General features: G+C 70.8%; 47 protein-coding genes and 1 pseudogene (2 of these 48 only partly in view). 16 read left to right on the forward strand and 32 right to left on the reverse strand.

The window, feature by feature from the left end:
• Positions 1–540 carry the 3' portion of a PaaX family transcriptional regulator C-terminal domain-containing protein gene (locus tag ABZT02_RS05070; protein ID WP_356014304.1) on the forward strand. 273 nt of this gene lie to the left of the window's left edge, so 540 of the gene's 813 nt are visible here — the last part of the coding sequence; its start codon lies off the left edge, out of view; the stop codon is at positions 538–540.
• A 30-nt stretch (positions 541–570) separates the two neighbouring features.
• On the opposite strand, the gene ABZT02_RS05075 is transcribed toward ABZT02_RS05070, so the two are convergent.
• Positions 571–2895 (reverse strand): bifunctional salicylyl-CoA 5-hydroxylase/oxidoreductase, encoded by a 2325-nt coding sequence (locus ABZT02_RS05075; RefSeq protein WP_356014307.1) that lies wholly within the window; start codon positions 2893–2895, stop codon positions 571–573.
• Entirely contained in the window at positions 2892–3719 is an 828-nt protein-coding gene (locus tag ABZT02_RS05080; RefSeq protein ID WP_356014309.1) for an enoyl-CoA hydratase family protein, read from the reverse strand. The genes ABZT02_RS05075 and ABZT02_RS05080 overlap by 4 nt, the downstream gene beginning before the upstream one ends.
• Positions 3720–4026: 307 nt before the next feature.
• Here ABZT02_RS05080 and ABZT02_RS05085 point away from each other — a divergent pair, with 307 nt between their 5' ends.
• Positions 4027–4479, forward strand: a complete 453-nt coding sequence (locus tag ABZT02_RS05085) for an ATP-binding protein (protein ID WP_356014310.1) — start codon at positions 4027–4029, stop codon at positions 4477–4479.
• A gap of 3 nt (positions 4480–4482) precedes the next feature.
• Here ABZT02_RS05085 and argF read toward each other — a convergent pair whose 3' ends face one another.
• Positions 4483–5490 carry an ornithine carbamoyltransferase gene (argF, locus tag ABZT02_RS05090; RefSeq protein ID WP_356014311.1) on the reverse strand — a complete coding sequence of 336 codons (1008 nt, stop codon included), beginning with the start codon at positions 5488–5490 and terminating at the stop codon, positions 4483–4485.
• Between the two features lie 59 nt (positions 5491–5549).
• Entirely contained in the window at positions 5550–6773 is a 1224-nt protein-coding gene (locus ABZT02_RS05095; protein WP_356014314.1) for an arginine deiminase, read from the reverse strand.
• A 122-nt stretch (positions 6774–6895) separates the two neighbouring features.
• Between ABZT02_RS05095 and ABZT02_RS05100 the strand changes: the two genes are divergently transcribed.
• A complete protein-coding gene (locus ABZT02_RS05100) occupies positions 6896–7900 on the forward strand; it encodes an SPFH domain-containing protein (RefSeq protein ID WP_356014316.1) in 1005 nt (334 codons plus the stop codon).
• A complete protein-coding gene (locus tag ABZT02_RS05105; protein WP_356014318.1) occupies positions 7897–8787 on the forward strand; it encodes a hypothetical protein in 891 nt (296 codons plus the stop codon). Before ABZT02_RS05100 ends, ABZT02_RS05105 begins: the two co-directional genes overlap by 4 nt.
• 40 nt (positions 8788–8827) lie before the next feature.
• On the opposite strand, the gene ABZT02_RS05110 is transcribed toward ABZT02_RS05105, so the two are convergent.
• From ABZT02_RS05110 to ABZT02_RS05120, 3 genes are all read right to left on the reverse strand, one after another.
• Positions 8828–11371, reverse strand: coding sequence for a polynucleotide kinase-phosphatase (locus ABZT02_RS05110; protein WP_356014320.1), 2544 nt, complete (start codon positions 11369–11371; stop codon positions 8828–8830).
• Positions 11368–12831, reverse strand: coding sequence for a 3' terminal RNA ribose 2'-O-methyltransferase Hen1 (locus ABZT02_RS05115; protein ID WP_356014322.1), 1464 nt, complete (start codon positions 12829–12831; stop codon positions 11368–11370). Before ABZT02_RS05115 ends, ABZT02_RS05110 begins: the two co-directional genes overlap by 4 nt.
• A 153-nt stretch (positions 12832–12984) precedes the next feature.
• Entirely contained in the window at positions 12985–13908 is a 924-nt protein-coding gene (locus tag ABZT02_RS05120) for an LLM class F420-dependent oxidoreductase (RefSeq protein ID WP_356014325.1), read from the reverse strand.
• A gap of 227 nt (positions 13909–14135) precedes the next feature.
• On the opposite strand from ABZT02_RS05120, the gene ABZT02_RS05125 reads away from it, so the two are divergent.
• Positions 14136–14372: a hypothetical protein gene (locus ABZT02_RS05125; RefSeq protein ID WP_356014326.1), complete on the forward strand. Its 237-nt coding sequence runs from the start codon at positions 14136–14138 to the stop codon at positions 14370–14372.
• 89 nt (positions 14373–14461) lie between these two features.
• Here the strand turns inward: ABZT02_RS05125 and ABZT02_RS05130 are convergent, their stop codons facing one another.
• From ABZT02_RS05130 to ABZT02_RS05145, 4 genes are all read right to left on the reverse strand, one after another.
• Positions 14462–14926, reverse strand: a complete 465-nt coding sequence (locus tag ABZT02_RS05130; protein WP_356014328.1) for a DUF6099 family protein — start codon at positions 14924–14926, stop codon at positions 14462–14464.
• Between the two features lie 155 nt (positions 14927–15081).
• A complete protein-coding gene (locus tag ABZT02_RS05135) occupies positions 15082–15408 on the reverse strand; it encodes a nucleotide pyrophosphohydrolase (protein WP_356014330.1) in 327 nt (108 codons plus the stop codon).
• Positions 15405–16625: an ATP-binding protein gene (locus tag ABZT02_RS05140; protein ID WP_356014333.1), complete on the reverse strand. Its 1221-nt coding sequence runs from the start codon at positions 16623–16625 to the stop codon at positions 15405–15407. The genes ABZT02_RS05135 and ABZT02_RS05140 overlap by 4 nt, the downstream gene beginning before the upstream one ends.
• 57 nt (positions 16626–16682) lie before the next feature.
• Positions 16683–17072: a cell division protein SepF gene (locus ABZT02_RS05145; protein WP_356014335.1), complete on the reverse strand. Its 390-nt coding sequence runs from the start codon at positions 17070–17072 to the stop codon at positions 16683–16685.
• Positions 17073–17329: 257 nt separating this feature from the next.
• Here ABZT02_RS05145 and ABZT02_RS05150 point away from each other — a divergent pair, with 257 nt between their 5' ends.
• Entirely contained in the window at positions 17330–19000 is a 1671-nt protein-coding gene (locus tag ABZT02_RS05150) for a hypothetical protein (RefSeq protein WP_356014337.1), read from the forward strand.
• Here ABZT02_RS05150 and ABZT02_RS05155 read toward each other — a convergent pair.
• The gene (locus tag ABZT02_RS05155; protein WP_356014340.1) at positions 18981–19496 is read right to left on the reverse strand and encodes a YceI family protein; all 516 of its coding nucleotides are present in this window, start codon (positions 19494–19496) and stop codon (positions 18981–18983) included. The genes ABZT02_RS05150 and ABZT02_RS05155 overlap by 20 nt on opposite strands.
• Before the next feature lie 83 nt (positions 19497–19579).
• Here ABZT02_RS05155 and ABZT02_RS05160 point away from each other — a divergent pair, with 83 nt between their 5' ends.
• Positions 19580–20059 (forward strand): MarR family winged helix-turn-helix transcriptional regulator, encoded by a 480-nt coding sequence (locus ABZT02_RS05160; RefSeq protein ID WP_356014342.1) that lies wholly within the window; start codon positions 19580–19582, stop codon positions 20057–20059.
• A gap of 59 nt (positions 20060–20118) precedes the next feature.
• Positions 20119–23238: an FAD-binding and (Fe-S)-binding domain-containing protein gene (locus ABZT02_RS05165; RefSeq protein ID WP_356014344.1), complete on the forward strand. Its 3120-nt coding sequence runs from the start codon at positions 20119–20121 to the stop codon at positions 23236–23238.
• Positions 23239–23305: 67 nt separating this feature from the next.
• Here the strand turns inward: ABZT02_RS05165 and ABZT02_RS05170 are convergent, their stop codons facing one another.
• The 5 genes from ABZT02_RS05170 to ABZT02_RS05190 all read right to left on the reverse strand — a co-directional run bounded on the left by ABZT02_RS05170 (position 23306) and on the right by ABZT02_RS05190 (position 30340).
• Positions 23306–23908 (reverse strand): sigma-70 family RNA polymerase sigma factor, encoded by a 603-nt coding sequence (locus ABZT02_RS05170; protein WP_356014346.1) that lies wholly within the window; start codon positions 23906–23908, stop codon positions 23306–23308.
• Between the two features lie 175 nt (positions 23909–24083).
• Positions 24084–24725 (reverse strand): hypothetical protein, encoded by a 642-nt coding sequence (locus ABZT02_RS05175; RefSeq protein WP_356014348.1) that lies wholly within the window; start codon positions 24723–24725, stop codon positions 24084–24086.
• Positions 24726–24791: 66 nt separating this feature from the next.
• A complete protein-coding gene (locus ABZT02_RS05180; RefSeq protein ID WP_356014350.1) occupies positions 24792–25493 on the reverse strand; it encodes a YcnI family protein in 702 nt (233 codons plus the stop codon).
• A 41-nt stretch (positions 25494–25534) separates the two neighbouring features.
• A complete protein-coding gene (locus ABZT02_RS05185) occupies positions 25535–26110 on the reverse strand; it encodes a hypothetical protein (RefSeq protein ID WP_356014351.1) in 576 nt (191 codons plus the stop codon).
• 48 nt (positions 26111–26158) lie between these two features.
• Positions 26159–30340 (reverse strand): molybdopterin-dependent oxidoreductase, encoded by a 4182-nt coding sequence (locus tag ABZT02_RS05190; RefSeq protein WP_356014353.1) that lies wholly within the window; start codon positions 30338–30340, stop codon positions 26159–26161.
• A gap of 225 nt (positions 30341–30565) precedes the next feature.
• Between ABZT02_RS05190 and ABZT02_RS05195 the strand changes: the two genes are divergently transcribed.
• Positions 30566–31012: a Fur family transcriptional regulator gene (locus tag ABZT02_RS05195; RefSeq protein ID WP_356014356.1), complete on the forward strand. Its 447-nt coding sequence runs from the start codon at positions 30566–30568 to the stop codon at positions 31010–31012.
• A 24-nt stretch (positions 31013–31036) separates the two neighbouring features.
• Entirely contained in the window at positions 31037–33253 is a 2217-nt protein-coding gene (gene katG, locus ABZT02_RS05200; protein WP_356014357.1) for a catalase/peroxidase HPI, read from the forward strand.
• A gap of 52 nt (positions 33254–33305) precedes the next feature.
• On the opposite strand, the gene ABZT02_RS05205 is transcribed toward katG, so the two are convergent.
• The gene (locus ABZT02_RS05205; protein WP_356014358.1) at positions 33306–34481 is read right to left on the reverse strand and encodes a pyridoxal phosphate-dependent aminotransferase; all 1176 of its coding nucleotides are present in this window, start codon (positions 34479–34481) and stop codon (positions 33306–33308) included.
• Positions 34482–34676: 195 nt separating this feature from the next.
• Between ABZT02_RS05205 and ABZT02_RS05210 the strand changes: the two genes are divergently transcribed.
• Both ABZT02_RS05210 and ABZT02_RS05215 read left to right on the forward strand, forming a co-directional pair.
• On the forward strand, positions 34677–35885 hold the full coding sequence (locus ABZT02_RS05210; protein WP_356014360.1) for a phospholipase D-like domain-containing protein: 1209 nt from the start codon (positions 34677–34679) through the stop codon (positions 35883–35885).
• Positions 35886–35963: 78 nt separating this feature from the next.
• Positions 35964–36824, forward strand: a complete 861-nt coding sequence (locus ABZT02_RS05215; protein ID WP_356014362.1) for a YihY/virulence factor BrkB family protein — start codon at positions 35964–35966, stop codon at positions 36822–36824.
• 27 nt (positions 36825–36851) lie between these two features.
• On the opposite strand, the pseudogene ABZT02_RS05220 reads toward ABZT02_RS05215, so the two are convergent.
• The 6 genes and pseudogenes from ABZT02_RS05220 to ABZT02_RS05245 all read right to left on the reverse strand — a co-directional run.
• A pseudogene (locus tag ABZT02_RS05220) lies at positions 36852–37197 on the reverse strand (sigma factor-like helix-turn-helix DNA-binding protein); the annotation flags it as partial.
• Positions 37198–37326: 129 nt separating this feature from the next.
• Positions 37327–39090: a thiamine pyrophosphate-dependent enzyme gene (locus ABZT02_RS05225; RefSeq protein ID WP_356014363.1), complete on the reverse strand. Its 1764-nt coding sequence runs from the start codon at positions 39088–39090 to the stop codon at positions 37327–37329.
• Between the two features lie 36 nt (positions 39091–39126).
• Positions 39127–40710: an FMN-binding glutamate synthase family protein gene (locus ABZT02_RS05230; protein WP_356014365.1), complete on the reverse strand. Its 1584-nt coding sequence runs from the start codon at positions 40708–40710 to the stop codon at positions 39127–39129.
• A gap of 482 nt (positions 40711–41192) precedes the next feature.
• Positions 41193–41780: a TetR/AcrR family transcriptional regulator gene (locus ABZT02_RS05235; protein ID WP_356014602.1), complete on the reverse strand. Its 588-nt coding sequence runs from the start codon at positions 41778–41780 to the stop codon at positions 41193–41195.
• A gap of 156 nt (positions 41781–41936) precedes the next feature.
• On the reverse strand, positions 41937–43328 hold the full coding sequence (locus tag ABZT02_RS05240) for an amidase (RefSeq protein ID WP_356014367.1): 1392 nt from the start codon (positions 43326–43328) through the stop codon (positions 41937–41939).
• Positions 43315–43521 carry a hypothetical protein gene (locus ABZT02_RS05245; RefSeq protein WP_356014369.1) on the reverse strand — a complete coding sequence of 69 codons (207 nt, stop codon included), beginning with the start codon at positions 43519–43521 and terminating at the stop codon, positions 43315–43317. Before ABZT02_RS05245 ends, ABZT02_RS05240 begins: the two co-directional genes overlap by 14 nt.
• Before the next feature lie 148 nt (positions 43522–43669).
• Here ABZT02_RS05245 and ABZT02_RS05250 point away from each other — a divergent pair, with 148 nt between their 5' ends.
• Both ABZT02_RS05250 and ABZT02_RS05255 read left to right on the forward strand, forming a co-directional pair.
• Complete coding sequence (locus ABZT02_RS05250) at positions 43670–44989, forward strand: MFS transporter (RefSeq protein ID WP_356014371.1); 1320 nt, start codon at positions 43670–43672, stop codon at positions 44987–44989.
• 18 nt (positions 44990–45007) lie between these two features.
• Complete coding sequence (locus ABZT02_RS05255; RefSeq protein WP_356014373.1) at positions 45008–45943, forward strand: MBL fold metallo-hydrolase; 936 nt, start codon at positions 45008–45010, stop codon at positions 45941–45943.
• Between the two features lie 483 nt (positions 45944–46426).
• Here the strand turns inward: ABZT02_RS05255 and ABZT02_RS05260 are convergent, their stop codons facing one another.
• The gene (locus ABZT02_RS05260; protein ID WP_356014375.1) at positions 46427–47755 is read right to left on the reverse strand and encodes a class I SAM-dependent RNA methyltransferase; all 1329 of its coding nucleotides are present in this window, start codon (positions 47753–47755) and stop codon (positions 46427–46429) included.
• Between the two features lie 69 nt (positions 47756–47824).
• Positions 47825–49870 (reverse strand): APC family permease, encoded by a 2046-nt coding sequence (locus ABZT02_RS05265; RefSeq protein ID WP_356014376.1) that lies wholly within the window; start codon positions 49868–49870, stop codon positions 47825–47827.
• Positions 49871–50253: 383 nt separating this feature from the next.
• Between ABZT02_RS05265 and ABZT02_RS05270 the strand changes: the two genes are divergently transcribed.
• Together ABZT02_RS05270 and ABZT02_RS05275 are read left to right on the forward strand one after the other, a co-directional pair.
• Positions 50254–50925 carry a TrkA family potassium uptake protein gene (locus tag ABZT02_RS05270; protein ID WP_007385233.1) on the forward strand — a complete coding sequence of 224 codons (672 nt, stop codon included), beginning with the start codon at positions 50254–50256 and terminating at the stop codon, positions 50923–50925.
• Positions 50925–51599 carry a TrkA family potassium uptake protein gene (locus tag ABZT02_RS05275; RefSeq protein ID WP_037901645.1) on the forward strand — a complete coding sequence of 225 codons (675 nt, stop codon included), beginning with the start codon at positions 50925–50927 and terminating at the stop codon, positions 51597–51599. The genes ABZT02_RS05270 and ABZT02_RS05275 overlap by 1 nt, the downstream gene beginning before the upstream one ends.
• A 61-nt stretch (positions 51600–51660) precedes the next feature.
• On the opposite strand, the gene ABZT02_RS05280 is transcribed toward ABZT02_RS05275, so the two are convergent.
• The 6 genes from ABZT02_RS05280 to ABZT02_RS05305 form a co-directional block, all read right to left on the reverse strand.
• Positions 51661–52425 (reverse strand): DUF3159 domain-containing protein, encoded by a 765-nt coding sequence (locus ABZT02_RS05280; RefSeq protein WP_356014377.1) that lies wholly within the window; start codon positions 52423–52425, stop codon positions 51661–51663.
• A gap of 3 nt (positions 52426–52428) precedes the next feature.
• Positions 52429–52827 (reverse strand): OB-fold nucleic acid binding domain-containing protein, encoded by a 399-nt coding sequence (locus ABZT02_RS05285; RefSeq protein WP_356014379.1) that lies wholly within the window; start codon positions 52825–52827, stop codon positions 52429–52431.
• Positions 52828–52873: 46 nt separating this feature from the next.
• Entirely contained in the window at positions 52874–53557 is a 684-nt protein-coding gene (locus ABZT02_RS05290; RefSeq protein ID WP_356014382.1) for a response regulator, read from the reverse strand.
• Complete coding sequence (locus ABZT02_RS05295; RefSeq protein WP_356014384.1) at positions 53554–56109, reverse strand: sensor histidine kinase KdpD; 2556 nt, start codon at positions 56107–56109, stop codon at positions 53554–53556. The genes ABZT02_RS05290 and ABZT02_RS05295 overlap by 4 nt, the downstream gene beginning before the upstream one ends.
• A gap of 344 nt (positions 56110–56453) precedes the next feature.
• Positions 56454–57146, reverse strand: a complete 693-nt coding sequence (locus ABZT02_RS05300; RefSeq protein WP_356014385.1) for an ABC transporter ATP-binding protein — start codon at positions 57144–57146, stop codon at positions 56454–56456.
• An 86-nt stretch (positions 57147–57232) separates the two neighbouring features.
• A protein-coding gene (locus tag ABZT02_RS05305) for an alginate lyase family protein (RefSeq protein WP_356014386.1) crosses the window boundary here: on the reverse strand, positions 57233–57671 show its 3' portion. It continues 728 nt past the right edge of the window; only the last 439 of its 1167 coding nucleotides appear in the window; its start codon lies beyond the right edge, outside the window; the stop codon is at positions 57233–57235.

Genomic DNA, 57671 nt, shown 5'->3' on the forward strand with positions numbered 1-57671 from the left:
GCGGTGACTCCGCCCGAGGACGAGGGCTGGGTGCTCGCCGTGTTCTCGGTACCCGAGTCGGAGCGGCAGAAGCGGCACGTGCTGCGCTCACGACTGGCCGGACTCGGCTTCGGCACCGCGGCCCCCGGGGTGTGGATCGCCCCCGCGCGGCTGTACGAGGAGGCCCGGCACACCCTCCAGCGGCTGCGGCTCGACCCGTACGTGGACTTCTTCCGCGGCGAGCATCTCGGTTTCGCGGCGACCGTGGAGGCGGTGGCCCGCTGGTGGGACCTGGCCGCGATCGCCAAGGAGCACGAGGCGTTCCTCGACCGCCACGCGCGCGTGCTGCGCGACTGGGAGGACCGGTCCGACACCCCGCCCGCGGAGGCCTACCGGGACTACCTCCTCGCCCTCGACTCCTGGCGCCATCTCCCCTACGCGGACCCCGGCCTGCCCGCCCCGCTGCTTCCAAAGGACTGGCCGGGCGAGCGGGCGGCGGCGGTGTTCCGAGGCCTGCACGAGCGGCTGCGGGACGCGGGGGCGGCGTTCGCGGGCCTGTGATGCCGGCCCCCCGGAGCTTCGTCCGGACCCTCAAGTCCCCAGCGTGAGACGGGGCTTGGGAGCGTCCGTGCGTCCGGTCTGCGGTCGGCGGCTGCCCGCGCGGTACGGGTCAGGCCAGACGACGCCGGGACCGTCGTACCCCTGCTCGGCGGCCGCGTGCAGGGTCCAGTGCGGGTCGTAGAGATGCGGTCGGGCCAGCGCGCACAGATCCGTACGCCCGGCCAGGATCAGGGAGTTGACGTCGTCCCAGGAGGAGATGGCACCGACGGCGATCACCGGGACGCCGGTCTCGTGGCGGATCCGGTCGGCGTAGGGCGTCTGGTACGAGCGCCCGTACTCGGGGTGTTCCTCGGCCACGACCTGTCCGGTCGAGACGTCGATCGCATCGGCGCCGTGCGCGGCGAAGGCGCGGGCGATCTCGACGGCGTCCTCGGCCGTGTTGCCGCCCTCGGCCCAGTCGGTGGCGGAGATGCGGACGGTCATGGGCCGTTCCTGCGGCCACACTCCCCTGACGGCGTCGAAGACTTCGAGCGGGAAGCGCAGGCGCCCCGCGAGCGAGCCGCCGTAGGCGTCGGTGCGCCGGTTGGTCAGCGGGGAGAGGAAACCGGAGAGCAGGTAGCCATGGGCGCAGTGCAGTTCGAGGAGGTCGAAGCCGGCTCGGGCGGCACGCCAGGCGGCGCCGGTGAACTGCTCGCGGATGTCGGTCAGTTGGGCGCGGCCGAGCTCGCGCGGAGTCTGGTTGAAGGGCCGGTACGGAATCGGGGACGGCGCCACGACCGGCCAGTTGCCCTCCGGCAGCGGCTCGTCGATGCCCTCCCACATCAGCTTGGTCGAGCCCTTGCGGCCACTGTGACCGAGCTGTACGCCGATCGCGGTGCCCGGCGACTGCGCGTGCACGAAGTTCGTGATCCGCTTCCAGGCCTCGGTCTGCCTGCCGCTGTAGAGGCCGGTGCAGCCGGGAGTGATGCGCCCCTCGGGCGAGACGCACACCATCTCGGTCATCACCAGCCCGGCGCCGCCGAGAGCCCGGGCGCCCAGGTGGACCAGGTGGAAGTCGCCGGGGACGCCGTCGGTGGCGGAGTACATGTCCATCGGCGACACCACGACCCGGTTGCGCAGGGTCAGACCGCGCAGCCGGAACGGGGTGAACATCGGGGGCGTGTCCGGCGGGCAGCCGAACTCGCGCTCCACGGCGCCGGTGAAGGGGGCGTCGCGCAGGCGCAGGTTGTCGTGGGTGACCCGGCGGCTGCGGGTGAGCAGGTTGAAGGCGAACTGGCGGGGCGGCTGGTCGAGGTACAGGCCGAGGTTCTCGAACCACTCCAGGCTGGCGCGGGCGGCGCGTTGCGTGGCGGCGACGACGGGTTTGCGCTCTGCCTCGTAGGCCGCCAACGCCCCTTCCAGGGATGGCTGTTCGTCAAGGCAGGCGGCCAGGGCGAGGGCGTCCTCCACGGCGAGCTTGGTGCCGGAGCCGATGGAGAAGTGGGCGGTGTGGGCCGCGTCGCCGAGCAGCACGGTGTTGCCGTGCGACCAGTGTTCGTTGACCACCGTGCGGAAGGTGGTCCAGGTGGAGTTGTTGGAGCGCAGGGGGCGGCCGCGCAGTGCCTCCGCGAAGATCTTGGCGCAGCTCTCCGTCGATTCCCGCGGGGGGACCTCGTCGAATCCGGCGGCCCTCCAGACCTCCTCGCGCATCTCGATGATCACGGTGGAGGCGCCGAATTGGTTCTGCGGCCCGGAGGGCCTCGTTGAGGGGTGGTGGTCGGGCGACGGGCGGGCGTACGGGTAGCCGTGGAGTTGCATCACGCCGTGTTCGGTCTCGGCGATCTCGAACCGGAAGGCATCGAAGGGGAAGTCGGCGGCGAGCCAGATGTAGCGGCAGTGGTGCGGGGTCACATGGGGGCGGAACACATGTGCGTGGGCCCCGCGTGTGGTGCTGTTGACTCCGTCGGCGGCGATGACGAGGTCGTGCGTCTCCTCGAGGCCGGCCGGGGCCACCGTACGGAAGCGGAGGTCCACGCCGAGGGCGCGGCAGCGGTGGTGCAGGATGTCGAGGAGTCGTCTGCGGCCGAGTGCGGCGAAGCCGTGACCTCCGGAGGTGTGGCGTACGCCCCGGTGCACGATGTCGATGTCGTCCCAGCGGACGACGTCGGACTGCATCGCCTCGTGGACCACCGGGTCCGCGTGCTCGATGCCGCCGAGGGTCTCGTCGGAGAGGACCACGCCGAAGCCGAAGGTGTCGTCGGGGGCGTTGCGTTCCCAGACGGTGATGTCGCGAGCCGGGTCGAGACGTTTCAGCAGGGCGGCCGCATAGAGTCCGCCGGGACCACCGCCGATGACCGCCACGCGGAGGGGGTTCACCGTCCGCTCCATTTCGGCGGCCTCTTCTCCGTGAACGCCGCGTGGAACTCCCGGTAGTCCTCGCCGTTCATCAGCAGTGCCTGGGTGGAGGCGTCCAGTTCCACCGCGGCCGCCAGCGGCATGTCCAGCTCGGCCGTCAGCAGGGCCTTCGTCTGGGCGTACGCCAGGGCCGGGCCACCTGCCAGGCGGTGGGCCAGCGCTCGGGCGGCCTCGTCGGCGCCGCCCTCCTCGGTCAGTTGGCTGATCAGGCCGATGCGCTCGGCCTCGGCTGCGCGGACCGGTTCGCCGAGCATGAGGAGGCGGGTGGCGTGGCCCAGGCCGACCACGCGCGGCAGCAGATAGGCCGCGCCCATGTCGCCGCCGGACAGGCCGACCCTGGTGAACAGGAACGCGAACCGGGCCGACGGGTCGGCCACCCGGAAGTCGGCGGCCAGGGCCAGTACGGCTCCCGCGCCCGCCGCCACCCCGTGCACGGCCGCGATCACCGGGAACGGGCACTCCCGTACGGCCCTCACCACCTGGCCCGTCATCCGGTTGAAGTCGAGGAGCTGGGCGGTGTCCATGGCGAGGGTCGCGCCGATGATCTCGTCGACGTCACCGCCGGAGCAGAAACCGCGTCCCTCGCCGGCCAGGACCAGGGCCCGCACGGAACGCTCGCGGGACAGTTCGGCGAGCAGGTCGCGCAGGTCGGCGTAGGCACCGAAGGTGAGCGCGTTGAGTTTGTCGGGGCGGGCGAGGGTGACCGTGGCGACACCGTCGGCGAGGTCGACGCGCAGGTGCTGCCAGTCGGGGGTGCGGGCGGCGGAGCCGGTGAAGGGGCTCATGTCCGTGCGGCCTCCTCGTGCTCGGGCTGGGTGCGAGGTTCGAGGTGCGCTCTGCCCTTCGAAGCTATCACCCATCTTTGACCGTCGTCACGAGTACGCGATACAGGTGTCCGGATGTGACCTGGGTCCGTCACATCCGTCACGGCTCGTCGACAGAGGGGCAACGGCGGGATCAGCGGTGAGAGGCAAGCCGTTGCTACGGGTAAGCCGCCTGCCAACGGGGCCGAAGGTCCCGTACGGTGCCCGCCGGTCGCCTCTGCCGACGGCGCCGTACCATTCATCAGGTTGAAAGCAGGAAAGCCTGCTCATGAACGGACCCGCCTTGCAAGATCGCCCTCCGGCCTCCGCCTCCTGGCGCATCGCGCTGCCGCATTCCGCCGCGGCCGTGCCCGTGGCGCGCGCTCTGGTCCGCACCGCGCTGGCCGAACTGGAGCACGGGGCGGACTGCGACACCGCGGAGCTGCTGACGGCCGAGCTGGTGGCGAACGCCGTGGAGCACACGGCCGGCGACACCCCGATAGAGCTGGTCGTGGAGCTGCTGCCGACCGGCTGCCAGGTGGAGGTGCACGACCCGGACCCGGCACCCCCGGGTCATCTCACCCAGCCGGACACCAAGGACCCGGACCCCTGGCAGGAGCACGGCCGGGGACTGCTGCTGATCAGGGCACTGAGCTCGTCCTGCGGTCACCGCCCGACCGAGACGGGCAAGGCGGTGTGGTTCCGCCTGCCGGTGGTGCCGCCTCAGTGGCGCCCGGCGTGACGCTCAGGCCAGCGTCGCGACCAGCACCGCCTTGATCGTGTGCAGCCGGTTCTCCGCCTCGTCGAACACGACCGAGTGCGGCGACTCGAACACCTCGTCCGTGACCTCCAGGGACTCCAGCCCGTGGGTCTCGAAGATCTCCTGCCCCACCTTCGTACCGAGGTCGTGGAAGGCGGGCAGGCAGTGCAGGAACTTGACGTCCGCGTTCCCCGTGGCACGCAGCACGTCCATGGTCACCGCGTACGGCGAGAGCGCGGCGATCCGCTCGTCCCACACGTCCTTCGGCTCCCCCATCGAGACCCACACGTCGGTGGCGACGAAGTCAGTCCCCCGCACGCCCTCCTCCAGCGATTCCGTGAGGGTGATCCGCGCCCCGCTGTCCACGGCGAGCGCCCGCGCCCGCTCGACGACGTCCTGCGCGGGCCAGTAGCTCTTCGGCGCGACGATCCGGACGTCCATCCCCAGCAGCGCACCGGTGACCAGGTACGAGTTGCCCATGTTGAACCGCGCGTCACCGAGGTAGGCGAACGCGATCTCCCGGACCGGCTTCGCGGTGTGCTCGGTCATCGTCAGCACGTCGGCCAGCATCTGCGTGGGGTGCCAGTCGTCGGTGAGCCCGTTGTACACCGGTACCCCGGCGTACGCGGCCAGCTCCTCCACCTTCGGCTGGCTGTCCCCGCGGTACTCGATCCCGTCGTACATCCGGCCGAGCACGCGCGCGGTGTCGCGCACGGACTCCTTGTGCCCGATCTGCGAGCCGGACGGGTCCAGGTAGGTCGTCGAGGCGCCCTGGTCCGCCGCTGCGACCTCGAACGCGCAGCGCGTACGCGTCGAGGTCTTCTCGAAGATGAGGGCGATGTTCTTCCCGCTCAGGTACCGCGTCTCGGTCCCGGCCTTCTTCGCGGCCTTCAGCTCGGCTGCCAGCTCGACCAGCCCGAGGAACTCCTGCTCGGTGAAGTCGAGCTCCTTGAGGAAGTGGCGGCCGGCGAGGGCGGTCGGGACTGTCGCCATGGGGGCGCTCCAGAGGGACGAGAACAGGACTTTGGAAGTCTATACGATATTCAGCATTTCTATACAGCCTCCCTTTCCACCGGACAGCTCATGCAGCGCGGCCCGCCCCTCCCCCGCCCGAGCTCGCTGCCCGGGATCTCGATGACCTCGATGCCCTGCTTGCGCAGATGAGTGTTGGTGGTGGCGTTGCGCTCGTAGGCGACGACGACACCCGGCTCGACGGCGAGGACGTTGCAGCCGTCGTCCCACTGCTCACGCTCGGCCGCGTGCACGTCCTGGGTGGCGGTCAGGACCCGGATCTCGCTCAGCCCGAGCGCGGCGGCGATCGCACGGTGCATGTGCTCCGGCGGATGGTCGGTGACCTTGAGCTCCTTGTCGTCGACGCCCGGTTCGATGGTGTACGAGCGCAGCATGCCGAGCCCGGCGTACTGGGTGAAGGTGTCGCCGTCGACCATCGTCATCACGGTGTCCAGATGCATGAAGGCCCGGCGTTTCGGCATGTCGAGGGCCACGATCGACTGCGCGGAGCCCTCGGCGAAGAGCTTGTGCGCGAGCATCTCGACGGCTTGCGGTGTGGTCCGCTCGCTCATACCGATGAGGACGGCGCCGTTGCCGATGACGAGGACGTCGCCGCCCTCGATGGTGGACGGGTAGTCGGCCTGCCCCTCGGACCAGAGGTGAAACGTCTCGTCGCGGAAGAGCGGATGGTGGCGGTAGATCGCCTCGAAGTGGACCGTCTCGCGCTGGCGGGCCGGCCAGCGCATGGCGTTGACGGAGACCCCGTCGTATATCCAGGCCGAGGTGTCGCGGGTGAAGAGGTGGTTGGGCAGGGGGGCGAGGAGGAAGTCGTCGAGGTCCATGACATGGAAGCGCACGGAGGTCGGCTCCGGGTGCGCGTCCAGGAATTCCCTTTTGGTCATGCCTCCTACGAGCGCCTCCGCCAGCTCTCCGGCGGGCAGCGCCTCGAAGGAGGCCCGGAGATGATCGGTGGCCAGCGGACCGTACTCCTTCTCGTCGAAGACCCGGTCGAGGACGAGCGACCGGGCCGCCGGGATCTCCAGGGCCTCGGAGAGCAGGTCGCCGAAGAGGTGCACGGCGACACCGCGGTCGCGCAGTACGTCGGCGAACCCGTCGTGCTCGGCGCGCGCCCGGCGCACCCACAGCACGTCGTCGAAGAGCAGTGCGTCCTTGTTGCTGGGCGTGAGCCTTTTGAGCTCGAGATCCGGCCGGTGCAGGATGACGCGGCTGAGCCGCCCGGCCTCGGAGTCGACATGGAATCCCATGCCTCCATCCTGACCAACCGGGGGCCTCTTGACCCCTCCGTCCACCCGGCTTCTTGTTCTCGTCCCCTTGACGACAAGCACGGCTCCCCGTTATCGTCCAACAGACGAAAAGAGGGAGTTCGATGGCCGACATCACCCGGCGCCTCGGCTGGCGCCATCTACGCGGCGCGCCCACGGCGCACATCCGGCACCACAGCGGCGGCAAGCTGCTGCACGACGGCCCGGGCCTCAGCTTCTGGTTCCGCGCACTGACGGCCGCGCTCTCCGAAGTCCCGGTGGACGACCGCGAGTTGGCCATGACCTTCCACGCCCGTACGTCCGACTTCCAGGACGTGGCGGTACAGGCGACCGTGACCTACCGGATCGGTGACCCGGCCCTCGCCGCCGCACGCCTGGACTTCTCGATCGACCCGGACACCGGAATCTGGCGGGGCGCGCCCCTGGAGCAACTGGGCACCCTGCTCACGGAGACGGCCCAGCAGCACGCGCTCGACGTACTGACCCGGACCTCCCTGTCCTCCGCGCTGGTGGACGGCGTGTCGGCGGTCCGCGAGCGGATCGCCGCGGGCCTGGGCGCCGAACCACGATTGCCGGCCACCGGCATCGAGGTGGTCGCCGTCCGCGTGATGGCACTGCGCCCCGAACCGGAGGTGGAACGGGCCCTGCGCACCCCGGCCCGCGAACAGATCCAGCAGGAGGCCGACCGGGCCACCTACGAACGGCGGGCCGTCGCCGTGGAACGCGAGCGGGCCATCGCCGAGAACGAACTGGCCAGCCAGATCGAACTCGCCCGCCGCGAGGAGCAGTTGGTGGACCAGCGGGGCACGAACGCCCGCCGGGAGGCGGAGGAACACGCGGCTGCGGACGCGGTACGGGCCGAGGCGGAGGCGACGCGTTCGGTACGGCTCGCTCGCGCGGAGGCCGAAGGGGTGCGCGCGGTCGGCGACGCGAAGGCGCAGGCGCAGGCCGCCTGGCTGAAGGTGCACGAGGAGGTCGAGGTCGCCACCCTGCACGCCCTCACCGGGGCCCGGCTCGCGGAGAACCTGCCCAACATCGACAGCCTGACGATCTCCCCGGACGTGCTGACGGGGCTGCTGGCCAAGCTGGGCGCACGGGAGCCGGAGTGAGTCTCGCACCGCGGGCGGTCCTGGTCCATCGCACCACGGAGTACGAGGAGCTGGTGGCCCACCACGGCACCCACGGCCAGGCCGCCTTCTTCCTCTCCTCCCGGGGCCGGGACATCGAGGAGGTCGCCGAACGCCGTGAGCGCACCCGCCGGGCGCTCGCCGAGGTGACCTCCGCGATTCCGCTGACCTGGCGTCAGGCCCGGGTGGAACGGGCCGACCTGGACCGTTTCCTGTTCGCTCCCGAGGATGTCGTGGTCGTGGTGGGACAGGACGGGCTGGTGGCGAACGTGGCCAAGTACCTGTCCGGTCAGCCGGTGCTGGGCATCGACACCGAGCCCGGCCGCAACCCCGGTGTCCTGGTACGGCACCGCCCGCGGGACACGGCGGAGTTGCTGGCGGTGGCCGGTGCGAGCGTGGCCGAGTTGACGATGGTCGAGGCCGTCGCCGACGACACCCAGCGGCTCGTCGCACTGAACGAGATCTATGTGGGCGCCGCCGGACACCAGACCGCCCGATACCGCCTGGGCCTGGAGGACGACGGGGGTGTCGTCGAGGCCCAGGCCTCCTCCGGGGTGCTGGTGGGGACGGGGACCGGGGCCACGGGCTGGCTCCGGTCCGTGTGGCAGGAGCGGGGCGGTGCCCTGCGGCTGCCGGCCCCGACGGAGACCCGCCTGCTCTGGTTCGTCCGCGAAGCCTGGCCCTCCCCGGCCACCGGCACCTCCCTGACCGCCGGCGAACTCCCCGCTCCCGCCCGCCTCCGCCTCACCGTCGAGTCCGAGCGGCTGATCGCCTTCGGGGACGGGATGGAGGGCGACTCGCTGGAGCTGACGTGGGGGCAGACCGTGGAGGTGGGGGTCTGCCGGGAGCGGCTGCGGCTGGTGGGGTGAGGAGTGACCGGTGGTCACCCCTCACCTCAGGACCCACGACTCACAGCCGTGGGTCGACCGGCTCCGACTCCAGCGCCAGCACCCCGAACACCGCCTCGTGCACCCGCCACAGCGGCTCGCCCTCCGCCAGCCGGTCCAGGGCCTCCAAGCCGAGGGCGTACTCGCGGATCGCGAGGGAGCGCTTGTGGTTCAGGAACCTCTTGCGCAGGCGGTCGAGGTTCTCCGGGCGGGTGTACTCGGGACCGTAGATGATCCGCAGGTACTCCCGGCCGCGGCACTTGATACCGGGCTGGACCAGGCGGCCCTCCGTGCTGCGGACCACCGCCCCGAGCGGCTTGACGACCATGCCCTCGCCGCCGCGGCCGGTCATCTCCAGCCACCAGTCGACGCCCGCCCGCACCGACTCCGGGTCACCGGTGTCGACGTAGAGGCGCCGGGTGGTCTGGAGCAGGCCCGTGCCGTCGTGCTCCACCAGGCGGTCCAGCAGGGCCAGTTGCTCGTCGTGCGGGAGTGCGGCGAGGCTGCGGCCCTGGACCGCGAGAATCTGGAACGGTGCCAGGCGGACACCCTCCAGGCCGTCCGTGGTCCAGCAGTAGCGCCGGTACGCCTCGGTGAACGCGCTGGCCGCGTCGGCCCGTTCGCGCTGGCGGGCCAGCAGGTCCGTCACGTCCACGCCCCGGTCCGCGGCGCCCTGGAGCGCGGCCAGCGCACCCGGGAACACCGCGCCGGACGCGGCGCCGACGGCCGCGTACTGCGACCGCAGCAGGCCCGACGCCTTCAGCGACCACGGCATCAGTTCGGCGTCCAACAGGAGCCAGTCCGTGTCGAGTTCGGACCACAGGCCTGCCTCGCCGATCGCCGTCCGCAGCCGGTCGAGGATCGCCTCCGTCACCGACGCGTCGTCGAAGAACGGGCGGCCGGTGCGGGTGTAGAGCGAGCCCGTCGGGCCGTCCACGCCGAAGCGCTTGCGGGCCGCTTCCGCGTCCCGGCAGACCAGGGCCACCGCCCGCGAGCCCATGTGCTTCTCCTCGCACACGACCCGCTCGACCCCGTCCGCGGCGTACTGTGCGAACGCCTCCACCGGGTGCTCCAGGTAGCCCTCGACCCGCGAGGTCGCCGTCGGTGCCATGGTCGGCGGCAGGTACGGCAGCAGCCGCGGGTCCACCGCGAAGCGGCTCATGACCTCCAGGGCCGCCGCCGCGTTCTCCTCGCGGACCGCCACCCGGCCCTGATACCGGGTCTCGACCGCCCTGCGGCCGTGCACGTCGGCCAGGTCGAGCGGCCGGCCGTCGTGCCCACCGGGCGCCTCGGACTTCAGCGGCTTGGTCGGCTCGTACCAGACCCGCTCCGCGGGTACGTCGACGAGCTCGCGCTCCGGCCAGCGCAGCGCGGTGAGCTTGCCGCCGAAGACGGCGCCGGTGTCCAGGCAGATGGTGTTGTTGAGCCAGGTCGCCTCCGGGACCGGGGTGTGGCCGTAGACCACGGCCGCCCGGCCGCGGTAGTCCTCCGCCCACGGGTAGCGCACCGGCAGCCCGAACTCGTCGGTCTCGCCGGTGGTGTCGCCGTACAGCGCGTGCGAGCGGACCCGGCCGGAGGTGCGGCCGTGGTACTTCTCCGGCAGACCGGCGTGGCAGACGACCAGGCGGCCGCCGTCCAGGACGTAGTGGCTGACGAGGCCGTCGATGAACTCCCGTACCTCGGCCCGGAACTCGTCCGGGACGCTCTCCATCTGCTCGATGGTCTCCGCGAGGCCGTGGGTGTGCTGGACCTTGCGGCCCTTGAGGTGACGGCCGTACTTGTTCTCGTGGTTGCCCGGCACGCACAGCGCGTTGCCCGACTTGACCATCGACATCACGCGGCGCAGCACACCGGGGCTGTCCGGGCCGCGGTCGACGAGGTCGCCGACGAAGACCGCGGTACGGCCCTCGGCGTGGACGCCGTCGACGTAGCCCAACTTGCCGAGCAGCGACTCCAGTTCCGACGCGCAGCCGTGGATGTCGCCGACGATGTCGAAGGGGCCGGTGAGGTGGGTCAGGTCGTTGAAGCGCTTCTCGGTGACGACGGTGGCGTTCTCGATGTCCGCCACCCCGCGCAGGACGTGCACCTTGCGGAAGCCCTCGCGCTCCAGGTGCCGTATCGAGCGCCGCAGTTCGCGGATGTGCCGCTTGATGACCCTGATCGGCATGTCGGCCCGGTCGGTGCGGCCCGCGTTGCGCTCGGCGCACACCTCCTCGGGCACGTCGAGGACGATGGCGATGGGCAGGACGTCGTACTGCTTGGCCAGGTCGATCAGCTGGCGCCGGGAGTCCGACTGCACGCTCGTGGCGTCGACGACCGTGCGGCGGCCGGCGGACAGGCGCTTGCCCGCGATGTAGTGCAGGACGTCGAAGGCGTCCTTGGTGGCGCCCTGGTCGTTCTCGTCGTCGGAGACCAGGCCGCGGCAGAAGTCCGAGGAGATCACCTCGGTCGGCTTGAAGTGGCGCCGGGCGAAGGTGGACTTGCCGGAGCCGGAGGCGCCGACGAGGACGACGAGGGAGAGGTCGGTGACGGGGAGAGTCCGTCCCGTGCGCTGGGTCTCGGTCATGCGGCCTTCGCCTCCTTCTCGGTCCTGATGACAAATGCGGCCATCTGTGTGGGCGGTCCGACCTCCGGGTCGTCCGGTCCCACCGGCATGAACTCCACGTCGTAGCCGTGCCGTTCGGCCACCGCCGACGCCCAGGACCGGAACTCCGCACGCGTCCACTCGAAGCGGTGGTCGCCGTGCCGGACGTGTCCGGCCGGGAGCGACTCCCAGCGGACGTTGTACTCGACGTTCGGGGTCGTGACGAGGACGGTGCGCGGGCGGGCCGCGCCGAACACGGCGTACTCCAGGGCGGGCAGCCGCGGCAGGTCGAGGTGCTCGATCACCTCGCTGAGCACGGCGGCGTCGTACCCCTTGAGCCGCTTGTCGGTGTACGCCAACGACCCCTGGAGGAGCTGGACGCGGGAGGCCATCCGCTCCCCCATCCGGTCCAGCTTCAGCCGCCGGGAGGCGATGGTGAGCGCCCGCACCGACACGTCGACGCCGACGATCTCGGTGAACTTCGGGTCCTTGAGCAGCGCCTGCACCAACTGGCCCTGTCCGCACCCGAGATCGAGGACGCGGGCGGCACCCGCGGCGCGCAGCGCCTCCAGGATGGCCTCACGGCGCTGCACGGCGAGCGGGGTCGGCTTCTCCTCGGTCTCGGTCTCCGCCTCGACGGCGTTGTCGATCTCCTCGACCTCGCTGTCGTCGGCCTCGGCGAGCCGCACCAGTTCCAGGCGTTCCATCGCCTCACGCGTCAGCGACCAGCGGCGGGACAGATAGCGGCTGGTGATCAGCTTCTGCTCCGGGTGTGCGGGCAGCCAGCCCTCACCGGCCCTGAGCAGCTTGTCGACCTCGTCGGGGGCCACCCAGTAGTGCTTGGCGTCGTCGAGGACGGGCAGCAGGACGTACAGGTGGCGCAGGGCCTCGGCGACGGTGAGCTGTGTGGACTCCAGTTCGAGGCGGACGTAACGCGAATCGCCCCACTCCGGGAACTCGGTGTCCAGCGCCACCGGCTCGACGGTCACGGTCCAGTCGAGCGGCTCGAAGAGCGCCCGTACGAGAGCCGGGCCGCCGCGGGCCGGGAGTGCGGGCACCTCGATGCGCAACGGCCGCGGCTGCGACGGCAGTTCCGGCCTGGCGTTGCACACCCCGCGCATCGCGCTGGTGAAGACCGCGCTCAGCGCCACCGCGAGCAGCGAAGAGGCCGCGTAGGGACGGTCGTTGACGTACTGTGCGAGCGCCGCGTCCGGGGCGCCGCCGCGCCCCTTGCCCTTGCCGCGCCTGACCAGCGCCACCGCGTCGACCTCCAGCAACAGCGCCGCCGTGCACCGCTGATCGTCCGCCTCGGGATACAGGACGTGCGCCCTGCCGTAGGAGGTGGAGAACGCCTGCGATTTCTCGGGATGCTTGTGCAGCAGGAAGCCGAGGTCGGTGGCGGGGCGCTCGGGAGTGCCGGTGGTACTGATCGTCAGAAACATGCGAGTGGCCTCTCCGGCCGGTGGACGGTACTGGGTGCCGTGCGCGCGAAAGCCCCCGAGACGGTGATCCCGGGGGCTCGGCAGGACGACCTCCTCAGCTTCGCACAGTCGGTCCCACCTGCGCCTTCGATTAACCCGGAGAGGCCGGCCCGGCTACGACAGCTGCGACTGGACGTGCGCGGAGATCAGCTCCAGGTGGTCCAGGTCGTCGAGGTCGAGGACCTGGAGGTAGATCCGGCGGGAGCCCACGGCGGCATAACGGCCGATCTTGTCCACGACCTCGGCGGGGGTACCGGCCAGACCGTTGGTCTTGAGCTCCTCGACCTCACGGCCGATCGCCGCGGCGCGACGGGCGACCTCCTGGTCGTCCTTGCCGACGCAGACGACGAGGGCGTTGGAGAAGGTGATCGCGTCGGCCGCGCGGCCCGCTTCCTGGGCGGCGGCACGGACCCGGCCGAACTGCGTCTCGCTGTCCTCGGGCGAGGCGAACGGCATGTTGAACTCGTCGGCGTAGCGGGCGGCGAGGCGCGGGGTGCGGGTCTTGCCGTGGCCACCGATCAGCACGGGGATCTTGCTCTGGGCGGGCTTGGGGAGCGCGGGCGACCTGGTGAGCTCGTAGTGCTCGCCGTGGAAGTCGAAGGTCTCGCCGGGCTCGGTGGCCCACAGACCGGTGACGATCTCCAGCTGCTCCTCCAGGCGGGGGAACTTCTCCTTCGGGAACGGGATGCCGTACGCCGTGTGCTCCTCCTCGAACCAGCCTGCGCCCAGGCCCAGTTCGACGCGGCCGCCGGACATCTGGTCGACCTGGGCGACCTGGATGGCGAGAACGCCGGGGAGCCGGAAGGTGGCGGCGGTCATGAGGGTGCCGAGGCGGATCCGCTTGGTCTCGCGGGCGAGGCCGGCGAGGGTGATCCAGGCGTCCGTGGGGCCGGGGAGGCCGTCGGCGTCGCCCATCTTCAGATAGTGGTCGGAGCGGAAGAACGCGTCGAAGCCGAGGTCCTCGGTGGCCTTGGCGACGGTGAGGAGGGTGTCGTAGCTCGCGCCCTGCTGGGGCTCGGTGAAGATGCGGAGATCCATACCTCCATCCTGCACGCAGGGGTTCTCCGCGGTCCCATCGGTCCCTGTGGCCCCGATCGTCCCCGGGCGGGTGAAGATCCGGCAACAGTGGGCGCGAGGGGTGACCATGCCAGTGACCAGGCCCTTTGGTGATCGTTGGCTCGGCGGAGCCGGCTCGTCCTCGCCGGTGCGTGATCCGTTACCCGCGTCAGCCCCTTCGCCGGGGCCCCTGGGCCGAGGAGGCCGTCATGTCCGAAGAAACCGTGCCGCTGACTGCGGGGGCTGGGCAGCCGACGGGGTTGCTCCAGCAGATGGAGGAGCTGATGGCGGCGCTGAACGCGGAGCTGAACGCGGAGCTGTCGGTGTTGGGCGCGCATCTTCAGGCCGGGGTTCGTCGACGCGCGGTGACGAGGAGGCCGGCTGAGGCTCCGTTGTCCGGCGGCTGCGGGTCGGCGGGGGTAGATCGCGCAGTTCCCCGCCCCTAAGTGGGTGCAGTCGAAGCATGCCCAGCTGTACCCACCCAGGGGCGCGGGGAACTGCGCGACCGGCCACAACGCGCCCGCAGCCAAGGAACTCACCCCGCCTCCGGCAACTCCTCCCCCCGGTCGGCAAGTCTTCGCAGCATCTGCAGCACCCGGTCCCGCGACTCGTCCGCCGCGTCGATCGCCTCCATGCACTGCCAGTACGTCGTCTCGTCGTCGGCCGCGCAGGCGAGGCCGACCAGGGCTATGCCCACCTCGCCGAGGAGACCGCCGAGGCAGAGGAGGGCCTGGCGGGCATCGCCGAGTTCGGTGAGCTGCGCGGCCCGCAACTCCGCCAGGGCGATGTCGGGACGCTCCAGGACCCCGCAGCCCCGGCCCGCGAGCTCCGTCAACCCCAGGGCCTCGCCCCGGAGTTCGGGTGGCCCGGCGACCGCGAGGCGGCTCCCTATCGCCTGGGCCAGGGCCTGCGCCTGCCACACCTCCGCCATGACCTGGGGCGCCTCGCCGCCCCCGGCCAGGGCACGCCTGCTCGTCACGATGAGCCGCACCGCGTCCATCGGCTGCCCCCGTCTGTCGCCCGAACTCCCTTGTTCACTACCCAGAGTGAGGTCGCTCGGAACGAAAAGCCAGAGGTAGACGGAAATCTGTGGACAACAAATCGATTTCGGACCACCCTTTCATCACTGAGAGTGAAAGAGGACTGAACCCTTCCTCATGGCGCGGGAAACCTCCGTTCGTTCCGGTCGATCTTCGCGTCCAGCGCGGCCAGCGGATCGACGCCCAGCACCTCGCACAGCTGGAGCAGATACGCGAGCACGTCGGCGATCTCGTCCGTGACGCGGTGCGCCGTGCCGGGGTCGTCCATGACCCGGGTCGACTCCTCGGGCGTCAACCACTGGAAGATCTCGACCAGTTCGGCGGCCTCCACACTGAGCGCGGCTACGAGGTTCTTGGGGGTGTGGTACGGCTGCCAGTCGCGCGCCGCCGCGAAGTCGGCCAGCCTGCGCTGCAGTTTCGCCACGTCGAGAGGTTCTGTCACGGCTCCAGGTGTACCACCGTGACCCCTTCCACCCCGGCGGCCCACGAGGCGTCGCTCACCGCGCCGACGAGCCGGATGTGCCCGCGCTCGCACATCCGCACGGCCAGTTGCAGCAGTTCGGTCCGCTGCCGCGGGTCCAGGCTCCGGTCGAGGTTGTCGGCGAGCACGGTGAGCGTCTGCATCGCCGCGGGCACCTCACCGGCCGGGTCGACCTCCAGCACTCCGGGCCCGGTGAGCAGCACCAGCGCGAGAGCGAGGTACCGCAACTCGCCGTCGCCCAGCCGTCCGAGCTCCGTCCGGCTGCCGTCCCCGCGGTCGAGCAGGGCCCGGACCCTTCCGGCGGACAGGGGTTCGGCGAGCACGTCGGCGACGGGGCCCGCGCATCCGGCGCGCACCGCGGCGACGAGCCGGGCGTGCCGTCGGCCGCACTCCGCGCGCGTGCGCCACAGGACGTCGGCGAGGTTGTCGCAGCCGCCGAGCAGCCGTCCGGAACCGGTCGGGACGGGCAGGCGCATGCGTCCGGGCCGCGGGTCGCAGCCGAAGACGGAGCGCAGGGCGACGACCATCTGCTCGGCCGCGGCGAGGACGCGCCGCTGTCCGTCCGTCTTGCCGGCCACCCGCAGCGGCAGCAGGGCGGTGCCGAGCTGGTCGTCGGGGAGCGGGGCCCGGGTGACCGGCGCGCTCCCGGCCGTGTGCCAGGCGGCCTGCACCGCCCGGCGGGACGGGTCGCGCAGGGCCGTCTCCAGCAGGACGAGCCCGCCGGACGTCAACCGCTCCCCCACGATGCGCAGTTCGGGCTCGGCCTGGACGGCGACGTCGAGCCGGACCGGCCCCTCGGGCCCGTCGGCCGTGCAGCCGATCCGGAAACCGCGGCGGCGCTGGGCGTCGGGGCGGGCCCGGTCGGGAACACAGGCGGCGGGCCGCGGGAACACCTCAGCGAGGCTCGCACCGCCACCGAGCCGCGCGAGCGCCTCGTACGCCCTGAGCGCGCTCGTCTTGCCGCTGCCGCTGGGGCCGGCGAACAGGGTCAGCGGCCCGAGCGGCAGCCCGGCCCGCCGGTGCACGGCGTACGCGGAGAGCCGCAGCTCGGTGAGGCAGGGCCGGTCGGGGCGGTGCTCACCACCCTGCGTCAGCACCGCGAGCGGAGAAACCGACTGAGCCGGCACAACGGGGGATGTGGGGGACACGCGCATATCCGGACCGTAGGACTCCGCCATCGGGCGAACCGTTCCTCCGCAGCGGCCTTCCCACGAACGAGCGAACCGCCCCGGGACTCAGGCCCCCGGCATCCCCGCGCTCTCCATCAGCCCCGTCACCTCGGTCCCGGCCGGAGTGAGCAGGAACACGTTCCGGTCCACCCGGTGCATTCCGCTGGCCAGCCCGAACACGACACCCGTACTGAAGTCGAGGACCCGCTTGGCGACCTCCGACTCCGCGCTGGTGAGGTCGAGCAGGACGGGGATGCCCGCCATCAGGGTCTCGGCGACCTCGCGGGCGTCCGCGAAGACGTTGATCCGCAGCACGACGAAACGGCGCCGGGCCTCCGTCTCGGCCTCCGGCCTGGACCGGTGGTCGACCGCGGACGGCCACGCGTCCCGCCCGCGCAACGGAACGACCTGGGCGAGCCCCTCCCACTGTTCATCGGTGACGTCGTACCTGTTCACCGGCTCCCCCCGCTCCGACTCGCCTTCATTGCCTGCACCAGCCAATTCTTACGCCAAGTCACCCGTTCGGCCCAACAGCGACACGGTCCGCGACCGGGCCGGCGGACACATCCCGCCAGGACGAAAGGGTTTTACCCGCCTCACACCGGACTCTTGGCCTCCGACCGAGGGCCCCTCACCAGGCCCGATTAGCGTCCGATCTCGTGCTCTTGGCAGATACTCAGCTGTCGGCCCCCGCCCGGCCGACCCAGCCGGCGATGTCCACCACCCCGGAACCGCCCACGCAGTGGCATCGCGTCCTGACGCTGCTCGCGGACGTCAGCCTCTTCATCGGCACGCGCAATGTGTGGACAGCGGCGGCCGTCCACCGTCCGGCCGTGGCCGCGGTCATCTCGGTCTGCTACGCCTCGATCCTCGTCTGCGGCGTGCTGGCCCTGGTCGTGCGCGGTCGGCGGTCCCTCGCGCGCGTGGACCTGTGCGTGCTGGTGACCGGTCTGACACTCGCGCTGTGCGCGTTCGTCCTGATCCACCGCGGCTCCGACGAGTCCGTGCTCACCGCCCAGGCAGCCCGCGACCTGGTCGCCGGGCATGGCATCTACGGCCGTCCCTGGCCCTGGCTCTTCGGCGGCAACGGCATCGCGCTCACCCCGACCGTCACGGGCGGCTACGACTACACGTACGGCTATCCCCCGCTCGCCCCGCTGCTGACCGCGCCCCTGCTGTGGCTCGGCCACGGCGGTCTGCCGGCCATAGCGATGAGCACGGGCGCGCTGCTGGTCGGCACGGTCGTGCTGTGGTGGCTGCTGCCCACGCCGTGGCGCCCGGCGGCGACCATGACGTGCCTGGGCTTCTCGATGATCACCATGTACGGCCGACTCGGTTACCCGGCGATCCTGGCGCTGGCCCTGCTGGTGCCGGTGGTGGTGCGCTGGCCCCGGATCGGCCGGGGCGGGCGGCTGGGTCCTGCCGGGATGGCGCAGGCTGCCTGTCTGGGCGCAGCCTGCGCGGCGCAGCAACTGCCGTGGTTCCTCACGCCGTTCCTGCTCGCGGGGATCTACGCGGTACGCCGCGGGGAACTCGGTGCGCGGGCGGCGGGCCTGGTGGTGCTGCGGCTCGCCGGGGTCGCCACCACCGTATGGCTGCTGATCAACGCGTACTTCGTCGTGAGCCAGCCGGTCGCGTGGCTGAAGGGGATCGCGCTGCCGCTGATCCAGGGCGCGGTACTGCACGGCCAGGGCCTGGTGGACGTGTCCCTGTATCTCACCGACGGCAGCGACCGGCTCGACTGGTACGGGTACGCGAGTCTGCTGCTGCTCGCCGGTCTGCTGGCGCTGTTCGTGCTGTTCGTGCGCCGCCTCGGTCCGGCGGCGACCGTGCTGCCGTGGCTGGCCTTCTGGCTGGCGACGCGTTCGCAGGACGGCTACTACCTGATGATGACCCCGCTGTGGCTGGCGGCGGCGGTCACCGCTCCCGCGGCGGAGTTCGCGGGGGCCTGGCAGCCGTTCACGCGCCGGCTTGCCGGTCCGACCCGGCGTCCGGCGCGGATCGCCGCGGCCGTCGTACTGCTGAGCCCGGCGCTGGCGAGCGCGGCGCTGGCGGCCACCGGCTCACCGCCCCTGCGCATGGAGGTCACCTCCGTGCGCCATGACGTCCGCGCGCTCTCCCGGCTGACCGTGCGCGTCACCAACACCGACGACGACGCGCTCACTCCCCACTTCACGCTCACCCGGAGTCAGGGCATGTACCCGTACTTCTCGGTGCTGCGCGGGCCGGCCACGCTGCCCGCGCACACGACGGCGACGTACGAACTGCGGCCGCCCGGGGGGACGTACGCTCTCCCGAAGCCGGGGCAGCGGATCCGGCTCCGGGTGTTCACGTCCTCGCCGCAGACACTGTCGAGCACCTACATCACGCTGCCGACCGCTTGAAGCGGAGCGTGGCGGTGACCGTGGTCAGGCCGCGGATCATGCCCAGCTGGTTCCAGCCCAGGCCGAAGTGGTCGCGGTCCACCGAGAACTCGGCGTTCAGCGTGACCGCGTCGGCGCTCGCGTCGGAGAGCCGCGCCGTGAAGGACTGGGGGCGGCTGATGCCGTGCGCGGTCAACTGGCCGATCACATGCACCTGGTCGCCGTCCCGCAGCTCGGCGCTGCGCACCGCGAAGGTGATCTCGGGGTGGTTCTCGACGTCGAAGAAGTCGGAGCCCCGCAGGTGTTCGTCCCGCTTGGCGTTCTTGGTGTCGAGGGAGGCGGCGTCGAGGGTCACGGTGCCGACGGCGGATCCGTCCGCCCGCACCTCGCCCTGACCGTCCACGGTGGTGAAGGCGCCCTTGACCGTGACCAGGCCCCACATCGTCTTGTGCTTGAGCGCGACGGTGGTGGCGGTCCGGTCGAGCTGCCAGGTTCCGGTTTCGACGGCGACGGTCATGATTCCTCACTCAGGTGGTCCAAATTTGGATGACCTCACGCTAGCCGATACTCCAAATTTGGACAATGGCTACACTTGAACCCATGGCCGACCCGTCCGAATGTCCCTCCGTGTCCGAAGGGCTCCTGCCGCCCGAGCTCTACGCCTGGATGCTGCTGCTGGCGGCGACGGGAGCCGTGGAACAGGAGCTGCGCTCCGCCGTCAAGGAGGGCCTGGACGTCTCGCACGACGAGTTCCTGGTGCTGTGCCTGCTGGGCGGGCGCCCCGCCGAAGGGGTGCGCATGACGAAGATCGCGGAGCTCCTCGGCCGCCCCAAGACCCGGCTCACCTATCAGATCGCCTGTCTCCAGCACGCCGGTCTGGTGACCCGCAAGTCGGTGTGCGGCGACAAGCGGGGCGTCGAGGTGGCCCTTACAGAGAAGGGCCGGCGCCTGCTGGCGGAGTCCTCCGGGACCCTAGCCGCGACGGTCAAGGAGTCGCTGACCCGGTTCATGGGCGCCGAGCAGCGTGAGGCGCTGCGGGCGCTGCTGCCCGATCTCGCCGTGGAGGCGAGGCCGGAGTAGTCACCGGCGCGGTTGCGGGTACCCGGCCGGTGCCCGCGCCGACGCCGAAGGAGGACTTCATGGCGACCTCCGACCTGCCCGTTCCTGTCGTACGACGGCCTGACGCACCCCCGCCGGACACGGCGGCCCTGGAGCGCGCGCTGCGCGAGCGAGTCGACGGCGAGGTCCGCTTCGACGCCGGCAGCCGGGCCGCCTACTCGACGGACGCCTCCAACTTCCGCCAGATGCCGATCGGCGTGGTCGTGCCCCGTACTCCCGAGGCGGCCGCGGAGGCGGTGGCCGTGGCCCGCGAGCACGACGCTCCGGTGCTGTCCCGGGGCGGCGGCACCAGCCTCGCCGGGCAGTGCACCAACACCGCCGTGGTGATCGACTGGTCGAAGTACTGCCACCGCCTGGAGTCCGTGGACGAGGACGCCCGCACCTGTGTCGTGCAACCCGGGATCGTCCTCGACGAACTCAACCGGCAACTCGCCCCGACCGGACTGCGGTTCGGCCCGGAACCCGCCACCCACGCCAACTGCACCATCGGCGGCATGATCGGCAACAACTCCTGCGGGGCCACCGCGCAGGCGTACGGCAAGGTCGTCGACAACATCGCCGGCCTGGAAGTGCAGTTGTACGACGGCACCCGGTTCTGGTGCGGCCGGACCAGCGACGAGGAGTACGCCGGGATCGAACGGCACGGCGATCTACGGGCCTCCCTGTACCGGCAGTTGCGCGCCCTGCGCGACACCTACGCCGACGAGATCCGCGCCCGCTTCCCCGACATCCCGCGCCGGGTCTCCGGCTACAACCTCGACTCGCTGCTCCCGGAGCACGGCTTCGACGTCGCCGGGCTGCTGGTCGGCAGCGAGTCGACGCTGGTCACGGTGTTGCGTGCCGAGCTGGAACTGGTGCCGGTGGTCAAGGAGCGCACGCTGGTCGTCCTCGGCTTCCCCGACATCGAGACGGCCGCCGACGCGGTCCCGGCGATCCTCCCGTACGAGCCGATCGCTCTGGAGGGCCTTGACGCGCGGCTGATCGGGGACGAACGGATCAAGCGCCTCAACCCGAAGGCCCGCGCCGAACTCCCCGAGGGAAACGCCTTCTTGATGGCGCAGTTCGGCGGCGAGACCCTGCGGGACGCCGACGAGCACGCCCACCGCATGCTCGACGGCCTGCACGAGTCCGAGCACGACCCCGACGTCGCCTTCCTCGACGACCCCGCCCACGAACAGGAGTTGTGGCAGGTCCGCGAGGCCGGACTCGGCGCCACCGCGCACATTCCCGGCCGCCCCGACACCTTCGAGGGCTGGGAGGACTCCGCGGTCCCGCCCGAACGGCTCGGCGACTACCTGCGCCGACTCCGGCGCCTGTACGACGAGTTCGGCTATCTCAGCGACACCGGGCCCAGCCTCTACGGCCACTTCGGGCACGGCTGTGTGCACACCCGGATCCCCTTCGACCTGTACTCCGCCGACGGGGTCGCCACCTACCGGCGGTTCATGGAGCGGGCGGCCGACCTGGTCGTCGAGTTCGGCGGCTCCCTGTCCGGCGAGCACGGCGACGGGCAGAGCCGGGGCGAGCTGCTGCCGAGGATGTTCGGGGAGCGACTCGTCACCGCCTTCGGTCAGTTGAAGGCGATCTTCGACCCGCTCGACCGGATGAACCCCGGGAAGGTCGTGGCGCCGTACGGGCTCGACGAGCACCTGCGCCTCGGCGGCGACTGGGCCCCGTATTCCCCCCGCGACCTGCACTTCCGCTTCCCGCACGACGGCGGGTCCTTCGCCGAGGCCGCCAACCGCTGTGTGGGCGTGGGCAAATGCCGTCAGCACACCACCGAGGGCGGCGCGGTGATGTGCCCGTCCTACCAGGTCACGCAGGAGGAGGAGCACTCCACGCGCGGGCGGGCCCGGCTGCTGTTCGAGATGCTCGACGGGCACGGCGACAGCCCGGTCCGGGACGGCTGGCGGTCCGAGGCGGTCCGGGACGCGCTCGATCTGTGTCTGGCCTGCAAGGGCTGCAAGAAGGACTGTCCGGCGGACGTCGACATGGCCACGTACAAGGCGGAGTTCCTCTCCCACCACTACGAGGGCCGCTGGTGGCGCAGGCCCCGCGCCCATCTGTCCATGGGCTGGCTGCCCGCCGTGGCGCAGGTGGTCGGACGCACCCGACTCGGGCCTGTCGTCAACGCGTTGACCCACACCCCGCCGCTGTCGAGGGCCGCCGTGGCGGTGGCAGGTGTCGAGAACCGCGAAGTCCCGCTGTTCGCCGGGGAGACCCTCCAGCAGTGGTTCGCGCGGCACGAGCCGTACGGCGACGGGGCGCGCGGCAGCGTCCTGCTGTGGCCCGACACCTTCACCAACCACTTCCACCCGCACATCGGACAGGCGGCCGTGACCCTCATGGAGCACGCGGGCTGGCGGGTCATCCTGCCCGAGAAGCCGCTGTGCTGCGGGCTGACCTGGATCTCGACGGGACAACTCGCGACAGCCGAGCGGGTGTTGGGCCGAACCGTCCGCAGGCTCGCCGAGCATGTCCGGGCGGGCGGTCTGGTGGTCGGCCTCGAGCCCAGCTGTACGACCGTGTTCCGCTCGGACGCGCCCGAACTGTTCCCCGGCGACCATGACGTACGGCGGCTGCGCGACCAGACGGTCACGCTCGCCGAACTGCTCACCGAGCACTCTCCCGGCTACGAGCCCCCGCACGTCCCGGAACGCTCCGCGAAGGCCCTCGCCCAGGTGCACTGCCACCAGCACGCGGTCCTGGACTGGCAGGCCGACCAGGAACTCCTGCGGCGCGCCGGGGTCGACGCCGAACAACTCGACTCCGGCTGCTGCGGCCTCGCCGGCAACTTCGGCTTCGAACCCGGCCACCTGGAGGTCAGCGAGGCGTGCGCGGAACGCGTGCTGCTCCCCCGACTGCGTGAGGAGCCCCCGGAGACGGTGGTCCTGGCCGACGGCTTCAGCTGCCGCACCCAGATCCACGAACTCGACAGCGGCGGCCACGAGGCGGTGCACGCGGCGGAACTGCTGGCGAGTGCCCTGCCGGGAACCCCGGGCAGCGCGTACGGCGTGGCACCGGGGGCGCGGCCGACTCCCCCCAGCCGAAAGGCCAGGGCCATGGCTCTGGCCGGAACCGGCTTGGCGGGCCTGGCCGCAGCGGGAACGACAGCCCGGTTCGTGCGAAACAAGCGGTGAGACTGGTTTTTAGGGGCGCGGGGAACTGCGCGACCAGCCACGACGAAGCCGCAGCCGCCGACGGACCTCAGACCACCAGTTCCATCAGCGCTGCCCTGGCCCGCGCCACGCGAGACCGCACCGTCCCCACAGGACACCCACTCACCACAGCTGCCTCCTCGTACGACAACCCCAGCATCTGCGTCAGCACAAACGCCTCCCGCCGCTCATCGGACAACGCCCCCAGCAGATCAACCAGCACTATCCCGTCGTCAAACCCAGGCACACCCCGAGGCTGAGCCCGCTCAACCGCCTCCTGCCAGTCCGAACCGTCATACCGGCGGGGCCGAACCGCGGCGCGCCGGAAGCCGTCGGTCACCGCCCGGCGGGCGATGGCCAGCAACCAGACCCGCGCCGAGGACCGCCCCTCGAACCGGTGCAGACTGCCGAGCGCCCGCAGGAACGTGTCCTGGGCCAGGTCGTCCACGGCCTGGGGGTCGGCGCAGAGGTAGGAGACGTAGCGCAGGACATCTCGGTGCAGCGCGCGGACGAAACGGTCGACGGCGTCGGTGTCGCCCGCGCGGGCGGCGAGTGCCCAGGCGGTGGCGGAGGCGTCGGCGGACTCCCGTCGAGCGCGGAGGTCGGCCGGGGCGGGCGGGGCGGGCGGGGCGGGCGGGGCGGAAGTGATCACCAGGTGTCCTTCTCGGGTCAGCCGTGATCCGGACCGCCGCCTGTGCGCGCGAGGGCGCGGGGTGGTCCGGTGAAGGGATCCGGTCGTACGGCGCCGACGTGGATGTGGAGGTGGACACGTGGGCGTACGGCCGCGGCCCGAGGCGCACAGGGGCGGCTCGGGGCACTGGCTGTCGTCAGGCGACAGCGGTCCCCAGGGGTGGCCCCCGATGGGTGATCGCGTGGCCGAGAAGGAGTGGTCGTGGTCCCCGCTCCGAGCGAACCCGGCGCACCCGCAGCCGCGGGCGGTGCGGGGTGGCGGGCAGAGCGAACAGCAGCCGCAGCGGAGTGACCAGCCGTGCTGCGAAAGCCCGCAGGATGCGGAACGCCGCCCGCTCGCCGTACGCCAGCCAGAGCCCGGTGAGGAGCGCGGCGAGCAGGTGGGCCGCGTACATCCCGAACGGCACGAGGAACGACAGGGCGCCGAAACCCGACGAGGTCCCCATAGGGGCCGCATCAATGGAGTCCATGCCGCTCATGTGCATGGACTCCATGTGCAGTGCGCCCACATCCTGCGCGGCCGCTGTGGGCTGCGTAAGGGTGAACGCCGAGTGGAGGGCCGTCTGGGCAGCGACCACGACGGCCACGATCAGCGGCAGCCCGCGTTCACGGCCGGCCAGACACCAGCCCGCGCACCCGGTCACGACCAGGCTCGCGGCCAGTGTCCGGCCCGGCACCTGGGCGCCGGACATGAGGACGTGGCCCAGGGCGGCGAGCAGCACACAGACGGCCGCGAACACCGCGGCCCGTACTGTGCGTGAACACCACCCTGCTGTCATGGCGCCTCATCCTCCCACCCGGACACCCGTCGTCACCTGTGGGTACGGAAACCCACAGGTTCCGGCTCACCGCGCACGGCGACTCCGTACGACGGCGAAGGCGCCGGCCGCCAGCCCCAGGACGCCCACCACCAGCCCGGCGACGCCGAGACCGCGGGCGGTGGAGTCGCTCGCGGAGGCCGTGGAGGTGGCCGCCGACGTCTTCACGGCGGCGGACGTGCCGGTGCCCGAGGTCAGCTTCAGGACGGGCGCCGGGTTCTCCGGCTCCTCGTCGCCCCGGGCGGCCTCCTCGATCCAGCGGACGACCTTCCCGTCGGAGTAGGTCTGGAGGGTCTTGAAGGGCAACGTGGCGGTGTCGTCGGGCAGTTGACCGAAGGCGACGTCGAAGTCCTCGTACTGGCCGGGGGCGATCCTCCCGCCGGTCCAGGTGATCTCGGAGACCGCGTCGGTGATCGTGCCGTCGTCCGTCTTCACCGGCGTCCTGAGCCTGGTGTCGGTGACCTTGGCGGTCCAGCCGTCGTGCGGGGAGACGAGCACGCCGAGCAGGGGGTGATCGGCGGGCAGGAACAGCTGGACCTTCGTGGTGCTCGCGGTGTCGCTCTCGTCGGGCACGCGGAAGGTCAGGGCGCCGTCGGTGGCGCCCTTGACGTAGCTGTCGGGGTGGACGGTGACGTGCGCGGAGGCGACACCCGCGGCGGTGAGCACGGCGCAGGCGGCGAGGGCGGTGCCGAGGCCGGCGCGGCGCAGGGTGGTGCGTACTGGGGACATGACTGAGGGATCTCCGTACTGACAGAAAAGGGGTGAAGGGGTCAGATCGCGTACGGGATCGTCGTGGGCGGTCCGCGCCGGTGGACCGAGTGGCGGAGAAGGAGGGGGCGGGGTGCGCTCGGGCCGTCGGCGGGCGGCCGCTCGGGGTCCGTGGCGATCGGTTCGCCGTACCCCCGCCACCAGGCCGCAAGGCCCGGGACGAGGGCGACGGCCCGGCGCAGGAGCGACCACAGGGCCGCCTCGCCACGCCGGAGCCACCAGGTCAGCAGCAGGGCGGCCGAGACGTGGGCCGCGGTGGCGTGCGGGGTGAGGGCGTGGACGTGCGTGTGGGTCATGCGCATGCCGTGCATGACCATCACGGTGTGCGGACGCGCCGCCCCGAAGGCCACATGCAGTCCGCCCTGGGAGGTGAGGGTCGCCCCGCCGATGGCCCCGAGTGACCGTTCCCGGCCGCCGAGCAGCCACCCGGCGACGAACACCGGCACGAACCCGGCAGCCTGCGTCCACACCGGCGGCGCCATGCCGGTCGCCAGTGTGTGTCCCCCGGCGGCCAGCAGCACGCACAGCGCGGCGAACACCGCCGCGCGCAGGCTCCGGATGGCAGGGGACGCCCTCATGGCGACCGATACTGCCACGTGGGGCCGAAGCCTCGCCCACCGCTTCGGTCAGTAGATGTCACGCACATAGCGCTTGTCGGTGGCGAGTTGCTTCACATAGGCCGCCGCGCCCGCATCGTCCAGGCCGCCGTGGAGGACCGCGATGTCCCGGAGCGCCTGGTCGACGTCCTTCGCCATGCGGGAGGCGTCGCCGCACACGTAGAAGTGGGCGCCGTCCTGGAGCCAGGACCACAGCAGGGGGCCGTGTTCGCGCATCCGGTCCTGGACGTAGACCTTGGCACGCTGGTCGCGGGAGAACGCGGTGTCCAGGCGGGTGAGGGTGCCGTCCGCCAGGAAGCCGGTCAGCTCGTCCTCGTAGTAGAAGTCGGTCGCCCGGTGCTGTTCGCCGAAGAACAGCCAGTTCGGGCCCCGGTGGCCGAGAGCCCGGCGCTGCTCCAGGAAGCCGACGAAGGGCGCGACACCGGTGCCGGGGCCGACCATGACCATGGGTGTGCCGGAGTCGGTCGGCGGGCGGAAGTGCGGGGAGCGCTGGACATGGACGGGCACCGGGATGTCCGCGGCGGCGTCGGCGAGGAAGGGTGAGCAGACGCCCTGGCGGATCCTGCCGTGCAGGTTCTCGTAACGCACCACGGAGACGGTCAGCGAGACGAGGTGCGGGTCGGTCAGCGGGCTGGACGATATGGAGTACAGGCGCGGTTGGAGGCGTCCGAGGATCTGCGCCCACTCCTGCGGGCCGGCCTTCACGGCGTACTCCGTGATCACGTCCACGGCTTGGCGGCCCCAGCCCCACTTGGCGAGCTCGTCCTTGTTGTCCGGGCGCAGTAGTTTCTTCAACTCCCGTGGATCTCGAGTGCGTTCGGCGACGAACCGGAGCAGGCCGGGGGTGATTTTGGTGATGTCGAGGTGGCGCAGGAACGCCTCGCCGACCGCGACCTCGCCCACGCCGTTCACGTCCATCGCGGCTCCGGCGTCCAGACCGGTGACCGCGAGCCACTCCTCGACCAGGTCGGCCGAGTTGAGCGGCCGGATGCCGAGGGCGTCGCCCGCCTCGTACAGCAGCGGGCTCTCGCTGTCCCGGGTGTCGAAGGTGAACCTGCGGACCTCCTTGCCGGCGCCGGGCAGGCTCAGGAGCCGGTTGCCGGTGAGGCGGGCGAGGACGGGGACGGGTTTCCTCGAACGGGGCGCGGCGGCCGGGAGGGCCGGCTGGACCACGCCGGGAACCGACCGCACCACAGTCGACGGGACCGCGGTCCGCCGGGCCGAGGTCGGCCGGTCCACGACGGGAGCCGACTCCCTCGCGTCCGACGCCGATGTGTCGGACAGTGCCGTCAGAACCTGGTCCAGCCATCCGTGCGCCGCGTCCTCGAAGTCCGGCTCGCAGTCCGTGCGCGGAGCCAGCCGCAGCGCGCCCAGTTCGCCGAGGCGCTGGTCGAGTCGTCGGCCGTGTCCGCAGAAGTCGTCGTACGACGAGTCGCCGAAGGCCAGCACCGCGTACCGCCGGCCCTCCAGGCGGGGGGTGCCGGGGTCGGCCAGGGTCTCCCAGAAGCCGCTGCCGTTGTCGGGGGCGTCACCGTCGCCGAAGGTGCTGGTGATCAGCAACAGGTCGGCGCCGGGCGGCAGTTCGCCGAGGTCGGCCTGGTCCATGCCGACGAGGGACGTGCTGTGGCCGACGGTGGTGAGCCGCTCGGCGGTGGCGGCGGCGAACTCCTCGGCGTTGCCGGTCTGCGAGGCCCACAGGATGACGACCTCACGGCGCAGGAGGCTCACCGAGGAATGTGTGGTCGAGGACTGTGTGGTCGAGGACTGTGTGCCCGTCGTCCGCGAGTACATCCCGGCGAGTGTGCCGTTCACCCACAGAGCGTGCTCGGGGCTGAAGGGCGCGTGGGGCGGCAGCACCGGCACTCCGGGCGCACCGGCGGGAATCCCGGCGAGGAACCCGACCAGGTACTGCCGTTCCTGAGCGGTGAGGACGGGCGGCGGGGCCGGGGCGAGGCCGAAGACGGACGCGGCCGTGGACGTGGAGGGGGCGGGAGCAAGCTCGGCGGCCTCCTGAGCGGCTGCCGGAGCCGGGGCCGCCACAGCCACCGGAGTCCGCAGGGCCACCGGCACGGCCACCTTCGTCAGCGACACCGCGCACACCTTGAACTCCGGCTGGAACGACAGCGGATCCACCGCGTCGTTCGTCACCGCGTTGACGCTCAGGTACTCCCCGAACAGGTCGTTCCAGTGGAATGGCGCGAAGCAGCACCCCGGCCGCACCCGGTCCGTCACCACGGCGGGCAGCACGGCCCGCCCGCGCCGTGAGGCCACCTCGACGGAGTCACCGTCGACCACCCCCAGGGCCGACGCGTCCTCAGGGTGCAGTTCCACGAACGGCCCGGGGTTCAGCTTGTTCAGCTTCGCCACCTTCGCCGTCTTGGTCAGCGTGTGCCACTGATGCTGGAGCCGCCCGGTGTTCAGGACGAAGGGGTAGTCGTCGTCCGGCATCTCGGCGGGCGGGATGTGCGGCCGGGCGTAGAAGACACCCCGTCCGCTCGCGGTGGGAAAGCGGAGCGTCCCGTCCTCCCCCACGTACCGGATCGGGTTCCGGTCCGGCCCCTGCGAGGTCGCCGCGGGCCACTGCACCGGCGTCCGCCGCAGCCGCTCGTACGACACCCCGCGCAGATCCCATCCCGTCTTCGGGTTCCAGGCCTGCTTGATCTCCTCGAAGACATCCTCCGCGCTGTCGTAGGAGAACCCCTTCTCGTACCCCATCTCGCACGCGACGGCCGCGATGATCCGCCAGTCGGCCATCGCCTCGCCGGGCGGGTCGGCCACGGCCTGCGTCAGCGTGAGGTTGCGCTCGCTGTTGACGAAGACGCCGTCGCCCTCCGTCCACAGCGCGCCCGGGAGCACGACGTCGGCGTACGCGTTGGTCTCGGTGTCGGCGAAGACGTCTTGTGTGACGACGAACTCGGCGGCTTCCAGGCCCTCGATGACCGTGCGGCGGCCCGCGACGGAGGCGACCGGGTTGGTGCAGATGATCCAGCAGGCCTTGATCTCGCCGTCGGCCATCTTCTGGAACATCTCGACCGTGCCCTTGCCGACACCGTCGGCGCGCAGGGTGTCCGGGGGCAGCTCCCAGAGGTCCTCCATGAAGGCCCGCTCCTCGTCCACGAGGACGGACCGCTGGCCGGGCAGGCCCGGGCCCATGTAGCCCATCTCGCGGCCGCCCATGGCGTTGGGCTGGCCGGTGAGGGAGAAGGGGCCGCTGCCGGGGCGGCAGATGGCGCCTGTTGCGAGATGGAGGTTGACCAGAGCGTTGGTGTTCCAGGTGCCGTGGGTGGACTGGTTGAGCCCCATGGTCCACAGGCTCATCCACTCACCGGCCTCGCCGATCAGCCGCGCGGCCTCCCGGATGTCCTCCTCGGCGAGCCCCGTCATCCCGGCCACGGCGGCGGGCGCGTAGTCGGCGAGGAACTCCGGCATCGCCTCCCAGCCCTCGGTGTGGGCGGCGATGAAGTCGGGGTCGATGTCGCCGTTCGCGTGCAGCAGGTGCAGCAGGCCGTTGAGGAGCGCGAGGTCGGCGCCCGGCTTGATCTGCAGGAACAGGTCCGCCTTCGCGGCCGTGGCGGTGCGCCGCGGGTCCACGACGATGACCTTGGCGCCCGCCGACTTCACCCGCTCCATCATGCGCAGGAAGAGAATCGGGTGGCAGTCGGCCATGTTGGAGCCGATGACGAAGAACAGGTCGGCGTTCTCGAAGTCCTGGTACGAGCCGGGCGGGCCGTCCGCGCCGAGCGACAGCTTGTAGCCGGTGCCGGCACTGGCCATGCAGAGCCGGGAGTTCGACTCGATCTGGTTGGTGCGCAGAAACCCCTTGGCGAGCTTGTTCGCCAGGTACTGGGCCTCCAGGCTCATCTGCCCGGACACATAGAGCGAGACCGCGTCCGGACCGTGCTCGTCGATGATCTCCCGCAGCCGCCGGGCCGTCTCGGTGATCGCCGCACCGACGACTTCCGGGACCGGCTCCGCGCCCCGCTCGGGTCGCACCAGGGCCGTGGTCAGCCGTCCGGGCGCGGCGAGCAGGTCGGCGGTGGTCGCGCCCTTGGTGCAGAGCTTGCCGAAGTTGGCGGGGTGCTCCTTGTCACCGGACGCCTTCAGGACCGTACGCCGTCCGTCCGGGCCGGTGCCGATGTCGAGGACCAGGCCACAGCCCACACCGCAGTACGAGCAGACCGTCCGCACCACGGGCACGCCTCCTGAGCTCAACCGATTCGATCTCCACCGACGGTACGGAATGCCGATTACACAGATGTCTCTCAAGCCGTTCATCAGGGGTTACACCGCCCGCACACCTCACCGGCGAGTGTTGTGAGCGTCTTCGCGCACCGGAGGGCCCCGATCCGACGCGCCACAGACTTGGAACGGTTCCATTTCTTGAACCATTCGTGTTTGTGGGGGTAGGTTGGTCGCATGACCGCCCCCCAGCCTCCGAACACCGCCGATGAGCTGCGCGGTGCCGGCCTGCGGGTGACGGCCGCGCGCGTCGCACTGCTCGAGACCGTCCGGGCCGGTGACCACCTCGCGGCCGACGCGATCGCCACGGGAGTGCGCGACCGTCTCGGCCACATATCCCTCCAGGCCGTGTACGAGGCCCTGCACTCGCTCACCGCGGCAGGGCTGGTGCGCCGCATCGAGCCGCCCGGCAGCCCCGCACGGTTCGAGGGACGGGTCGGGGACAACCACCATCACCTGGTCTGCCGGTCGTGCGGGGCCGTCGTCGACGTCGACTGTGCCGTCGGCCACGCGCCCTGCCTGACAGCTTCCGACGACCGCGGCTTCTCGATCGACGAGGCCGAGGTCATCTACTGGGGCCTGTGCCCCGACTGCTCCGCCCAAAGACTTCCTTCAGCACCGTGATCCACCCAGTTCGGAAGGACTTCCATGTCTGAGAACCACGACGCAATCGTCACCGACCCCAAGCCCGAGGGCACCGGTGGCTGCCCGGTCGCGCACGGGCGCGCCGCGCACCCCACCCAGGGCGGCGGCAACCGCCAGTGGTGGCCGGAGCGACTGAACCTGAAGATCCTCGCCAAGGACCCCGTCGTGGCGAACCCGCTCGGTGCGGACTTCGACTATGCCGAGGCATTCCAGGCCCTGGACCTGGACGCGGTGAAGCGGGACATCGCCGAGGTGCTCACCACCTCGCAGGACTGGTGGCCGGCCGACTTCGGCAACTACGGCCCGCTGATGGTCCGGATGGCCTGGCACAGCGCCGGCACCTACCGCATCAGCGACGGCCGCGGCGGTGGCGGCCGCGGACAGCAGCGCTTCGCGCCGCTGAACAGCTGGCCGGACAACGGCAACCTGGACAAGGCCCGCCGTCTGCTGTGGCCGGTCAAGAAGAAGTACGGCCAGTCCATCTCCTGGGCCGACCTCATGATCCTCACGGGCAACGTGGCCCTGGAGACGATGGGCTTCGAGACCTTCGGCTTCGCCGGCGGCCGCGCGGACGTCTGGGAGGCCGACGAGGACGTCTACTGGGGCCCCGAGACCACCTGGCTCGACGACCAGCGCTACACCGGAGACCGCGAGCTGGAGAACCCGCTCGGCGCCGTCCAGATGGGTCTCATCTACGTCAACCCGGAGGGCCCCAACGGCAACCCGGACCCGCTGGCCGCGGCCCGCGACATCCGTGAGACCTTCCGCCGCATGGCGATGAACGACGAGGAGACCGTCGCCCTCATCGCCGGTGGTCACACCTTCGGCAAGACCCACGGCGCCGGCCCCGCCGACCACGTCGGCAACGACCCCGAGGCCGCCTCCATGGAGGAGCAGGGCCTGGGCTGGAAGTCCACCTACGGCACCGGCAAGGGCGGCGACGCCATCACCTCCGGTCTCGAGGTCACCTGGACCACCAAGCCCACCCAGTGGACCAACGACTTCTTCGACATCCTCTTCGGCTACGAGTGGGAGCTCACCGAGTCCCCCGCCGGCGCCAAGCAGTGGGTGGCCAAGGACGCCGAGGCGGTCATCCCCGACGCCCACGACCCGCTGAAGAAGCGTCTGCCCACGATGCTCACCACCGACCTCTCGCTGCGCTTCGACCCGATCTACGGCGAGATCTCCAAGCGCTTCCACGAGAACCCGGACCAGTTCGCGGACGCCTTCGCCCGTGCCTGGTACAAGCTGACCCACCGTGACCTGGGCCCGAAGTCCCTGTACCTCGGCCCGGAGGTCCCGGCGGAGACGCTGCTGTGGCAGGACCCGCTGCCGCAGGCCGAGGGCGAGACCATCGACGCCGCCGACATCGCGTCCCTGAAGGCCAAGATCCTGGAGACCGGCCTCACGGTCTCGCAGCTGGTCTCCACCGCGTGGGCCTCGGCGTCCACCTTCCGCGGCAGCGACAAGCGCGGCGGTGCCAACGGCGCCCGCATCCGCCTGGAGCCGCAGCGCGGCTGGGAGGTCAACGACCCCGAGCAGCTCGCCCAGGTGCTGCGCGTCCTGGAGGGTGTCCAGACCGCGTTCAACACCGGTGCCAAGAAGGTCTCCCTGGCCGACCTGATCGTCCTCGCGGGTGCCGCGGCGGTCGAGAAGGCCGCCAAGGACGCCGGCCACGACGTGGAGGTCCCCTTCACGCCGGGCCGCGTGGACGCGACCGAGGAGCACACCGACGTCGAGTCCTTCGCCGCCCTTGAGCCGGTCGCGGACGGCTTCCGCAACTACCTCGGCAAGGGCAACCGCCTGCCGGCCGAGTACCTGCTGCTCGACAAGGCGAACCTGCTCACCCTGAGCGCCCCCGAGATGACCGTCCTCGTCGGTGGTCTGCGGGTCCTCGGCGCCAACCAGGGCGGCACGGCGCACGGCGTCCTCACCGACCGTCCGGGCGTCCTGACCAACGACTTCTTCGTCAACCTGCTCGACCTGGGCACGGCGTGGAAGTCCACCTCCGAGGACCAGAGCGCCTTCGAGGGCCGCGACGCGGAGACGGGCAAGCTGAAGTGGACCGGCACCCGTGCCGACCTCGTCTTCGGCTCCAACTCCGAGCTGCGCGCGCTCGCCGAGGTCTACGCGAGCGACGACGCGAAGGAGAAGTTCGTGAAGGACTTCGTCGACGCGTGGGTCAAGGTCTCGAACCTGGACCGCTTCGACCTGGTCTGAGAATCTGCATGACGCGGGGGCCGGTCCACACGGACCGGCCCCCGTGCCATGTCTAGGCGAGCGTGGCCATGAATTTCCCGAGCCGCGCGATCCCCTCGCGCAGTTCGTCGGCCGAGGCGGCGTAGGACAGCCGGACATGCGTATCGGCGGTACGCACCCCGAAGTCCCGCCCCGGTGTGAGCGCGACCTGCGCCTCCCTGAGCGCCCGCCCGCAGAACTCCCACGAGGTGAGCCCGGTGCCGCTGACGTCGAAGTAGACGTAGAACGCCCCGTCGGGCGGCACGGGCACCGGCAGCCCGATCTGCGCGAGCCCGTCGAGGACGAGGGCCCGCCGCCGCCCGAACTCGGCCCGCCGCTCCTCACACACGGCGAGCGACTCGGACGTGAAGCACGCGAGCGCGGCGTACTGGGCGGGGGTGGAGGCACAGATCATGTAGTTCTGGGCCAGCCGCTCCAGCGCGGGCACGAGCGCCTCGGGCACCACACACCAGCCCAGCCGCCAGCCGGTCATCCCGAAGTACTTCGAGAAACTGTTGATGACCACGGCTTCCCGGTCGTACGACAGCACACTGCGCGGCGGCCGCCCGTGCTCGTCGTGATCGCCCAGGTCGAGGTAGATCTCGTCGACGATCCGCCAGGCGTCCCGCTCCCGGGCGAGCTCGCAGATGGCGGCCAGCTCGTCGGCCGGTACGGAGGTGCCGGTCGGGTTGGAGGGGCTCGCGACCATGATCCCGCGGGTGCGGTCCGTCCAGTGCGACCGTACGGAGGCCGCGTCCAGCTGGTACCGGGACCCGGCGCTGGTGGGCACGAGCGTGACCCGCGCTCCGAAGCTCTCGGCGATCTGCCGGTTGCAGGGGTACGAGGGGTCGGCGATGAGCACCTCGTCCCCGGGATCGACGAGCGCGGCGGCACCCAGCACCAGCGCGGCCGACGCCCCGGCGGTCACGACGACCCGGCCCGGATCGACGTCGACGCCGTGCCGCTCACCGTAGAACCGCGCGATGGCGAGGCGCAGTTCGGGCAGCCCGAGCGCCCCTGTGTACGTCATGGGACTGCTCCCCACGGCCCCCCGCAGCGCGTCCAGCACGGCCGGCGGCGCCCCGAAGTCCGGTTCTCCCAGACTGAGCTTGACGACGTGCTGCCCCTCGGCCTCCAGCGCCGCGGCATGCTTGCCGAACTCCATGGCGTAGAACGGCGCGACGGACTGGGCGCGTTGCGAGATCCTCATGCGGCGAGCCTCCCGGGGGCGTGTGATCGAGGGCTCCAGAAGGGCCACGCGAGGGGGTGGTGTGTCAGCGCCATCGTGCCGCAGGAACCCGAAGCCGGGGTAATCGTGTGCCGCGGGGTCCACCGGGAAGGTGGTTGTTCGGGCTCGATTCGGCCCCGTGACGTTCCCGCTTCACGACCCCTTCGGAGATCCGGCGTGACACTCGGCGGCATAACCGCACCTCCCTCACAGGACACCGCTCCCGACCCGGAGGCGCGCAAGCAGCGTCTGCGCCGTCGCCTGGAGCGATTGATCGGCGTGGCCGCCACCGAGGGCAACGACCTGGTGCCCCTGCGCAACGGCGATCAGATCTTCCCCGCGATGCTCGGGGCGATCCGTTCGGCCCGGCACACCATCGACATGATGACGTTCGTGTACTGGCGGGGGCAGATCGCCCACGACTTCGCCGACGCGCTGGCCGAGCGCGCCCGCGCGGGGGTACGGGTGCGACTGCTGCTCGACGGCTTCGGCGCCAAGGAGATCGAGCGGCGGTTGCTGGATCTCATGAGCGCCGCGGGCGTGCAGGTGGCCTGGTTCCGCAAACCCGCGTGGCTGTCGCCGTTCAAGCAGAATCACCGCTGCCACCGCAAGGCCCTCATCGTCGACGAGGGCACCGCCTTCACCGGCGGCGTCGGTATCGCGGAGGAATGGTGCGGCGACGCGCGCAACCCCGCCGAGTGGCGGGACACGCACGTCCAGGTGCGCGGTCCGGCCGTCGACGGCATCGCGGCCGCGTTCGCGCAGAACTGGGCCGAGTGCCACGACGAACTCTTCGACACCCGGGACCGCTTCACGGATCACCCGCAGGTGGGCTCCTCGGTGGTGCAGGTCGTCCGCGGCTCCGCGAGCATCGGCTGGCAGGACATGCAGACGCTCATCCGGATCATGCTCAGCTCCGCCGAGGAACGCTTCCGGCTGGCCACCGCCTACTTCGCCCCGGACGCCTACTTCATCGACCTCCTGTGCGAGACCGCCCGACGGGGCGTGCGCGTCGAGATCCTGCTGCCCGGCCCCCACACCGACCAGCGCGCCTGCCAACTGGCCGGCCAGCACCACTACACGCGCCTGTTGCGGGCCGGGGTGCACATACGTCAGTACCAGCCGACCATGATGCACGCCAAGATCATCACCGTGGACTCGGTGGCCTCGCTCATCGGATCCACCAACTTCAACCGCCGGTCCATGGACCACGACGAAGAGGTGATGCTCGCCGTCCTGGACGAGGAGTTCACCGCCTGCCTCGACCGGGACTACGAGGCGGACCTCGAGCACAGTGTGGACATCGACCTGCACCGGTGGAGACGGCGGGCCGTGTGGCAACGCGTCGAGGAACGCGCGGTCGGACCGATCCGGCGCTTCCTGTGAAACGCACCGGGCTGCACGGCCACCGTGACACTCCTACGACGCCGTCTTCTCCGCCCCGAACGACAAGAGAGTCCTGCCGTGGATGACGCAGACGGTCGCACGGCCCGATGGTGGGCGGCGTTGCGCCGGACGCCGGTGACCGTCTGGAACGACGACGTCACGGACTGGGCCGCGGCGCTGACCTACTACGCGGTGCTGGCCCTGTTCCCGTCGCTGTTGGTGGTCCTCTCGATTCTCGGCCTGGTCCTGCCCACCGCCGAGCCGGGGGTCATCGACCGCATGGTGCAGGCCACCCCGGCCGCATCCCGTGTCCTGCTGCGCGGCGCCCTGCGGGAGATGGCCGACCAGTCGTCGACGGCCTGGACGCTGATCTTCGCCGGAGGGACGGGTGCCCTGTGGTCGGGGTGCAGCTATCTGAGCGTCTTCCGTCGGGCGCTGTACGCCATGCACGGCATCGACGCGGACCGGCCGGTCTGGCGTACCGCTCCGCGCATCGTCGCCACGGCCCTGGTGCTGCTCGCCCTGCTCCTGGCGTCGACCCTGGCACTGCTGCTCAGCGGCAGCCTCGTCCAGCGTCTGGGCAGTGCGCTGGATCTCGGCACCGGACCGCAGGCCGCCTGGGACACACTGCGGTGGCCGGTCATCGCCGCGGTCGCGGTCGCCCTGGTCCTCGTTCTGTACCGTTCGGGCCCGGCGTGCTCCCGCCCCGTCGGCCGGATGGCGCCCGGTGGCACCTTGGCGGTGGCCCTCCTGCTGGCCGTCTCGCTCGGCTTCGCCCTGTACACCTCGCATGTCGGCACGTACAACCGTCTGTACGGCTCACTCGCGGGCGTCGTGGTCTTCCTGGTCTGGTTGTGGCTGTCCAACCTGGCACTTCTGGTCGGCGCCCAGTTCAACGCCGAGCTGGCCAAGCCCGATCACTGGTGTCACGGGGAATGAGCCGGTACCGGATCGCCCTCTCCGCCGTCAGTGGGTGCTGAGCATGTCGGCGCGCAGACGGGCCAGGAGGCGGGTGATCAGCCGGGAGACGTGCATCTGCAGGATGCCGAGGCGTTCACCGATCCGGGCCTGGGATGGTTCGTCGACGAACCGCCAGTGAGTGATCTGCCGGTCGCGTTCGTCCAATTCGGCGACCATCGGGGCGAGCACGTGGAAGTCCTCGACCAGGGGGACGGCCGCGTCCTCGTCTCCGGTGAAGTCCGCCGGCGCGGCCTCGCCGTCCTCACTTCCGCTGATCTCCGCGCCCAGGTGATCCGTTGGAGGCGAGCTGGGCCTCGACGACCTCTTCCTCCGGAAGACCCGTCAGCTCGGACCGTTCCTCCCGCGGACGCCGGGGCACGTGGACGGCCCGGCCCAGGAAGTGTCACGGAAGAACCGCTTCATCACGCCGACGCAGCAGGGGACGGCGAAGGATCGCGCACACCGCGAAGTGCGGTGACTTTCAGCGCCCGTTTGACTCTCCGTGGCTGCGCACGACCTCCTTCACCTTGGCCACCGCGAAACCCCAGCCCTGCTCGACGGACGGTTTGGCGGGAACGGCGACCTCGTCGGGGTTGGTGAGGACGTCGAGGAGGACCGGGCCCTCGGTGCGGAACGCCCGGCGCACACTGTCCTCGAGTTCGGCGGGATCCGTCACGCGGATGCCGGGGATGCCCATGGCCTGGGCCACGGCGGCGAAGTCGGGATTGTCGAGCACGGTGCCGAACTCCGGCAGCCCGGCCTGTTCCTGTTCCAGTTTCACCATGCCCAGGCGCCGGTTGTCGAAGACGACGAGCTTGACCGGGAGGCGGTACGTCTTCAGGGTCATGAGATCGCCGAGCAACATGCTCAGCCCACCGTCGCCACAGAAGGCCACCACCTGGCGGTCCCGGTCCAGGCACTGGGCGCCCAGGGCGTGCGGCATGGCGTTGGCCATCGATCCGAGGTTGTAGGAGCCGATGAGCCGCCGCTCGCCCCGCATCTCGACGAAACGCGAGAGCCATACCGTGGCCATGCCGGTGTCGGAGGTGAAGACCGCGTCGTCGGCCGCCACTCGGTCCACGACGGCGGCCAGCGCCTCGGGGCGGATGTCGTTCCCGCGGTTGTCCAGGGCGGAACGGACGCGTCCCACGAGCCCTTTGTCGTGCTGCGGGTCCGCGAGCCGGGCCTGGCCGTCGCGCCACCGGTCGAAGCGCTCACGCGCCTTCTCCAGGTGCGAGCGGTCGCGCGCCCCCTCGGTGCCGGCCGACGCGGTGGCGAGATGGCCCAGGAGGTCGCGCACCGTGGCACCGGTGTCGCCCACGAGCCCGACGTCCACCGGGACCCGGCGTCCGATGTGGGTGGCGTCGGTGTCCACTTGGACGACCGTGCGTCCCTCGGGATACCAGTCCCGGTAGGGAAAGTCGGTGCCGAGCAGCAGGAGCGTGTCCGCGTCCTGGAGGGCGGACGCCGCCGCGGGGTTGCCGATCAGCCCCGTCTGCCCCACCTGGAAGGGGTTGGCGTCGCCCTCGAAGCCCGCCTTGGCCTTCAGGGTGAGCACCATCGGCGCGGCCAGCCGGTCGGCGAGGGTGAGGACGTCGTCGCGAGCGGCGCGGGCGCCCTCCCCGACGAGCAGGGTGACGCGTTCGGCACGGTCGAGGAGTTCGGCGGCGCGACGGACGGCGGAGTCGTCGGGCCGGCTGACCGGAGCGTTCAGGGAGAACCGGGCCGGCCGGTCGTCGGTCAGCTCCTGGTCGCCCAGGTCGCCCGGCACGGTGAGGACGGCGACGCCCTTGCGGCCCAGCGCGGTGCGGACGGCCGTCTCCAGCATCTGCGGGAGCTGGCCGGGAGAGGTGACGGTCGCGCGGAAGACGGCCACGTCACTGAAGAGCGCGTCGTTGTCGACCTCCTGGAAGTAGTCGCTGCCGAGTTCGGCGAGCGGCACCTGGCCGGCGATCGCCAGCACCGGGGCGTGCGACTTGGCCGCGTCGTAGAGGCCGTTGAGCAGGTGCACGGAACCCGGTCCGACCGTGCCCATGCACACACCGACGGTCCCGGTGAGCTGCGACTGGGCGCTCGCGGCGAACGCAGCCGCCTCCTCGTGCCGGCACCCCACCCATTCGAGGTTTTCCGTGGTGCGGATGGCGTCCGTGACGGGGTTGAGGGCGTCTCCCACGACGCCGAAGACTTGGCGCACGCCGAGTTCGCTCAGGGCGTCCACGATGACTCGGGCAACGGTACGGGCCACTTGCGTCCTCCAGGTCGCACGGTGAAGCGGTCGGGGTCACACGGTGAAGCGGTCGGGATCGGCGGCCTGCCAGTCGGCCGCCCACGAGGCGGGCGGCTCGGCGAGCAACTGCCCTGGCGCGAGCCACTCGTACAGCTCCGCGTAGGAACGTTCGGTGCAGGGGTCCACGCGCCGGTGGAGCATGTGCGGACGCAGCTCCGCGGGATCGGTGACGCCCATGGACGCCATGATCTGCAGCGCGCCGGCCACGGTCGCCTCCTGGAAGCGCTGTACCCGCGGCGTCTTGTCCCCGACGTCGAGGGCGCGGGCCCGGCGCGGGTCCTGGGTCGTGACACCGGTGGGGCAAGTGTTGGTATGGCACCGCTGGGCCTGTATGCAGCCGACGGCGAACATCATCGCCCTGGCCGCGTTGCCGTAGTCGGCGCCCTGCACCATGCGTTTGACCAGGTCGGTACCGGTGGCGATCTTGCCGCTCGCACCGATCCTCACCCGGTCGCGCAGACCCGCGCCGACGAGGGCGTTGTGCACCGTGAGCAGCCCCTCGGTGAGCGGGGCACCCACGTGGTCCGCGAACTCCAGCGGCGCGGCACCGGTCCCGCCCTCAGCTCCGTCCACGACGATGAAGTCGGGTGCCGTCCCTTCCTCCAGCATGGCCTTGCACACGGCGAGGAACTGTCGGCGCGAGCCCACACAGAGTTTGAAGCCCGCGGGCTTCCCTCCGGACAACTCCCGCATGTGGGCGATGAAACGGACGAGTTCACGCGGGGTCGAGAAGACGCGGTGGTACGGCGGTGAGACGATCGTCTGTCCTTCCTGCACGTCCCGGACCCGGGCGATCTCCGCGTTGACCTTGGCTCCCGGCAGCACTCCCCCGATTCCGGGTTTGGCTCCCTGGGAGAGCTTCAGGGACACGCACTTGACGTGGTCGTGCGCGGCCTTGTCCGCGAACTCGGCCGCGTCGAAGTCGCCTTTCTCGGTGCGGCAGCCGAAGTACCCGGTGCCGATCTCCCAGACGAGGTCGCCCCCCGGACGCAGGTGGTACTCCGACAGGCCGCCCTCACCGGTGTCATGGGCGAAGCCTCCGGCCGCGGCGCCCCCGTTCAGTGCCAGGATCGCGTTGGCCGACAGTGAGCCGAAGCTCATCGCCGACACGTTCAGCAGCGCCATGTCGTAGGGGCGGGCGCAGTCGGGACCACCGATACGCACCCGCGGTGGCGTCTCCGGCACCGCACGAGGCGCCATGGAGGGGACGAGGAACTCGTAACCGGGCTGGTACACGTCCTGCTCGGTGCCGAACGGCTCTTCCGCGTCGGTGCCCTTCGCGCGCTCGTAGACGATGCTGCGCACGTCCCGGTCGAAGGGACGCCCGTCGTAGTTGCGTTCAATGAAGTACTGCTGCAGTTCTGGACGGATCCGCTCCATGAGGTAACGGGCGTGCCCCAGCACCGGATAGTTGCGCAGCACCGAGTGCCGTGGCTGCAGCAGATCCCAGGAACCCAGCAGTGCCAGGAGCGCGAACGGGGTGGCGGCGAACAGCCAGTAGGGAGAGACCCCGATCGAGGCCACGGCCGCCGCGACGGCGGCGAGCCAGGTCAGGACGATGATTCCGACGCGTGTCACTCCTCGCACGTTGCCCGAGGACGGCACTCCATGCGCCTCACCTTCCCAAGAGCCGTCAAAAGCCCGCGCCGTCCTGGGGTGATGCGGAGGAACTCGCGGCTGCCGACCTCACACCTGTTGACCGTGATGGACAGGTCTCCGCACAGGTCGAGCGAACCATCCAGACCGCAATCCGCAGGTCAGGCACCCTTCTCTAAGGGCTCCGGAATCGCCACGCACTCCACGTGCGACGTCATCGGAAAGATGTCCCGACAGGATGGATCTCACATAACACCAGGTCAGGGGTCATTTTCCGCTCCGCTGAAGGCTCCTTCGTGCGCACGGAGCGTCAAACGGGCGTCACGCCCCAGGGCTACGTCCTGGGATCGGTCATTGCTGGGGATTTCAGGACCCTGCCGGTACAGCCAGCCGTTTGGCCTCCACGGCCCGGTGGCCAGACCGCCCGATGAGCGAAGTGGTCAGCTGTCGGGTTGCTTCGAGCGTCACGGGGCGGCGGCCTGGGTGGGACGAGAGCCGGCCTCGATCTGCAGGGCGTACACGGCGTTCGTCACGAGCTCGCGCGCGTATGCGGCGTCCAGTCGGCCAGGGCGGAAGAGGATGCGGTACATGATCGGCGCCACGACACGGTCGATCAGCAGTTCCGTCTCGGGCACCGGCTCCCCCCGCTGCACCGCACGGGCCAACACGGCGTCGATCTGCTCTGCGGCATACGCCGAACACTGACCGGCATTGGTGCCGTCGGGGGCGCCGAGCAGGGCGTCCCGGATGTAGGCACGCCCGGGCGGCGAGGCCATCTCGTCGAGGAACTGCTCCGCCCACGCGTCGAGATCGGCCCGCAGGCTTCCGAGATCGGCCGGATCCCTTTCCGGGCGCAGTCGTTCAACGGCCACGTCGGAAAGGAGTTCCTGCAGGTCGCCCCAACGACGGTAGATCGTGGAGGGGGTCACGCCCGCCCGAGTGGCCACCATCGGGACCGTGAGCGCGTCGCGGCCCACCTCCCCTACGAGTTCACGTACCGCCGCATGGACGGATTCCTGTACGCGTGCGCTGCGCCCGCCGGGGCGGGCCATGGGTTTGGGACTCACGCGATCCACCTTAATGCGAATTTGTTGCTTCTAGGCGTTGGCCGGTGCCGGCGACCCGCAGGGCTGCGTATCCGGGCATCCAAGCAGGGCGGACGCCCTGCGGCGACGCGACCGCATGCCGGTTTGTACATCCGCCTTCCCTCAGGCAGCGAGGGGAGCAAGCCGCCCCGCGCCGGCCACCGACTCCTCGTAGACCCGGCCCACACGGAGCACCGTCGCGTCGTGGAAGGGGCGCGCCATCAGCTGCATACCGATCGGCAGTCCGGCGCGGTCGTGACCGACCGGCAGGGTGAGGGCCGGGACGCCGGTGATGTTGGCGGGGGCACAGAGGCGGACGTAGCTGTCCGACACGGCCTCGGTCGTGCCATCGGCCCACTCGACGGCTTCCTGCCCCGCCTCGGCGGCGGTCATCGGCACCGTCGGCGCGGCGAGGACGTCGATGCCGTCGAACATGCGAGCCCAGGCGTCTCGCATCATGGTGCGGGCCCGCTGGGCGCGGAGGTAGTCGCCCGCAGAGGTGAGTTCGCCGGCCTCCAGCAGGATGCGAACGTCCGCCGCATACAGGTCGGGGGTGGCCCGCAGCGACCGCTCGTGGTACGCGGTGGCCTCGGGAACCATGAGCCCCCACTGAACGGCCTGTATGTAGCGCGCCATCGGGATCTCGACGTCGACGAGCTCCGCCCCCAGCTCCGCCAGCCGCTCGATCGCGCCGCGTACGGACTCCTCGACCTCGGGCGTGACCCGGTCGAAGTAGTGGTTCCGGGGTACGCCGACCTTCAGTCCTCGCAGGTCGCCTCCCGGGAAGCGGTCCGGCATGGGGCCGGACACGCTCGCCGGGTCGCGCGGGTCGTGGCCGGCGGTCGCCGACAGCACCAGCGCGACATCCTGGACGGTGCGGGCGAGAGGGCCCACGTGGTCCAGGGACCAGGACAGCGAGGTCACGCCTGTGCGTGGGACCAGGCCGTAGGTCGGCTTGAGGCCCACCACGCCGTTCAGGGCCGCGGGGACCCGGATGGAACCGCCCGTGTCCGTGCCCATGGCGAACGTCGCCCCGCCGGCGGCGACAGCTACCGCCGAGCCGCCGCTCGACCCGCCCGCGACCCGGCTGTGATCCCAGGCGTTGTTCGTCTGCGGAGTGGTCAGGCCGTAGGCGAACTCGTGCGTGTGCGTCTTACCCAGGAGGACGGCCCCGGCGGCGCCGAGCCGTTCGGCCACCCGACTGTCGCGTTCCGCCACGTGCCCTGTCCGGACGTGCGAACTCGCCGTGGTGGGTATCCCCTCTGCGTCGATCAGATCCTTGAGCGCCATGGGGATCCCGTGCAGCGGCCCGCGCGGTCCGCTTCCGGAGATCTCCCGTTCGGCGCGGACCGCTGCGGCCAGGGCCGCGTCGGCGGCGACTGTGACGTAGGCGCCCAGCCGTCCTTCGACGGCGGCGATACGGGCGAGCACCGATTCGGTGAGTTCGACGGGGGACAGCTCCCGTGCGCGCACCGCACGGGAGGCTTCGGTCAGCGACAGCTCAAACGGTTGCATCGGCGTTCCCCCGTCCGGCTCGGTAGAAGGATGCGGGAGGGGTCTCGCCGAAATCGAGCTCGCGCAACGTACTGATCACGGAGTGGATGTAGTTGGCCGTCATGGCCACCTCTTCATGTCGGCCGTCCCCGAGGGGGAGCCCCGCCCGCAGCGCCCCTCGGGCTGCCTCTTGGGGGGTGAGTTCGCTGGTCATGGCTTCCTTGCGGATCTGTGCGGCGCGACGGGCCGGGGCGGGTACAGGACCTCCGACCACCGTAAACGCGAATTATTTGCTTTAGTCGATCATAGGACCTACGGTGCCTTAAAGCAAACCAATCGCTTTTAGCACGGGAAGGACTCTCATGCAGCGCGTTCCCGCGGGCCTCGCGCCTCCCCGCACCTCCCCATCCGGACGCCTGCCGTTCGCATTGCACACCTCGATCCTCATCGCGCTGCTCGCCGCATCCAGCGCGCCGACCCCGCTGTACCCCCACTACCAGGCTCAGTGGCAGTTGTCGGCCCTCGACATCACGGTGGTCTTCAGCGCCTACGCTCTGGCACTCCTGATCGCACTGCTGACGACCGGAACCCTTTCCGACCATGTCGGACGCCGCCCCGTGCTCCTGGGCGCGCTCGCGGTCCAGGTCGCCTCCATGGCACTGTTCGCGACGGCCCACGGCCTGACCACCCTGATCGGCGCCCGCGCGCTGCAGGGCATCGCGACCGGCGCGGCGACCAGCGCAGCAGGTGCGGCTCTCCTCGACCTCGAAGAGCCCGCCCGGCCGGGGCGCCCCGCTCTGGCCAACAGCATCGCGCCGGTGACAGGCATGGCGGCCGGCGTCCTGGCAGCCACCCTCATGGTGCGCTTCGCCCCCGCTCCGGCGATCACGGTGTACGCGGCCCTGATCGGCGTGTTCGCCGCGCAGGCCATCGCCCTGGTCGCGACGTCCGAGACCGTCCGCCGCCGTCCCGGAGCACTGCGCTCGACGCGGCCCCACCCGGTGCTGCCGTCGGCGGCCGCCCACGCTCTCCTGCTCAACGGCGCCGGCGTCATCGCCGTCTGGGCACTCGGCGGCTTCTACTCGTCCCTGGGGCCGGGCTTCACACGGCTCATCTTCCCCGACGGACCCGAATACGCCGGCGGCCTGGTCTTCTTCACGCTGACGGCCGTCGCCGCCCCGACGGTGTACTTCACACGCAGGATGCGTGCCGACGCCTCCGCTCTTCTTGGGAGCTGCGCGGTGATTCCGGCGGCCGTCTCGACCCTGGGTGCCCTCTATCTCGCCGAACCCGTACTTGTCTTCACCGGGGCGGCACTGGCCGGGTTCGGCTTCGGAGCCGTCTCCCAGGGTGCGCTGCGCGCGGTCGTCGACTCGGTACCGGCCCGGGAGAAGGGCGGCACGCTCGCCTCCTATTACCTACTCAGCTACTTGGCGATGAGTCTGCCCGCCATCGGCGCCGGCGCCCTCACCGCCGGCTTCGGGCTGCGTGCGGCAGCACTGGCCCATGCCGGCTGCGTGGCCGTACTGGCGACCGTCGCAGTCGCGACGCTGACCGCGCCGCTGCGCCCGTCGGCGCCGGACACCGTCCCCGGACGCCCACTCCCGCCCGGCAACGAGCAACTACACATCCGCCTCACCCGACCCATCCGCTCCAGACATCTCCGTCCTCGCGACCCATAACAGATAAGGAAAGTCGCCGTGTTCACCTCATCGCAGACGACCAAGTCCACTACACCCCCCGCCTCTTCCTGGACGGTGGGCAACCACACCGTACGACGCATCGACGAAGTGGTCCTGCCCGCCCAGACCGGTCCGTGGCTGCTGCCCGGGGCAACCACCGGCCTCGTGAGCCGGACTCCCTGGCTGAGCCCCGAATTCGCCGACGAACAGGGCGTCCTGCGCCTGGCGAGTCACAGCTTCGCCGTCGAGGTGGACGGCATGCGGGTGCTGGTGGACACCGGCATCGGAAACGGGAAGCGGCGCTCCAACCCCGCCTGGCACAACCTGAACAGCGACTACGAAGCACGGCTACGGGCAGCGGGCTTCGCGCCGGAGAGCGTTGACGTCGTGGTCCTGACCCACCTCCACGCCGACCATGTGGGGTGGAACACGCGTGCCGAGGGCGACGCCTGGGTGCCCACCTTTCCGAACGCGCGCTATCTCACCTCACGCACCGAGTGGGACTACTGGGCGGGGGTCGACATGGAGGAGGCGCGTCGGCAGATGTTCCGGGACTCGGTCCATCCCGTCCGGGAGGCAGGTCTGTTCGACCTCATCGATGTCGCGGACGAGGGCACGGACGTCGCGCCGGGCATCCGTCTGCTGCCCACCCCCGGCCACACACCGGGGCAGGTAGCGGTGGAACTGAGCAGCCGTGGCGAGACCGCACTGGTCACCGGCGACAGCATCCACCACCCGGTCCAGATGGCGCATCCGGAGCTCTGCAGCTGTGTGGACGTCGCTCCCGAACTCGCGGCCAGGACCCGGAACCAGGTGCTCGGCTCACTGGCCGGTACGTCAACTCTCCTGCTGGGAAGCCACTTCCCGCCGCCGACCGCCGGACACGTGCGACGCGAAGACGGCGGGTACCGACTGGCCCCGGCTCCCTCAGGGGTCACGCCCATCGGCGGCTGAAGCGGATCAAAGCACCCGGGACGGGCCGCGCACCGAGTCGCACCGAGTCCGTGCGGGTGACGTCCTGAGCGTCCGCGACCGGACGGCCCGGGAGCGGATGTGAGACTCCTCCGGCATGCGCTCCGTCATCGCCGATAGTGCCGGAGGAAGTGATGACCGATCACCGGCTTGCGCCTTTTGCGTAAGCCGGCTGTCGGCTGTCCCATGTGGGCGTCAGTCACGCCGACGCGTCGCGAACGAGGGCCACGTGCCGGCCCCACTCGCCCCTCGCCGGCCGAGCAACGCGATCCTGCTTCAGTCTCACGAATCGAGCGTCATTCGAGCGTCAAGAATGATGAATGCGCGTCACCGACATCATTCGTACGAACCCCGCCACACCCTGTAACCGCAGGTCGGGCGAGTTTGAACAAGCAGTGCGTCTGCCCGACCCGCTACACGGAGAAAAACAGGTCGAGCGACCCACCCGGACCACAGAACCGCAGGTCATACACCCTTGTCCGCAGGCTCCAGGATCGCCACGCACTCCATGTGATGCGTCATCGGAAACAGATCGAACACCCGAAGCGTCCGCACCCGGTACCCCCCGTCCCGGAAGTACCCCAGGTCCCGCGCCAGCGCGGCCGGGTCGCAGGCGACGTACGCGATGCGCCGCGCGCCCAGGGACGCCATGTGCTCCACCGTCTTGCGCCCCGCCCCCGCGCGCGGCGGGTCGAGGACGATCAGGTCGACCTCGGTGATGCCGGTGCGCGGCAACACCGCCTCCACCTTGCCCTGCTCGATGCGGACCCGGTCGAAGGCGGCGAGGTTGTGCCGGGCGTCCTCGACCGCGCGCTTGCCGGACTCGATGCCGAGGACCGCGCCCTTGTCGCCGAGGCGGTCGGCCAGTGCGCCCGCGAACAACCCGACGCCGCAGTACAGGTCGAGCGCCATGTCGCCCTTGCGCGGCAGCAGGCCCTGCATGACCGCCTTCACCAGGGTGTCGGCCGCCTGCGGGTGGACCTGCCAGAAGCCGCCGCTGCCCACCCGGTGGGTGCGGCCGTCGGCCCGCTCGCGCACGAAGGCACGGCCGTGGACGCGGTGGATGCCGCCGTCGTGCTCCTCGACGCGCATCACGGAGACGGGCTTGTCGAGTTCGACGAGGGGCAGGCGGGCGCCCGGCTTGGGCTCCAGGATGACCATGCGGTCCTGGGAGCCGGTCGCCGCGATCGCCTCGACCGAGGCCATCCCCGACCAGTCGCGGTCCTCGATGCCCAGCTCGCTCACGCCGGGCGCGGCGATCATGCAGTGCTCGATGGGCTCGACCTCGTGCGAACGGTGGCGGCGCAGACCGGCGTTGCCGTCGGCGTCCACCGCGTACTGCACGCGGGTGCGCCAGGCGGGCACCTCTCCCGCGGGCAGCTTGTCGCCCTCGGCCGGCAGCACCGTGCCGTCCCAGCCGGCCTCCTCGGGGGTGAGACCGGCGAGCCGCTTCAGCTGCTCGGCGACGACCTCCCCCTTGAGGCGCCGCTGCGCGCCCGGCTTCGCGTGCTGCCAGTCGCAGCCGCCGCAGCGGCCGGGTCCGGCGTAGGGGCAGGGCGCCTCGATGCGGTCCTTGGACGCCTCCAGGACCTCGACAGCATCCGCACGCAGGAAACGCGCGCCCTCCTCCCCCTCCGTCACGCGAGCCACGACCCGCTCACCGGGCAGCGTGTGCCGGACGAACAGCACCTGGCCGTCCTCCGTGCGGGCGATACAGTGCCCGCCGTGGGCGACGGGGCCGACCTCGACTTCGAACTCCATCCCCACCAGCGATTTCTTCGGTTCTGCCTGCATGGCGGGGTGACTCCACAACGTCAAGGGAAGAGGCGGGCCGACAGCCCACCAGGACAACAGCCCACCAGTCTACTTCGGCGCCGACGGCTCCTTCGCCCGCTCGGCCGGACCGCGCCGCACGGAACCCGGCGCGCTCCACTCCTGCCGCCTGCGGGCCCGCAGCTTCGCCGCCTCCGAGGACTGGAGCTGGTACGGCACCGAGGTCACCATGACCCCCGGCGTGAACAGCAGCCGGCCCTTGAGCCTGAGCGCGCTCTGGTTGTGCAGCAGATGCTCGTACCAGTGGCCGACCACGTACTCGGGGATGATCACGGACACCGCGTCACGCGGGGACTCCTTCCTGAGCCCCTTCACGTAGTCGATGATCGGCCGCGTGATCTCGCGGTACGGCGAGTCCAGGACCTTCAGCGGTACGTCGATCCCGCGCCGCTCCCACTCGGCGCGCAGTGCCTTGGTCTCGGCCGGGTCGACGTTGACGCTCAGAGCCTCCAACGAGTCCGAGCGCATCAGCTTGGCGTAGGCCAGCGCCCGCAGCGCCGGGCGGTGGATCTTGGAGATCAGGACGACGGAGTGGACGCGGGAAGGGCGCAGGGAGTCGTCGCTCGGGCCCTCGGGTGCGGCGAGCTCCTCGGCGACCCGGTCGTAGTGCTTACGGATCGCCGTCATCGTCGCGTAGAAGATGCACATCCCGAGCAGCGCCACCCAGGCACCGTGGGTGAACTTGGTGACCAGGACGACGACCAGGACGAGCCCGGTGAAGAAGGCACCGAAGGCGTTGATCGCGCGGGAGCGGATCATGTGGCTGCGCTTCGCGGCGTCCTTCTCGGTGGCCAGGTTGCGGTTCCAGTGCCGGACCATGCCGGTCTGGCTGAGCGTGAAGGACACGAACACGCCGACGATGTAGAGCTGGATCAGCCGGGTCGAGTCGGCGCCGTAGATCCACACCAGGAGTCCGGCCGCGCCGGCCAGCAGCACGATGCCGTTGGAGAAGGCGAGGCGGTCGCCGCGGGTGTGCAGCTGGCGCGGGAGGTAGCGGTCCTGGGCGAGGATCGAGCCGAGCAGCGGGAAGCCGTTGTAGGCGGTGTTCGCGGCGAGGAACAGCACCAGTGCGGTGGCCGCGGCCAGCACGATGAACAGGAAGCTGCCTTTGCCGAAGACGGCCTCGGCGACCTGGGAGATCACCGGGTTTTGGACGTAGTCCGAACCGAGGGCGACACCGTTGTGGATGAGGTCGGCGGCCGGGTTCTCGGCCATGCGGACCTTGGTGACCATGGCCAGCGCGATGATCCCGCAGAACATGGTGACGGCCAGCAGGCCCATCATCGCGAGCGTGGTCGCCGCGTTCTTCGACTTGGGCTTGCGGAAGGCCGGCACGCCGTTGGAGATGGCCTCGACACCGGTGAGCGCGGCGCAGCCGGAGGAGAAGGCGCGCAGCAACAGGAAGACAAGGGCGAATCCGGCCAGGCCCTGGTGCTCGGCCTTGATGTGGTACTCCGCCGTCGGTGCCCGCATGGTGTCGCCGAGGACCAGCCCGCGGAACGCACCCCACGCGATCATGATGAAGACGCCCGTGACGAAGACGTACGTCGGAATCGCGAACAGCGAGCCGGACTCCTTCATGCCGCGCAGGTTCATCAGCGTGAGCAGGACGATCACGGCGATCGCGCAGAGGACCTTGTGCTCGACGACGAACGGGATCGCCGAGCCGAGGTTCTCGATGCCGGAGGCGATGGAGACGGCGACCGTGAGGACGTAGTCGACGAGCAGGGCGCTGGCGACCGTGAGGCCGGCCTTGGGGCCGAGGTTGGTGTTGGCCACCTCGTAGTCGCCGCCGCCGCTCGGGTAGGCGTGCACGTTCTGCCGGTAGGAGGCGACCACCGTGAACATCAGCACGACGACCGCCACGGCGATCCAGGGGCTGAAGTGGTACGCCGACACACCCGCGATGGACAGGACCAGCAGCACCTCGCCGGGCGCGTACGCCACAGACGACAGCGGGTCGGAGGCGAACACCGGAAGGGCGATGCGCTTCGGCAGGAGCGTTTCCCCGAGGCGGTCACTGCGCAGTGCGCGCCCGATCAGGATCCGTTTGGGCACGTCGGTCAGTTTGGACACAACAGAGAAGCGTAGGCGTTCGAACGGGCGAACAACCACCCGGCACCCCGCATCTGCTCTCCGGGTGAAATCCGGACCCGCTCCGGCTACGGATTCCGCAGGTGAGCGCGGCGGCATGCCTATATGACAAGACCCCGCCCCTTAACTGCCCCCGGAGGTTCCATGCACACCACCGCAGAGCTCATCGGCGCGGCAGCCGCCCTCGTCGCCCTCGGAATCCTGACTCTCGCGAGCGTCCGCAGCATCAGCCGCCGCTGAGCGACAGGAAGTCACGAGCAACCGTGCACAGGGGTGCCGTCGTCCTACCGCGCGTGTGTAGCTTGGGCGTCGGTCTGAGACCCTGATGTGGCTGAGCAGTACTTATTGACACCGGAAGGACGGTCGTGCACATCGTCATCATGGGCTGCGGGAGAGTGGGTTCCGCTCTCGCCCAGACCCTGGAGCAACAGGGGCACACGGTCGCCGTGATCGACCAGGACCCCACCGCCTTCCGACGACTGGGCTCCGGTTTCGGCGGCCGTCGTGTCACCGGAGTCGGCTTCGACCAGGACACCCTGCGCGAGGCGGGCATCGAGGAGGCCGGCGCCTTCGCCGCGGTCTCCAGCGGCGACAACTCCAACATCATCGCCGCGCGCGTGGCCCGCGAGATGTTCGGCATCGAGAACGTCGCGGCCCGTATCTACGACCCCCGGCGCGCCGAGGTCTACCAGCGCCTGGGCATCCCGACGGTGGCCACGGTCCGCTGGACCGCGGACCAGATGCTGCGCCGGCTGCTGCCGTCCGGCGCGGAGCCGCTGTGGCGCGATCCCACCGGCGGGGTCCAGCTGGCCGAGGTGCACGCCTCGACCGCCTGGGTCGGCCACAAGATCAGCAAGATGCAGGAGGAGACGGGCGTCCGCGTGGCGTTCCTGACCCGCCTCGGCGAGGCGATCCTGCCCACCTCGCAGACGGTGCTGCAGGAGGGCGATCTGGTCCACGTGATGATGCGCACGGACGACATCGAGAAGGTCGAGGCGTCCTTCGCCGAGGGCCCCGAAGAGGAGGGCGGTCACTGATGAGGGTCGCCATTGCCGGTGCCGGCGCGGTCGGTCGCTCGATCGCGGGCGAACTGCTGGAGAACGGCCACGAGGTCCTTCTCATCGACAAGGCGCCGACCGCCATCTCGGTCGAGCGCGTCCCGCAGGCGGAGTGGTTGCTCGCCGACGCCTGCGAGATCACCTCCCTGGACGAGGCCGCGCTCCAGCGCTGCAACGTCGCGATCGCCGCGACCGGCGACGACAAGGTCAACCTCGTCGTCTCCCTGCTGGCGAAGACGGAGTACGGCGTCCCGCGCGTCGTCGCCCGGGTGAACAACCCCAAGAACGAGTGGCTGTTCAACGAGTCCTGGGGCGTGGACGTCGCCGTCTCCACCCCGCGTCTGATGTCCGCCCTGGTCGAGGAGGCGGTGAGCGTCGGCGACCTGGTCCGCCTGCTCCGCTTCAGCCACGGCGACGCGAACCTGGTCGAGCTGACCCTGCCCGAGGAGTCGGCCCTGGCCGGCACGACGGTCGGCGACGTGGAGTGGCCCGAGGACACCTCCCTGGTCACCATCATCCGCGGCACGCGCGTCCTCACCCCGTCCCAGGAGGACTCCCTGGAGGCCGGCGACGAACTCCTGTTCGTGGCCGCCCAGGCCCGCGAGGAACAGCTGGAGGACCTGCTCTCGGTACGCCGGGAAGAAGCCTCCTAGGCGGTACGACGACGGAGGGCGCCCTGCGTGTGCAGGGCGCCCTCCGTCGTCGTAGCGCGATCTAGGCTTCTCGCCGGTGCCGTCCGCCCGCGGCCTCCGTGTCCCCGTGCTCCGCGGCCTGCGCCGCCTTGCGCTCCTCCTCGGCCTTCTCCTCGGCCTCCATCTCCGCGAACACGTCGATGGGCGCCGGCGCCTTCGCGAGGAAGACCCAGGTGAGCCAGACGGCGAGCAGGAACGGCGGGATCTTCAGGGCGACCAGGACCCAGCCGAGCTGCGCGGTGTCGGCCCACCAGTACAGCGGGAACAGGATCGCGCACTTGGCGAGCAGAATGCCGCCCCAGGCGTAACTGGCCTTGGCGTACGCCTTCTTGCGGCCGGGGTTGCGGGTCCGCCAGGAGAGGTTCTCCTTGAAGACCGGGCCGAGGATGAGCCCCATCAGCGGCACGCCGGCGAGCGTGGTGATGACGTACGCCAGGCCCAGGCCCAGCGTGTAGAGCATGCCCGGCAGATAGAAGTTCTTGGCGTTGCCCGTCATCATCGCGAAGACGACACCGAAGGCGACGCCGAAGACACCGCTGAAGGCGTGCTTGACGGTGTCCCGCATGACCAGGCGGACCACGACCAGCAGCAGGGACACCGCGAGCGCGGCGATCGCCGACAGGTGCAGGTCCTTGTTGATCGTGAAGATCGTGACGAAGAGCAGGCCCGGCAGAACCGTCTCGATCATGCCCCGGACGCCGCCGAAGGCCTCGAACAGGGCGGCCTCGGTCACCGCCCGTGCGTCGTCGGCCTCGGTGTCTTCGGTCGGCTTGTCGAGAGACGTCACCGGCTACTCCCGTCCCACGGGTCGGAGTTCGTATTTCGGATTGAACAGCACCCGGCGGCCCCGGCTCATCGAGATCCGGCCCGATGCGATCAGCTTGCGCCCCGGTTCTATCCCGACTATGGAGCGCCTGCCGAGCCACACCACGTCCAGGGCGGCGGAGCCGTCGAACAGCTCGGCCTCCAGGGCCGGGACGCCCGCGCGCGGTCGCAGGGTGACCGTGCGCAAGGTACCAGTAACGGTCACGATCTGGCGGTCGTGACAGTCGCCGATCCGGGTGCAGCCGGCGGTCGCGGTGTCCTCCCGCAGCTCCTCGGACTCCAGATCCTCCTGCGACGAGGACAGCCGGTCGAGCATGCGCCGGAACCGGCCCGCCGGCTTCTCGGAACGAGGAACAGCACTCATATCCGAAAGCGTACCGGGGTACGCCGACAGCGTTGTACCCGCAGCACTAGCGTTCGAACCGGTATCCCATGCCCGGCTCCGTGACGAAGTGCTTCGGATGCGAGGGATCCGCCTCCAGCTTCCGCCGCAGCTGGGCCATGTAGACCCGCAGGTAGTTCGTCTCCGTCCCGTACGACGGCCCCCAGACCTCCTGGAGGAGCTGCTTCTGGCCGACCAGCCGGCCGGTGTTGCGGACCAGCACATCCAGCAGGTGCCACTCGGTGGGGGTGAGACGGACGTCCCTGCCGTGCTTGCGGACCTTCTTGGCGGCCAGGTCGACGGTGAACTCGTCGGTCTCGACCAGGACGTCGTCCTCGCCGCCCCCGGTGGGCTCGGCGCGCCGCACGGCGGCCCGCAGGCGGGCGAGCAGCTCGTCCATGCCGAAGGGCTTGGTGACGTAGTCGTCGGCGCCCGCGTCCAGCGCCTCGACCTTCTCGTCGGAGGAGTGCCGGGCGGACAGCACGAGGATCGGCACCCGGGTCCAGCCGCGCAGCCCCCTGATCACCTCGACGCCGTCCATGTCGGGCAGGCCCAGGTCGAGGACGACCACGTCGGGGTGGCGGGCGGCGGCGAGCCGGAGCGCGGTGGCGCCGTCGTGCGCCGCGTCGACCTCGTACTTGCGCGCCCTGAGGTTGATCACGAGGGCGCGCACGATCTGCGGCTCGTCGTCGATGACCAGCACTCTGGTCATGTGGCCTGCCTTTCGGGTTCTGCCTCTGCGAAGGGGTCTACGAGCAGCTCCGGGTGCGGGTGCGCCGCGCGGAGCGTCAGCACCATGGTGAGGCCGCCCCCGGGCGTGTCCTCGGCGTTGAGGGTGCCGTTCATGGCCTCCGCGAAACCCCGTGCCACCGCGAGCCCGAGCCCTACCCCGGCGCCGCGCGGGGCGTCGCCGTAGCGCTGGAAGGGCGCGAAGATGCGCTCCTTGGCCTCGTCGGGGACGCCGGGTCCGCGATCCACGACCCGTACCTCGACCCGGTCGGCGATGGCGCTGGCGGAGACCCGGACGGGGTCGCCGGGCGGGCTGTACTTGACGGCGTTCTCGACCAGGTTGGCCACCGACCGCTCCAGCAGCCCCGGGTCGACGGCGACCATCGGCAGCGACTCCGGGACGTCCAGCTCGACGCTCCCGTCGGGCACCCCGCCGAGCGCCATCGGCACCACCTCGTCGAGGTCGATCTCGCGGATGATCGCGGTGACCGTGCCGGTCTGCAGGCGGGACATGTCGAGCAGGTTGCCCACCAGGTGGTCCAGCCGGTCCGCACCCTCCTCGATGCCCTCCAGGAGTTCGGCCCGATCCTCCTCGGACCACGCCACGTCGTCGGACCTGAGCGAGGAGACGGCGGCCTTGATCCCGGCGAGCGGGGTCCGCAGATCATGCGAGACGGCCGCCAGGAGCGCCGTACGGATGCGGTTGCCCTCGGCCAGCGTGCGGGCCTGGTCGGCCTCCTCCTGGAGCCTGCGGCGGTCCAGGACGACGGCGGCCTGGGCGGCGAAGGCGGCGAGCACCCGGCGGTCCTCGGCGGGCAGCACCCGGCCGGTGAGCGCGAGCGCCATGTGGTCGCCCACCGGCATGTCGACGTCGGCGTCCTCCGGCCGCTGCACGGGTGGTCCGAGTCCCGCCCGGCCCGCGCAGGTCCACGGCTCGACGTCGCCCGCCCGTTCCAGCAGGGCCGCCGACTCCATGCCGAAGGTCTCCCGGACGCGCTCCAGGAGTTCCTCCAGGCGGGTCTCGCCGCGCAGGACGTTCCCGGCGAGGAAGGACAGGATCTCCGACTCGGCACGCAGCCGGGCGGCCTGGTGGGTGCGGCGGGCGGCGAGATCGACCACGGAGGCCACCGAGATGCCGACGCCCACGAAGATCACGATGGCGACGATGTTCTTCGGGTCGGCGATGGTCCAGCGGTGCAGGGGCGGTGTGTAGAAGTAGTTCAGCAGCAGCGAGCCGACCGCGGCCGAGGCGAGGGCGGGGAAGAGTCCGCCGAGCAGGGCCGCGGCCACGACGACCGCGAGGAACAGCAGCATGTCGTTGGCGAGGCCGAGGTCGACGGTGGTGAGGAGGATCGTCAGGAGCGCCGGGCCGGCCAGTCCGACCAGCCAGCCCCACAGGATCCGGGCCCGCCCCAGCCGCGCGCTGCGTGCGACGGGCAGTCCGCGCCCCTTGGCGACCTCTTCGTGGGTGACGATGTGCACGTCCAGGTCGGGCCCGGACTCGCGGGCCACGGTGGCGCCGACGCCGGGGCCGAAGACGTACTGCCAGGTCTTGCGGCGGGAGGAACCGAGGACGATCTGGGTGGCGTTGACCCCGCGCGCGAAGTCGAGCAGCGCGGCCGGTATGTCGTCGCCGACCACGTGGTGAAAGGTTCCTCCCAGGTCCTCGACGAGGGTCCTCTGGACGGTGAGCTCCTTGGGCGAGGCGGAGGTCAGACCGTCGCTGCGCGCTATGTAGACGGCGAGCACCTCGCCGCCGGCGCCCTTCTCGGCCAGGCGCGCGGCCCGCCTGATCAGCGTCCGCCCCTCCGGTCCCCCGGTCAGCCCGACCACGATCCGCTCCCTGGACCCCCATATCTTCGAGACCCGGTGCTCGCTGCGGTACTGCTTGAGGTACTCGTCGACCCGGTCGGCCACCCACAGCAGTGCGAGCTCCCGCAGGGCGGTGAGGTTGCCGGGCCGGAAGTAGTTCGACAGAGCCGCGTCGACCTTGTCGGGCTGGTAGATGTTGCCGTGCGCCATCCGCCGCCGCAGCGCCTGGGGTGACATGTCGACAAGCTCGATCTGATCGGCCCGCCGTACGACTTCGTCGGGCACGGTCTCCCGCTGCCGCACCCCGGTGATCGCCTCGACGACGTCGCCGAGCGACTCCAGATGCTGGATGTTCACGGTCGAGACCACGTCGATCCCGGCCGCGAGCAGTTCCTCCACGTCCTGCCAGCGTTTGGCGTTGCGTGAGCCCGGGATGTTGGTGTGGGCGAGTTCGTCCACCAGGGCGACGGCGGGAGCCCGCCGCAGGACGGCATCGACGTCCATCTCGGTGAAGACCGAGTCCCGGTACTCGACCTCCCTGCGCGGGATCTCCTCCAGCCCGTGCAGCATCACCTCGGTACGCGGCCGCCCGTGGTGCTCCACGAAGCCCACGACGCAGTCGGTGCCCCGCTCGATCCTGCGGTGCGCCTCGGACAGCATCGCGTACGTCTTGCCGACGCCCGGTGCCGCACCGAGGTAGATCCGAAGCCTGCCGCGTCCCATGAGCCCATTGTCTTCCGGTCAATGCTGCATACGCAGCGTCGACCTTACGGCCGGCGATCCCGGCGAAGGGGGCCGGAAGCGGTGTGGGGGCGCTCTTTGACGCAACTCTGACGCGGGGTCCGCCGGCATCGTGACGGGAACCGAGGGGGGCCGCGGAGGCGGGCTCGGCGGCCATGGGCCTGGTGTGCGGGCGAGGAACAGGGACGGGCAACCGGGTGCATGCCGCCGTATCAGGCGAGGTTCTCGGCGGGCCTGAGCGTCATGAGGCGACCGGGAGCGCACCCCGCTCGCATCCGTCCGCCCTCCCGGCCGGCCGGCCCAGAAGCGCGGACCGACGGCGCCCCTCAGTGCGCCACGATCTCCCCGTCGCCCAGCTCCAGCACCCGGTCCGCCAGGTCCAGCAGGGTCGCGTCATGGGTGGCCACCAGGGCGGTGACGTTCTCACTGCGTACGACGGCCCGCAGCAGTTCCATGACGGCGTGACCGGTCTCCGCGTCCAGTTGCCCGGTCGGCTCGTCGGCGACGAGGAGGGCGGGGTTGTTGGCGAGGGCGCGGGCGATGGCGACACGCTGCTGCTGGCCGCCGGAGAGCTCACCTGGCCGCTGCTTCGCATGGTCCGCGAGGCCGACCAGGGACAGCAGCAACTCGACGCGCTCCTCACGCGCGCGTGCGTCCATCCGGCGCAGCCGCATCGGCACGCCGACGTTCTCGGCGGCGGTCAGGATCGGGATGAGCCCGAAGGACTGGAACACGAAGCCGATACGGTCCCGGCGCAGGGCCAGCAGCCCGTCCTCGTCCAACCCGGCGAGGTCCACCCCGTCGAGCACGACCCGCCCCCGGTCGGGCCGGTCGAGTCCGCCGACGACGTTGAGGAGCGTGGTCTTCCCTGAGCCCGAGCGCCCCTTGAGGGCGACGAGTTCACTGCGCGGCACCTCGAAGGAGACCCCGCGCAGCGCGTGCACTGCGGCGGCCCCCTCGCCGAACGACCTGTGGATGTCCTCGACCCGCACCATGGTCTCGGTGACCACCTGAGTCATGCGTCCTCCCCCGTGAAACCGTGCATCCCGCAGACCCGGGAAACCGGGCGCCAGTATCACCGCCCGGCGCCCGGCCTTCAACGGTTTCAGCTCGGGTTGTCTCCGTGGGTGAGCGTCTCCCAGGCAACGAAGAGGTTGTTGCTGCCCGCCGGACGGTTGCGCTCGGTCAGCGTCTGAGTGTTGGTCATGCCCATGCCAAGCCTGTTGTGCAACGCGTTGTACCCGACCTCCGTGACCGGCCCGAGCCCGAGCTTCAGCGACCCGCCGCACAGCCAGCTCGGCACGGCCGTCCCCAGTTCGTACTTCGACTGGAACCCCAGCGCCTGCCGCAGCCGCTCGCCCACGTCGGTGCCGTAGAGGTCCTGCCCCTGGATCCGGCTGGTCTCGGCGACGTGCGAGATCGCGGAGACGCCGTACCCGGTGTGCGTGAAATCCCGGCAGGTCTCCTGGGTGAGCCCGGTGACGAAGGTGGACTGCCCCTGCCAGTAACCGACGATCTTGTCCCGGGTGTTGAGGTTCTGACTC

The organism is Streptomyces sp. NPDC005402, from assembly GCF_040606575.1.
Lineage (GTDB): Bacteria > Actinomycetota > Actinomycetes > Streptomycetales > Streptomycetaceae > Streptomyces.

Bases quoted from the DNA above. Each gene is read 5' to 3' on its own strand.
- ABZT02_RS05165 (WP_356014344.1), top strand. From the start codon at position 20,119: ATGGCGACCTCCGACCTGCCCGTTCCTGTCGTACGACGGCCTGACGCA.
- ABZT02_RS05180 (WP_356014350.1), bottom strand. From the start codon at position 25,493: ATGTCCCCAGTACGCACCACCCTGCGCCGCGCCGGCCTCGGCACCGCC.
- ABZT02_RS05290 (WP_356014382.1), bottom strand. From the start codon at position 53,557: ATGACCAGAGTGCTGGTCATCGACGACGAGCCGCAGATCGTGCGCGCC.
- ABZT02_RS05275 (WP_037901645.1), top strand. From the start codon at position 50,925: ATGAGGGTCGCCATTGCCGGTGCCGGCGCGGTCGGTCGCTCGATCGCG.
- ABZT02_RS05155 (WP_356014340.1), bottom strand. From the start codon at position 19,496: ATGACCGTCGCCGTCGAAACCGGAACCTGGCAGCTCGACCGGACCGCC.
- ABZT02_RS05195 (WP_356014356.1), top strand. From the start codon at position 30,566: ATGACCGCCCCCCAGCCTCCGAACACCGCCGATGAGCTGCGCGGTGCC.
- ABZT02_RS05080 (WP_356014309.1), bottom strand. From the start codon at position 3,719: ATGAGCCCCTTCACCGGCTCCGCCGCCCGCACCCCCGACTGGCAGCAC.
- ABZT02_RS05110 (WP_356014320.1), bottom strand. From the start codon at position 11,371: ATGACCGAGACCCAGCGCACGGGACGGACTCTCCCCGTCACCGACCTC.
- katG (WP_356014357.1), top strand. From the start codon at position 31,037: ATGTCTGAGAACCACGACGCAATCGTCACCGACCCCAAGCCCGAGGGC.
- ABZT02_RS05150 (WP_356014337.1), top strand. From the start codon at position 17,330: ATGTCCACCACCCCGGAACCGCCCACGCAGTGGCATCGCGTCCTGACG.
- ABZT02_RS05100 (WP_356014316.1), top strand. From the start codon at position 6,896: ATGGCCGACATCACCCGGCGCCTCGGCTGGCGCCATCTACGCGGCGCG.
- ABZT02_RS05175 (WP_356014348.1), bottom strand. From the start codon at position 24,725: ATGACAGCAGGGTGGTGTTCACGCACAGTACGGGCCGCGGTGTTCGCG.
- ABZT02_RS05300 (WP_356014385.1), bottom strand. From the start codon at position 57,146: ATGACTCAGGTGGTCACCGAGACCATGGTGCGGGTCGAGGACATCCAC.
- ABZT02_RS05115 (WP_356014322.1), bottom strand. From the start codon at position 12,831: ATGTTTCTGACGATCAGTACCACCGGCACTCCCGAGCGCCCCGCCACC.
- ABZT02_RS05245 (WP_356014369.1), bottom strand. From the start codon at position 43,521: ATGACCAGCGAACTCACCCCCCAAGAGGCAGCCCGAGGGGCGCTGCGG.
- ABZT02_RS05140 (WP_356014333.1), bottom strand. From the start codon at position 16,625: ATGGCGGAGTCCTACGGTCCGGATATGCGCGTGTCCCCCACATCCCCC.
- ABZT02_RS05260 (WP_356014375.1), bottom strand. From the start codon at position 47,755: ATGCAGGCAGAACCGAAGAAATCGCTGGTGGGGATGGAGTTCGAAGTC.
- ABZT02_RS05285 (WP_356014379.1), bottom strand. From the start codon at position 52,827: ATGAGTGCTGTTCCTCGTTCCGAGAAGCCGGCGGGCCGGTTCCGGCGC.
- ABZT02_RS05095 (WP_356014314.1), bottom strand. From the start codon at position 6,773: ATGGGATTCCATGTCGACTCCGAGGCCGGGCGGCTCAGCCGCGTCATC.
- ABZT02_RS05125 (WP_356014326.1), top strand. From the start codon at position 14,136: ATGTCCGAAGAAACCGTGCCGCTGACTGCGGGGGCTGGGCAGCCGACG.
- ABZT02_RS05250 (WP_356014371.1), top strand. From the start codon at position 43,670: ATGCAGCGCGTTCCCGCGGGCCTCGCGCCTCCCCGCACCTCCCCATCC.
- ABZT02_RS05240 (WP_356014367.1), bottom strand. From the start codon at position 43,328: ATGCAACCGTTTGAGCTGTCGCTGACCGAAGCCTCCCGTGCGGTGCGC.
- ABZT02_RS05085 (WP_356014310.1), top strand. From the start codon at position 4,027: ATGAACGGACCCGCCTTGCAAGATCGCCCTCCGGCCTCCGCCTCCTGG.
- ABZT02_RS05235 (WP_356014602.1), bottom strand. From the start codon at position 41,780: ATGGCCCGCCCCGGCGGGCGCAGCGCACGCGTACAGGAATCCGTCCAT.
- ABZT02_RS05120 (WP_356014325.1), bottom strand. From the start codon at position 13,908: ATGGATCTCCGCATCTTCACCGAGCCCCAGCAGGGCGCGAGCTACGAC.
- ABZT02_RS05295 (WP_356014384.1), bottom strand. From the start codon at position 56,109: ATGGGACGCGGCAGGCTTCGGATCTACCTCGGTGCGGCACCGGGCGTC.
- ABZT02_RS05130 (WP_356014328.1), bottom strand. From the start codon at position 14,926: ATGGACGCGGTGCGGCTCATCGTGACGAGCAGGCGTGCCCTGGCCGGG.
- ABZT02_RS05185 (WP_356014351.1), bottom strand. From the start codon at position 26,110: ATGAGGGCGTCCCCTGCCATCCGGAGCCTGCGCGCGGCGGTGTTCGCC.
- ABZT02_RS05160 (WP_356014342.1), top strand. From the start codon at position 19,580: ATGGCCGACCCGTCCGAATGTCCCTCCGTGTCCGAAGGGCTCCTGCCG.
- argF (WP_356014311.1), bottom strand. From the start codon at position 5,490: ATGGCGACAGTCCCGACCGCCCTCGCCGGCCGCCACTTCCTCAAGGAG.
- ABZT02_RS05205 (WP_356014358.1), bottom strand. From the start codon at position 34,481: ATGAGGATCTCGCAACGCGCCCAGTCCGTCGCGCCGTTCTACGCCATG.